We start from the raw sequence: 57671 nt of genomic DNA, 5'->3' as shown, positions 1-57671 counted from the left end.
GTCGGCTTCGACGACACCGTGCTGCCCCGGGTCGAGCGCGCGCTGCTGGCCGGCCACGACCTCGTCCTGCTCGGTGAGCGCGGGCAGGGCAAGACCCGCCTGATCCGCACCGTCTCCGGGCTGCTGGACGAATGGACCCCCGTCGTTGAGGGCTGCCCGATCAACGACCACCCCTACGACCCCGTGTGCGCGCGCTGCCGGGCGCTGGCCGCCGAACACGGCGACGACCTCCCGGTGTCCTGGTGGCACCGCGCCGACCGCTACGGCGAGAAGCTCGCCACCCCCGACACCGGCGTGGGCGACCTGATCGGCGACATCGACCCGGTCAAGCTCGCCGAGGGCCGCAGCCTGGGCGACCCCGAGACCGTCCACTACGGCCTGGTGCCGCGCACCAACCGGGGCGTGTTCTGCCTCAACGAACTCCCCGACCTCGCGGCCCGCATCCAGGTGGCGCTGCTCAACGTGCTGGAGGAGCGCGACATCCAGATCCGCGGCTACGCGCTGCGGCTGCCGCTGGACGTCCTGCTGGTCGCCAGCGCCAACCCCGAGGACTACACCAACCGCGGCCGCATCATCACGCCGCTGAAGGACCGCTTCGGCGCCGAGGTCCGCACCCACTACCCGCCCGACCTCTCCGACGAGATCGACCTCGTCCGCCAGGAGGCCGACCTCCCCGCCGGCGCGGTGGTGCCCCTGCACCTGGTCGAGACCGTGGCCCGGTTCACCCGCCTGGTCCGCGACTCCGCCTCGGTGGACGACCGCTCGGGGGTGTCGGCGCGGTTCGCCATCGCCGGCATCGAGACCGTGGCGGCCTCGGCGCTGCGCCGGGGCGCGCTGACCGGCGAGGACACCCCGGTGGCCCGGGTGTGCGACCTCCCGCCGATCGTGGAGACCCTCCAGGGCAAGGTCGAGTTCGAGGTCGGCGAGGAGGGCCGCGAGACCGAGGTGCTGGCCCACCTGCTGCGCCGCGCCACCGCCGACACCTTCCGCGCCACCCTGGGCGGGGCCGACCTCACCGGGCTGACCGACCTGTTCGCCGAGGGCGGCACCGTCGAGACCGGCGAACTGGTCAGCGCCGCCGACCTGCTGCGCGGGGTCGGTCCGCTGCCCGGCCTGGCCGACCTCATCGCCCGCCTCTCCCCCGACGAGGGCACCGGCGAGACCCCCGGGTTCGCCGCCTCGGCGGTGGAGTTCGCGCTGGAGGGCCTCTACCTCAACCGGCGGCTGTCCAAGGACACCGTGCGCGACCGCACCGTCTACCGGACCTGACCCGCGCACGGGCGCCGCGCCGCCGCCGGCGCGGCGCCCGGCCGCGCACCGCCGCGCCCGCGGCGAAGGGAGACCACCCGTGGACCGCTTCCGATACGGCCCCTACGACGACGGCCCCGACCCGCTCGCCCCGCCCTACGACGTCCGCGCCGCGCTGGACGAACTGGGCCGCGACATCATGGCCGGCGCCAAGCCGCTGCGGGCCCTGCGCGACCTGCTGCGCCGCGGCACCCAGGGCGTGAGCGGCCTGGACGACCTGCTGCGCCGGGTGCGCGAGCGCCGCGAGCAGGTCCGCGCGCGCGGCCGGCTCGACGGCACCCTGGAGCAGGCGCGCGCGCTGCTGGACCGCGCGATCGGCCAGGAGCGCGCCGAGCTGTTCCCCGACCCCTCCGACGACGCCCGCTTCCGCGAGGCCGAACTGGACGCCCTGCCCGAGGACACCGCGGCGGCCGTGCGCCGCCTGGCCGACTACCAGTGGCGCTCGGAGGCGGCCCGGCGCAGCTTCGAGGAGCTGCGCGACCTGCTGCGCCGCGAGGTCCTGGACACCCGGTTCAAGGGCATGAAGCAGGCGCTGGAGCACAGCACGCCCGAGGACCTGGCCCGGGTGCGCGAGATGGTGGAGGCGCTCAACGCCATGCTGGCCGACGACGAGCGCGGCGAGCACACCCAGGAGGACTTCGACCGGTTCATGGACGCCTACGGCGGCATGTTCCCCGAGGAGCCCCGGCCGCGGAACCTGGAGGAGCTGGTCGACACCCTGGCGCGGCGCGCCGCCGCCGCCCAGCGCATGATGGACTCCCTCACCCCCGAGCAGCGGGCCGAACTGGGCGGGCTGATGGACCAGGCCGCCCGCGAGTCGGGCCTGGCCGACGCCCTGGACCGCCTCTCCGGCGCGCTGCGCGCCCGCCGCCCCGACCTCGCCTGGGGCGGCGCCGAGGACCTCGACGGCCCCGAAGGGCTGGGCGCGGGCGACGCCACCACCGCCGTGCAGGAGCTGGCCGACCTCGCCGAACTCGACACCGCGCTGAGCCAGGGCTACGCCGGGGCCGGACTGGAGGACATCGACGAGGAGGCCGTGCGCCGGGCGCTGGGCCGCCCCGCCGTGGACGACCTGGAGCGGCTGCGCGCCCTGGAGCGCGAACTCCGCGACCAGGGCTACCTGGAGGGCTCGCGCAACCGGCTGCGGCTGACCCCCAAGGCGGTGCGCCGCCTGGGCGAGACCGCGCTGCGGGAGGTCTTCGCCGACACCGCCGGGCACAGCCGCTCCGGCGGGCACGCCGCCGACTCCGCCGGCCGCTGGGGCGAACCCACCGGTGCGAGCCGGCCCTGGGAGTTCGGCGACGAGGAGCCGCTGGACGTGGTGCGCACCCTGCGCAACGCGATCGGGCGGGGCGCGGCCGAACCCGGCGGTCCGATCCGGATGCGCCCGGAGGACTTCGAGGTGGTCGAGACCGAGCGCCGCGACGCCGCCGCCGTGTGCCTGCTGGTGGACCTGTCCTATTCGATGGCCCTGCGCGACCTGTGGGGCAGTGCCAAGCAGACCGCCATGGCGCTGCACTCCCTGGTGACCACGCGCTTCCCCCAGGACGCGGTGCAGATCATCGGGTTCAGCGACTACGCCCGCGAACTCCCGGCGCACGGCCTGGCCGAGCTGTCGTGGGAGCCGGTCCAGGGCACCAACCTCCAGCACGCGCTGCTGCTGGCCGGGCGGCACCTGGACCGCCACCCCGACTTCGAGCCGATCGTGCTGGTGGTGACCGACGGCGAGCCCACGGCGCACCTGCTGCGCGACGGGTCGGCGGCGTTCGCCTGGCCGCCCTCGGCCGACACCACGGCCGCCACCCTGGCTGAGGTCGACCGCATGACCCGCCGCGGGGCCGCGCTCAACGTGTTCCTGCTGGCCGACGACCCCCGGCTGGAGCGGTTCGTGGACGAGGTGGCCCGCCGCAACGGCGGCCGGGTGGTGCGCCCCGACCCCGACCGCCTCGGCGGCTACGTGGTGCGGGACTTCCTCAGCCGCCGCCGCAGGGCCGGCTGATCGGCCGGCCCCCTGGCGCCCCGGAGGCTCAGCCGCCGAGGGACACCGGGGCGGGCGCCCCGGTCTCGTAGCACATGACCAGGCCGCCGCCCAGCGGGCTCACGGTGACGGTCACCCGCAGCACCCGCGAGGCCGACCACACGGTCCGCACGGACTGGAGCGCGGGCGTGCCCTCGGCCACGCCGAGGTCGGCGGCCTCGTTGGGGCCGATCTGGTGGGCGGTCAACTCGTCCTGGTAGCCGGTCTGGGCGTGGCCGAGCCCGGCCAGGACGCTGATGGTGCCGGCGGGGATGTCGGCCTCCTCCACCAGCGGGGTGCCCTCGGCGAGGTCGGCCGGGTAGTAGGAGGTCTCGATCGCGACCGCGCGGCCGTCGATCTCGCGCACGGCGCGGCGGCTCACGGCCGCCGGGGTGCCCAGGCGGTCGGCGATGGGCTGGGGCACGGAGTCGTGCCGCTGGACGGCCAGCCGCTTGCTCGGCGCGCGGCCGGAGTCGACCACGAACTGGTCGAAGGCGTCGTGGGTGACCTTGGAGTCGCGCACGTGCTCGCGGGAGGCCGGGTAACGGAAGGCACCGTTGCCATCATTCATACAGAACACCTTTTCGGGGTGCGGTTCTTCAGCAGTCAGTCGTCGTAGGTGTTGGCCTGGAGCGCGTCGAGCAGGTCGTCCTCGGAGGTGTCGCCCTCCACGTACATCAGGTGGTGCCGGTCCGCGGGCATCCGGGTCACGGTGTAGCGGATCGGGGTGTCGCCGGAGAACGCCAGCCGCTCGTGCACCAGCAGGGGGATCCCGGGTCCCATGCCGAAGCGGTCGGAGTCCTTGATCGAGGGCATCTCGGCCCGGATGACGTCCCAGTGCCGGGTCTGCGGGTAGCCCATGGCGGCCAGCACCTCCTTGGTGCCGGTGGGGATGTCCTCGGGGGTCTCCAGTTCGGACCCCTCGGCGATGTGGCCCGGGTAGTAGCTGAGCTGGCGCTCCCACAGCCGCGCGCCGAACAGGCGGTCGCAGCGGCGGCACAGCACGAACGCGCCGGGCCGGTTGGGATCGATCTTGAGCAGCCGCGCGATGCGGCCGGCGGCGGGTTCGCGCCGGGCCTGGAACCGCAGCCGCGGCTCCTCGGTCTGCTCCTTGGACATGCGCTCGACGTAGCGGGCGTAGCGCTCGTCGTCAGGGATCCCCTCGATCGACGACGCGACGTGCACGATCGGCCGGCGGGGCCGGCGCACCGTGCTGCCGCTGCCCTGCTTGATGTCGATGCGCCCCCGGTTGGCCAGTTCCTGGAGCGCGCGCCGCACGGTGTTGCGGGACGTGCCGTAGGAGGCCATGAGCTGCTCCTCGGTGGGCAGGCTGTCGCCCGGCTCGTAGCGGCCGCCGTCGATGTCGGACAGCAGCGCACGGGCGATCACCAGGTGCCGGGGTTCCATCGTCGCTCCACAGCGCGGAATTCGTTCCGATAAGTCTACCCGTAAGTCTTGACGGCGCCACAATCGCGCCGCACAGTTGACTTGTGGGTACGACTCCAATGAGTTGACTAGGACACTAGACCCCAATGACTTGATGATCAAGTCCCCCCGGGTCGCGTGTCCGGTCCCCGCGGAGGCGTTCCCCCTGCCGCGCCGCACGGCGCGGCGGCCGTGCGGGCGTCGGACGGGCGCCCGCACGGCGCAGGAGAGGAGGGACGATGCTGACTGTTGTGATCGTGGCCGCCGTGGTGGTGGCGGCCTTCGCGGTGGGCATGGCACTGGCCGCCTCGATGGGCAAGGGCGAGGGCTCCGACGGCCCCGCCCCGGACCGCCGCCGGGAGCGCCCCGACCTGGGCGCCCTGGTCCCCCGCGCACGTACCGCGCCCGACGACGCGCGCACCCCCGACGACCTCTCCGGCAGCGCCGCCGGACCACGGGTGAACTGAGAACAGCGGGCCGCCGAGACCTGGTGGCCGGGCCGGTGCCCGGGCCGCCGGATCGCCGGCCCGCCGAAGGTCGGCCGGCCCCCGCGGCTCCGGGGTCCGGCAGGGCGGCGCCCGCCGAGGAGGGGGGCGGGCGCCGCCTCCCCCGAGGGGACCTCAGCCCCGAGCGGCCCTCAGCGCTCGTAGACGCTGACGTCGGTGATGGTGCTCAGGATCGCGGGGTCGATGTCGCCCTCGGCGTAGAACAGCTTGTGGCGGTCGGCGGGCATGGTGGTGCGGGTGAACCGGATCGGGGTCTGCCCCGAGTAGGCCACCCGCTCGTGCACCAGCAGCGGCACCCCCGGGCCGATCCCGAACCGCGAGGAGTCCTTGAGCGAGGGCATCTTGGCGCCGATGACGTCCCAGGCGCCGGTCTGGGGGTAGCCCAGCCCGGCGATCACGTCCTTGGTGCCGCCGGGGATGTCGGTGGGCAGTTCCAGCTCCGTGCCCTCGGCGATGAAGCCGGGGTAGTAGGACTCCTGGCGCTGCCACAACTGGGGGCCGACCACGCGGTCGCACCGCCGGATCACCACGAACGCGCGGGGGTCGCCGGGGTCGAGCTTGAGCAGCCCGGCGAGCACGCCGGTGGCGGGTTCACGGCCGACCTCCAGGCGCTCGGTGGGCAGCCGGCCCTCCTCCTCGCGGAGGCGGTTGATGTAGGACTCGTAGCGCTCGGCGTCGGAGCCCGCGGGGGCGGGCGAGGCCAGGTGGAGGGTGGGGCGGTAGCGGCGCACCGTGCTGCCGCTGCCCTGCTTGGTGTCGATCCGGCCCCGGTTGGCCAGCTCCTGGAGCGCCCGGCGCACGGTGTTGCGCGAGGTGCCCCATTCGCGCATCAGTTCTTCCTCGGTGGGGAGCTGGGCGCCCGGGGCGTAGTCGCCTTCGTCGATCTTCTCCATGAGGTCGCCGGCGATGCGCAGGTGCTGAGGTTCCACAGCCGCCCCCCGTGATTCACCGATTCGTGCGAATGATTCTACTCAGACCTGTTGACGAACCACCACCCGGCGCTCATGCTAAAGGTAGGAATGAATCGCATAACGCCGAAGAGGAGACAGAGACCGGCAAACCCCCTAGGCGGTACCAGACGGAGGAGTGGTTCATTCCTCTCCCGGCCACACCGGCCGGGGCCGTGCGAACGTCGGACGGGCGCTCGCACGCAGCGAGAGGAGGGGAAATGACCCTGGTAATCGGAGCAATGGTGATCCTGCTCGTGGCGTTCTTCAGCGTCGTGCTGGGAGTGCTCGTGGCCGCCACCATCGGAATCAAGCGCACCGACCGCGGCCACTTCCGCGCCCTGCGCAACGGCCGCAACGACCGCACCTTCTCGGGCGCGGGCCGCAGCGTCACCGGCCTGCGCTTCCTCCCCACCGGAGCGGAGCGCGACGAGGACGACGACGAGGACGACCCCGAGTTCGGCCGGTCCGGCGCGCTGGTCTAGCCCCCGCGGGTCACCGCTGACCCGCCCCCGCAGGAAGCAGTGAACGAGCGACGGTCCGCCCCCCGCGGACCCACCGCCCGCCCGGCCACCCCCGGGCGCGCGATCCGCCACCGCCCGTTCCCGCCGGAAGCCGGACCCTCCCCGAGGGGAGGTGCCCGCCCGGCGGGACACCGCGGTGGCGGGGGCACCGAAATCCGCGAAAATCCCTGGTCAACCGCGAAATCCCGGGAAACCGCCGGCGGATTCCGCCGACCGGGTATCCGCGCCGTGACACAATCGTGTCCGGGTTTTCCCGCCTTAATGTTGTTTCATTTAATTTCCAGGTGGAAAACACTTCGCTGTGAGCGATTTCGGCCCTTGTCCCGTGCCTTATTCCGCCCCGTGGGTAGATCTGCCCCGGCCATACGTCGAACTCGTCGCTCAGTGCCTCATCGTCCGCGGTGTCGACGTGCTCGACCACTGGAACGATCCGCTGGACCCCCGCGACGTCTCCGTCATCGTCCGCGCCGGCGGGCCCGGCGGCCCCGGCCGGCTCCGCTTCGTCTGGGACGAGGAGAGCGGCTGGCGCTTCGGACCCATGGACGCCGAGGGCTGGGTGGCCCTGGAGCGCACCCGGTACCTTCCCGGAGGGCTACTGCCCCGCCCCGGCCAGGTCGCCGCCGTCGTCGGCCGCGTCCTGGCCGGCACCGAGACCGGCAGCCCCCACCGCCCCCGCTACCGATCCTTCCGCGACTACGGCGACGGCTTCGACGCCCGCCTCGCGGCCTACGCGCGCGCCGCGCTGCCGCGCTGACCGGCCGTCCGCCCCCGACGCCGCGGGCGGCGGGCCGGTGCCCGCGCCGGCGCCCTCGGCCTCAGTGGTCCAGCGCGGCGACCAGGTCGCCCACCAGGTCCTCGGCCGCCTCGATCCCCACCGACAGCCGCACCAGGTCGGCCGGCACCTCCAGCGGCGAGCCCGCCGCCGAGGCGTGGGTCATCCGGCCCGGGTGCTCGATCAGCGACTCCACGCCCCCCAGCGACTCCCCGAGGGTGAACACCCGCGTGCGCTCGCACACCTTCAGCGCCGCGTCCTCGCCGCCGCGCAGCCGGAACGAGATCATCCCGCCGAAGGCGCGCATCTGGCGCTCGGCGGTCTTGTGCCCGGGGTGGTCGGGCAGGCCCGGGTAGTAGACCTCGGCCACGGCCGGGTGGGCCACCAGCGCCTCGACGACCCGCTCGGCGTTGGCGCAGTGGCGGTCCATGCGCACGCCCAGGGTCTTGACGCCGCGCAGGGTCAGCCAGGCGTCGAACGGGCCGGCGACCGCGCCCATGGTGTTCTGGTGGAAGGCCAGCCGGTGGCCCAGTTCGGCGTCGGCGACCACCAGCGCGCCGCCCACCACGTCGGAGTGGCCGCCCAGGTACTTGGTGGTGGAGTGCACGACCACGTCGGCACCCAGCGCCAGCGGCCGCTGGAGGTAGGGCGAGGCGAAGGTGTTGTCGACCACCAGCAGGGCGCCCGCCTCGTGGGCCACGCCCGCCAGCGCCTCGATGTCGGTGATGTTGAGCAGCGGGTTGGTCGGGGTCTCGGCCCAGACCGCCACGGTCTCGGGCCGCACCGCCGCGCGCACCGCCTCGACGTCGGACTGGGGCACCGCGTCCCAGCGCACGCCCCAGCGCTCCAGCACCGTGGAGAACAGCCGGAAGGTGCCGCCGTAGGCGTCGCCGGGGATGATCACGTGGTCGCCCGGCTTGGCGATGGTGCGCAGCAGGGTGTCCTCGGCCGCCATGCCCGAGGCGAACGCCAGCCCGCGGATGCCCGACTCCAGCGCCGCGAGGCACTCCTCCAGCGCGGCACGGGTGGGGTTGGCGGTGCGCGAGTACTCGTAGCCGCCGCGCAGCCCGCCCACGCCGTCCTGGGCGTAGGTGCTCGTCTGGTAGATGGGGACCACAACCGCGCCGGTCTGGGCGTCGGCCTCCTGACCGGCGTGGATGGCCAGAGTCTCAAACCCGTCGAACGTCATGGCCACACCCTAGCCGCGCTCGGCGGCCAAGATCGTCCGATCCCGGCGCGTGCCCCCTACAGGGCGCGGTCGGGCACCGCCCGCAGGCCGCCCGGGCGGCGGGTGAGGCGGTCCAGGGCGGCGGCGGATGCGTCGTCGGCGGGGAGGTGGACGACCACGTGCTGGCCCTCGGCGTCGAGGATCTCGAAGGACAGCCGCAGCTCGCCGACCTCGGGGTGGACCAGCCGCTCGGCGCCGGTGCGCCGGGGCGAGGCGGGCACGGCCGCCATCCGGTCGGTGAAGGCGGCGCCGGCCGCGACCGTCAGCTCCTCCACCAGGTGCGCCAGGTGCGGGTCGGTGCGCGAGGACTCCGCCTTGAGCAGGGCCGCCTGCTGGTCGGCCACCCGGTCCCAGTCGGGGAACGCCGCGCGGGCGCGGTCGTCGGTGAACACGAACCAGGCCCGGTTGGGCGGGTCGCCGTCCAGCAGGCCCAGGGGTCCGGCCAGGCGCTCGTAGGCGGCGGTGTGGGCGAGGACGTCGCCGAGCCGGTCGAACAGCGCGGCCGGGGTGGGCTCCAGCCGGTCCAGCAGCGCCCGGATGGTGGGGCGCACGTGCCGGTCGGGCGGCATGCCACCCGGGCACAGGACGTCGGCGCCCGACGCCTCCTTGGCGAGGTTGCGCAGGTGCACGCGCTCGCTCACCGGCAGCCGCAGGGCGTCGGCGAGCGCCGCAAGCACCTGCGGCGAGGGGTTGCGGTCGCGGCCCTGCTCCAGCCGGGTGAGGTAGTCCACGCTGACGCCGGCGACGGTGGCCAGCTCGGCGCGCCGCAGGCCGGGAGTGCGCCGGCGCGGTCCGGTGGGCAGGCCCACCTCGCCGGGGGTGACGGCCTCCCGGCGGGCGCGCAGGAACGTTCCCAGATCGCTGTCGTCCACGGACCGAGTCTTGGTTGGGGCGCCCCGGCGGATCGTGGCCCCGCGAGGGCCAGGCTCGGCACGGCCTTCCCGGCGGGCGGCACCCCCAGCAGACTGGGGGCCATGAGCATCACCCCGACCCTCACCCTGGAGATCCGCACCCCGACCCCTGCCCTTGAGCCGCCCGGCCGGCCGGGCCACCGGGCGCACCCCGTCGCGGCGGACGGGGCCGCCTGATGCGCTACCGCCTGTTCGGCCCCTCCGGGCTGCGCGTGTCCGAGCTGTTCCTGGGCGCCATGACCTTCGCCGACGCCGAGGAGGCCCGGCGGATGGTCGACGTCTTCGCCGACGCCGGCGGCAACGTCATCGACACCGCCTCGGCCTACGGCGACAGCGAGGAGGTGCTCGGCGATGTCCTGCGCGACCGCCGGGACCGCTTCGTGGTCGCCACCAAGTTCGCGCTGACCCGCCGGGAGGGCGACCCCAACTCCGGCGGCGGCCACCGCAAGAACGTCATGCTGTCGCTGGAGGAGAGCCTGCGGCGGCTGCGCACCGACTACATCGACCTGCTGTGGGTGCACACCTGGGACGAGTACACGCCGATCGAGGAGACCGTGCGGGCGCTGGACGACGCGGTGCGCGCGGGCAAGGTCCTCTACGTGGGCGCCTCCAACCTGCCCGCGTGGGTGGTGTCGCGCGCCAACACGCTGGCCGAGTGGCGCGACTGGACCCCGTTCTCCGGCGTCCAGGTGCCCTACAGCCTGCTGCGCCGCGACATCGAGCGCGAGCTGCTGCCCATGGCCGAGGGCTACCAGATGAGCGTGGCCGCCTACGGCGCGCTCGGGGCCGGGGTGCTGTCGGGCAAGTACACCGCCCCGGGCGGACCGCCGCCGGGCACCCGGGTGGACCCCGCGTCCCTCACCGAGCGCGACCACCGGGCCGCGCGCGCCGTGGCCGAGGCCGCCGCCGAACTGGGGGCCACGCCCACCCAGGTGGCCCTGGCCTGGATCCGCTCCCGCTCCCCGGCCGTGCACCCGATCATCGGCGCGCGCACGGCCGAGCAGGTCCGCGAGAACCTGGGCGTCCTGGACGTCGCCCTGCCCGCCGAGGTCGCCGACCGCCTGACCGCGTCGGTGGACTTCGACCCGGGGTACCCCCACGACCTCAACGCCGGACCGCGCCCGTGGCTCTTCGGCGGCGAGGGAGTGGAGCTGGAACCCCGCTTTGGACCTCGCTTCCGCACCTCCCCCTGAGGGCGGGGGCTCGGCGGCCGCGGGTGGAGGCGCCCCGGCCGCCCCCGACAACCCGAAGGCCGGGTGGGGGGCCGGGGGCGGGGGGCCCCCCCCCCCGGCACAACCAACCGAACGGCCGGGGGGGGGGGCGCCCCGCCCCCCCCCCACACCCCGAAGGCCGGGTGGCCGCCGCTTCGCGGCGGCCACCCGGCCTTCGACATCCGTCCATCCCCGCTACGCGGGCGGGATCAGCACTCCTGCTTGGCGTCGGCCGCCGAGGTGCCCTCGACGCCTTCGGCGACCTCGCTGCCCGGGCCGCTGGTGGAGGTGAAGCCGTCCCAGTCGGCCGCGAGGACGAGCTGGACGGTGTCGCCCAGCGCGGGGTTCTCCTCGGTGGTGGCGTTGACGGCCTCGCTCGCGATCGCCTCGGCGTGGGCCTCCTGGCCCGGGCCGTAGTAGACGGTGCTCTGCTCGGGGATGACCTCGGGGTTGCCGGTGCCGACCACCTGGAAGCCCTCGGTGGTCAGCCACTGGCCGACCTGGTCGGCGAGGTTGGGCGTGCCCTTGCCGTTCAGCACCTCGACGGAGACGTCGCCCGGCTCGACCTTCTCGGCGCCGCCGCCACCGCCGCCGCCGTTTCCACCGCCGCCGTTGCCGCCGCCTCCGCCGCCGTTGCCGCCACCGCCACCGCCGCCGCCCTGGTCGTCGTTACCGGCGATGTCCTCGTCCTTGGCGATGGCGTCGAACAGCTCACTGGCCTGCGGCTCGCTGAACACCAGCCGGTTGGGGTCGGCGGGGTCCTGGCCGTTGGGCACCGTGACGAAGTTGACGTTGTTGAGGTCGACCTCGCGCATCGCCACGGCGATGTCGGTCATGACGTCCAGGGTCAGCTCGTCGTCGGTGGTCATGGTCTCGGTGACCGAGCCGAGGAAGCCGGTGAGGTTGGCCGGGCTGGACAGGACGTCGCCCTGCATGACCTCGTTCAGCATGGCGCCCAGGAACTGCTGCTGGCGGCCGATGCGCGCGGTGTCGGTGCCGTCGCCCTGGGCGTAGCGGGAGCGCATGTAGCCCAGCGCCTCCTCGCCGTCGAGCACCTGCTCGCCGGCCTCCAGGTGCAGCTTGGCCTTGTCGTCGTCGATGGGCTGGGGGATGCACATCTTCACCCCGCCCAGGGAGTCGACGATCCCCTTGAAGCCGGTGAAGTCGACGCTGATGAAGTGGTCGATGTGGATGCCGGTGACCTGCTCCACGGCCTTCCACTGGCACTGCACGCCGCCGAAGGACATGGCGGAGTTGATCATGCCGCGCTGGGCGGCCATACCGGGGTGCTCGCCGTTGGCCTCGCAGGCGGGCAGGTCCACCATCAGGTCGCGCGGCAGGTTGATCATCGTGGCGCGCCCGTTGTTGGGCGAGATGTGCGCGATGATCAGGGAGTCCGGCCGCTCGCCCTCGGCTTCGCCGTAGTTGGCGTTCTCGCCGGTGCGGACGTCGGAGCCGATCACCATGATGTTCAGCGCGCCCTCGACCCTGCTGGGCCGGTCGCCGAAGGCGTCGGTGTCGACGTCCTCCTGGTTGATGTTGCCGTAGATGTCGTAGTAGGCGGCGTAGGCGGTGAGGCTGCTGCCGATCACGAGGGCCGTCGTGATGACGGAGATCCAGCCGCCGACGGACAGGCTCTTCCGTGCCGCGTGGCCCTTCGCGGAGCCTCGGGATGAGCGTTTTCTGGGCAATGTCGCACCAAGGAAAGGGAGGGGTCAGGTCAGCGGCTTGAGGGATTCGGCGATTGCGGGGGTACCGGGCCGCGCACCGGCGATCGCCGTGGCACGCTCCATGCCAAGCCGCGCTTGCAGGGTAGTCGACTCTCCGTCGGGGATGAGGACCAGCGGAACCGCGCCGGCCACGGGCCCCAGGAGAAGGGACAGGTCCGAACCCAGGACTGTGAGGGAGTCCCGCGCCGAGGTGATCATAGCCACGCGGTCGGCGGATGTCAGCCCCCACCCCGCCAGGCGACGCCGCGCGGCGTCGACGAGCTGGGCGCCGGTGCGGCCCTCGGGCCCGCCGGGCGGCCCCGCGAGGGCGAGGGTGTCGGGATCCACGGGTGCGGCGGGGAAGAAGCGGTCGCCGTAGCCCCGGACCTCGACGGTGTAGTCGAGGGCGGTGGGCGGGCAGTCGGCCATCGGCGCGCCCAGCGGGTGCAGGGAGGTGCCGACCACCTCGCGCGCGCCGGTGTCGAGCGCGGCGGACACGCGTGCGGGGTCGGCCACCGCGACGTCGCCCTCGGGGACCTCGCCGGCCTCGCCCAGCACCGCCGTGGCGCCGGTGGAGAAGCAGGCCAGCAGCCACACCAGGCTCTGCCAGTGCGGCGGCAGCGCCAGGGCGACGCGGTCGCCGGGCTCCACGCCGAGGCCGTCGACCAGCATGTTGGCGGTCTTGGCCACCCAGTTGTCGACCGTGGCGAAGGAGAGTTCGACCCGGCCGCCGGTGTCGGGGTCGTAGGCGGTGACGAACGGGCGTGCGGGATCGGCCGCGACGGCCGAGCGCCACAGGTCAACGGGGGTTTCCGCGCCCACGCGCGCCCTCCTTTCGGCTTGTCCTCGGCTGTTCCCGGGTTCGTCCTCGGCTGCCGCTCACCGCCTGCGGACCGGTCGGGAACGGTCCGCGACGGGCCGCACCGGTCCGGGGATCTGCCACATGGTACTCAGGCGACGGAGGGGACGGCGCCGCGCGCGGTGCGGTGCAAGGCGGCGCGCCGGGGCGCCGACGTCACGATTCGGCACTGATCCGCGCGCCCCACCCCCCGAGACCGCCGCACGCGGGGCGGGGGAACTGAGAGGCTGCCCCCATGGGACAGACTTCCGCGCGGCTGTTCACCCGTGTGACCGCGGCCCCCGCCATCGCGATCTCGGCCTGGCTGCTCGTGGCGTTCCCCCTGCTGGTGGCGGGGGCGTTCACCCCGCTGGCCGGCGCCCTGCTGGGCGTCCCGGCGGTGGCGCTGGGCCTGCTGGCGGCGGCGCGGCTGGTGCCCCCGGCGCCGGCGGCGGAGTCGGGTGAGGACGTGCCGTGGTGGCCGCTGGTGCTCACCGTGCTGATCGCCGCGGCCTTCACCGCCGTGCAACTGGCCTACCACGCCGAGACCCTGGTCATCCGGCGCGACCCCGCCTCCTACGCCCAGTTCGCGTTCTGGATCGCCGAACACGGCTCGCTGCCCATCCCCCAGCAGCGGGAGCTGATCGCGGGCGACGACCCCGCGCTCATCTACGACAGCCTCGCCTACTACGAGGTGGGCGAGGTGGTGTGGCCGCAGTTCCTCGCCGGCGCGCCGCTGGTCTACGCCGTCGGGTACTGGCTGGGCGGCACGACCGGGATGCTCCTCACCCCGCCGGTCATCGGCGGCCTGGGCGTGCTGACCTTCGGCGGCCTGGCCGGGCGCCTGGTGGGGGTGCGGTGGGCGCCGCTCGCCGCGCTGGTGCTGGCGGTGTGCCAGACCCAGCAGTGGGTCAGCCGGTCCACCTACAGCGAGCCGGTGGCCCAGGTGCTGCTGCTGGGCGCGCTGGCGCTGGCCTTCGACGCGCTGACGCGGCGCAGTGCCCTGGGCGACCGCTGGGGGCTTGCGCACGCGCTGGCGGGGGGCGCCGGGCTGATCTTCGGGCTGGGCCTGGTGGTGCGCATCGACGCGCTGCGCGACCTGCTGCCGCTGGTGGGGTTCGTCGGGCTGCTGCTGCTGGCCCGGCGCGGCCAGGCGCTGCCCCTGCTGGCCGGGCTCGCCCTGGGTGTGGGCTACGGGTTCACCGCCGGCTACGGGTTGTCCCGGCCCTACCTGGAGCACCTGTCCGACTCGCTCAACCCGCTGCTGCTGATCAGCGCCGGGGTGGTGGCGGCCGTGGCGCTGGGGGTGGCGCTGCTGTGGCGGCGCGGGGTGCCGCGCACCGACCGCCCCCGGTGGCTGCCGGCGGTCGGCGCGGCGGCCGTGGTGGTGGTGATGGCGGCGCTGGCGCTGCGCCCCCTCGTCTACACCGACTACGGCCACGGCGACGCCGTGACCGCGCTGTACATCGGGCAGGTGCAGGCGTTCGAGGGGCTGCCCGCCGACCCCGACCGCACCTACTACGAGCTGAGCCTGTACTGGGTGGGCTGGTACGTGGGGCTGAGCACGGTGCTGCTGGCGACCTTCGGCGCCGCCGTGCTCGCCCGCCGGATCCTGCTGCGCCGCGAACCGCAGTGGGTGCTGCCCGCGCTGGTCCTGGGCTGGACGGTGGTCACGACGCTGCTGCGCCCCGCCATCACCCCCGACCACCCGTGGGCGAGCCGGCGGCTGATCGTCCTGGTGATCCCGGCGTTCATCCTGTTCGCGGTGTGGTTCACCGCCTGGCTGACCCGGCGGCTGGCCACCGAGCCCGCCGTGGAGCGCCGGGCGGTCCGCACGGCGGTCGCGGGCCTGGCGGCGGCGGTGGGCGCGGCGGTGATGCTGGTGCCGACCGCCATCACCGCGTGGGGGGTGATGACCTACCGCTCCGACGTGGGCAGCGTGGCCGCAACGCGCGAGCTGTGCCGGGCGATTCCCGACGACGCGAGCGTGCTCATCGTGGACGGCGCCTACGCCAACTTCATGCAGCTCGTGCGGGGCATGTGCGGGGTGCCCACGGCGGCGCTGGCCTCGGCCGTGCCGCAGGCCGACGCCGCCCGCGTGGTCGAGGAGATCCGCGAGCGCGGCCGCACCCCGGTGCTGGCGGCCGGGGCGCCGGAGGACCTGCGCCCGTTCCTCCCCGAGGGCACCACCATGACCAACCCGTTCGACGTGCACACCGAGCAGGACCCCAGCACCCTGATGGAGCCGCCGTCGGGGCCGTGGATCTTCGACGACGACCTGTGGATCGCGGTCGTCCGGTAGGGGCGGGCCGGGCCGCGGCTATTCTGGCTGGGGCGCGGGGGGCGGCGCGCCGGTCCGGCCCCGGGCGCGCGGGCGGCGGCGCGGCGGCCGGCGGGCCGGCATAGGTCCACCGGACCACACGGTCCGCGCGTTCCCCGCGGTCCGCGTGCGGCCCCCACCATCACCGGCGAGTGAGTGAACCTGACACCGTGAGCGAGATGCCCGACACCCCTGACGGCCCCGACGGCGCCCCCGGCGCGCCGGAGGCCGCACCCCACGTCTCCATCGTGCTGCCCTGCTACAACGAGCAGGACCACGTGGTCAAGGAGATCGAGCGCATCTGCGCCGCCATGGACGCCTCCGGCCACACCTACGAACTGCTGGCCATCGACGACGCCTCCACCGACGACACGCTCGCCCGCCTGCGCGAGGCGGAGCCGCTGTTCGACCACCTGCACGTGGTGGCCTTCCCGCACAACGGCGGCGCGGGCACCGTGCGCCGGATCGGCACCCAGCGCGCCCGGGGCGAGATCGTGGTGTGGACCGACGCCGACATGACCTACCCCAACGAGCGCATCCCCGAGTTCGTGGACCTGCTCGCCGCCCAGCCCCACATCGACCAGGTGGTGGGCGCGCGCACCCAGGAGGCCGGCAGCCACCGGTTCCTGCGGGTGCCGGCCAAGTGGCTGATCCGCAAGGTCGCCGAGCGGCTGACCAACACCCGCATCCCCGACCTCAACTCGGGCCTGCGCGCGTTCCGACGCGAGGTGTCGCTGCCCTACCTGCGGCTGCTGCCGCCCGGCTTCTCCTGCGTCACCACCATCACCCTGGCGTTCCTGTCCAACCAGCACCCGGTGCAGTACGTGCCGATCGACTACGCCAAGCGCGCGGGCACGTCCAAGTTCCACTTCGTGCGCGACGCCTACCGCTACATCCTCCAGGTGCTGCGGATGGTGATGTACTTCAACCCGCTGAAGGTGCTGATGCCCATCGCGCTGTGGCTGGTGGGCATCGGCGCGGCCAAGTTCGTGTTCGACCAGGTGCGCACCCCGCTGTACATCCCCAACAACACGATCATGCTGCTGACCAGCGGGCTGATCGTGGGCGCGCTGGCGCTGCTGGCCGACCTCATCGTGCGCTCGCGCGACGGCGCCTGACGACGGGGCGGCGAGGGCGATGCGGATCAGCCTGGTGGGCCCCACCCACCCCTACAAGGGCGGCGGCGCCCGGCACACCACCGAGCTGGCCCACCAGCTCGCCGCGCGCGGCCACGAGGTGGTCATCGAGTCGTGGCGGGCGATGTACCCCGAGCGGCTGTACCCGGGGCGCCAGACGGTCGAGGCGCCCGAGGGCGAGCCGTTCCCCGCCACCCGCCGCGCCCTCGCCTGGAACCGGCCCGATAGCTGGTGGCGCGCGGGCCGGCGCATGGGGCGCGGCGCCGACCTGGTGGTGCTCACTGTCCTGATCCCGCCGCAGGCCGTGCCCTACCTGGGCGTCCTCGCCGGGGTGGGCGGGCGCGCCCGCACGCTCGCGCTGTGCCACAACGTGCTGCCGCACGAGCGCGGCCCCGCCGACACCGCCCTGATGCGCACCCTGCTGCGCCGCGCGGACGCCGTCCTGGCGCACTCCCCCGAGCAGGCCCGACTGGCGCGCGGACTGACGGGTCCCGGCGCCGACGTCCGCACGGCGGCGCTGCCCCCGCACCTGCCGACGGCGCCGGGAGGCGGCCCTGGCTCCAGCGGGGGTGGAGGCGGGGGTGCCTCCTCGTCGGGTGGTGGCGGCGGCGGTGGCGGGCGCCGCGACCGCCTGCTGTTCTTCGGCATCGTGCGCCCCTACAAGGGCGTGGACGTCCTGCTGCGCGCCCTGGCCGCCGGCGCCCCGCCCGAGGTGCGACTCACCGTCGCCGGGGAGTTCTGGGGCGGCGCGGCCGAGGAGCTGCGGGCGCTGGCGCGCGAGCTGGGCGTCGCCGACCGGGTGGAGTTCCGCGAGGGCTACGTGCCCGCCGAGGACATCCCCGGGCTGTTCGCCGACGCCGACGCGGTCGTGCTGCCCTACCGCACCGCCACCGCCACGCAGAACGTGTGGCTGGCCCACGAACACGGCCTGCCCGTGGTGGCCACGCGCGCGGGCGCCCTGCCCGAGCAGGTGACCGACGGGGTCGACGGCCTGCTGTGCGCGCCGGACGACCCCGCCGACCTGGCCGGTGCCCTGGCCCGCCTCTACGCCCCCGGCGAGGCCGAACGCCTCCGCGCCGGAGTGCGCACGGCCGACCCCAAGCCCGTGTGGGACGCCTACATCGACGCCCTCACCGCGCCCGGGCCGCCGTAAGCCTCCAACGCGGGCGAGGGTCATCGCCTCGCTCGGCAGGGGTACGGGTGGGCGACGGGGCGGCGACGGTACCGGGGGCCAGGGGCAGCGGTTTCCGTTCGGCAGGTTTTCCGGCTGGGGTGGGCAACGAGGTCGGCAACGGCGGCGGATGGCCCGGGCGGCGGTCATCGGTTCGCGCGCCAGGGGTTGAGGCAGGCGACGAGGGCGGCGACGGCGGCGGGTGGCCAGGGCAGCGGTTCCCGTTCGGCAGGTTCCGGCTGGGGTGGGCGACGGGGCGGCGAGGTCGGCGAGTGGTCCGGGTAGGCGGTTTCCGTTCAGCAGGGTTTGGGCCTGAGGTGGCCGACGAGAGCGGCAACGGCGGCGGATGGCGCGGGCGGGTCCGACTGTGCGTGGCGGCGGCCTCTCGGGCCAATGCGGCTCATGGGGTGGAGCACGGAGCCTCTGCGCCGTCCATCCGCCATGTGTGGGCATTTCCGGTAGACCGCCTCGTTCGCAAAACGGGCAAGCCGGACACCAACTCCCCGATATCTCACAATGTGAGACAAAAACAGCCTCTTTCGCCGCGAGATGCGCCTACGAAACGCCCTTCCGAAGGAAAGAGGAGGTTCGTCGCCTCCGGAAACGGGCATGGCGGGCAAAAGGGCGCGACATCCACTCCGCCCGTCTCACCATGCGGACATAACGACCCCCATGAAGCCCCTCAGGGGGCGCTGCGGCCACTTTCCGCAGGGACAAAAGGGGCAAAGGCCACGAAACGCCGCCCCGCGTGCAGACGAGATGCGGATTCGCCTCACGCCCCTGCCCCCCAGAGCTGCCCAGGGCAGAGCCCCCCGCCCCATCTCAACCACCCGCCCCGGGCACCGATGCCCGCCGCCCCGGCCCTCCGCCGCCTTCGGCGCCCCCGTCGCCACCCCGGCCACCCGCCCCGCACACCGGTGGTCGCACGCCCCAACCCCCGCCCGCCCTCGGCGCCCCCGTCGCCACCCAGCCACCGCCCCGCTGAACGGTGATCAACCCCCCGACACGCGACGCGGCCCCCGGCGGACATCTCCGCCGGGGGCCGCGTTAGCCGTGTCGCATCGTCACAAGCCCAAGCCCAAGCCCAAGCCCAAGCTCAGGCCCGCACCACCGCGCTGGGCTCCTGCTCCGCCGGGACCTTGCCGTGCACGATCAGGTCGGTCCACAGGTCGCAAACACGGGACAGCGAGTAGTTCTCGTTGATCTCCGCCTGGGCCGCGCGGCGCGCGGCGTCGAAGCGGCCCTCGGAGACGATCGCGTGGATGGCGTCGGCCATCTCCTCGGTGCTGTCGTGCAGCCACCGCGCCGAGTAGATCGTGTCGGCGCCCGGCCAGGTCAGCACCGCCGGGACGCCGCCCGAGGCCGCGCACTCGGCCGGGGCCAGGTGGAAGCTCTCGTCGTCGCTGGTGGACAGCATGAACCCGACCCGGCGCAGCCAGGTGGCGACATCGGGGCCGAACGGGTCGAACACCACGCCCTCCGACAGCAGCGGGTCGCGCTGCACCGTGCGGTAGGTGCGCTCGTAGTACTCGCGCTCCTCGGGGCGGTTCCACACCCACCAGTAGTCCCAGGGCTGCTTGGACTTCACGGCCAGGGTGTAGCGCGGGTCGCGGCGGCGCAGTTCGCCCAGGACCTCGATGCCCCGGTCCAGCCGCTTGCGCGACGGCGCGATCCCGATCATGCCCAGCGTGAACTCCGCGCCGGGCAGCTTGGGCCGGTCCAACTGGGCCACGTCCACCCAGTTGGGCAGCACGATGACCTTGTCGGCCGGGTAGCCCGCCAGCTCGCGCGTGAGCGAGGCGTAGTAGGGGCTGACGCAGACCACCGCGTCGACCTTGTCGATGTCGAGCTTGCGCGGCCACTCCGCGTACAGCTCGAAGCGGTGCAGCCGCACCACGAGCCGCTGGTCGGGCCGCTTGTGCTCGGCGTAGAACAGCGCGTTGGGGCCGCACCACTCGCAGATGACGACATCCGCCCAGGCCGCCAGCTCCTTGCTGCGGTACTGGTCGTGGGAGCGCAGCGCCTCCCACTCGTCCAGGCGGACGTCCAGGCCCGGCAGCGACATCAGGTACTCGGCGAGGCGGGTGAAGAACTTGAGGTCGTGGCCGGCGATGACGACCTTCAGCGGGCGCTCGGGGTCGGCGCCCGCCGGCGCCGGGGGGCACGCCAGGTCGAGGTAGCCGCGCAGCCGCGCGGCCGCCCGCTCCAGGGTGAAGTCGGCCGCCGCCGCGCGGCAGCGCTCGGCCGCCTCGCGGTAGATCTCGGGGTCGGCGGCCAGGGTCAGCGTGTCGGCGACGGAGTCCAGGGTCTCCCCCGCGTAGAGCGGGTAGTCGGCGCCCAGCAGCCGCTCGTGCATGGGGGTGCGGTTGACCACGACCGGCAGGCCCAGCGAGCCCAGCTCCAGGACCTTGGTCGACAACTCCAGGCTGGCGTCCATCTCGGGGGCGCGCCAGGACAGGCCGACGTCGCAGGCGGCCGACAGCCGCAGCGCCTCCGCCCGCGGCTTGCCGCCGTGCCACACCACGCCCTCGGTGCCCTCCAGCGCCTTGCTCATGCGCTTGGCCCAGTCGGGGTCGTCGCGGTGCACCTTGTCGCCGATCATGTGCAGCTCGGCGGGCACGCCGCGCGCGGCCAGGGCCGCCGGCAGCTCGGTCATCTCCAGGGTGTTCCACCGCTGGGCGAACTTGCCGGTGTAGACGAGCTTGAGCGGCGCGTGCGGCGCGCCGGCGCCGGCCACCCCCTCGGGGGTGACCACGACCGGCGGGAACAGCACGCTCTTGCCGCAGGCCGCCGGGATGGTGCTCTCCAGGAAGCCGCGCAGCTCCTCGGTCTGGCACAGCAGGAACCGCGAGGCCACCGCGATGTCGGTGATCTCCGAGACCGAGGTGGCGGTCATCTCCGCCACCGTCTGGGGGACGTCGGTGAGGTAGGTCCACAGCCGGCCCGCCAGCGCCTCGGTCTGGGCCGCCGCGATGGCCAGCCGCTTGCCGCGCACGACGATGAGGTCGAAGGGACGCTCGGCGTCGAGCCGGGTGATCAGCTCGACGGCCTGGTCGGGGGTGAGCCCGCGCGGACCGGCGTCGGGAACCAGCCGCTCCTCGTAGGTGCGGCGCACGACCACGCCCGGGACCGTGGTGAGCGGCGCCACCAGCCGATCGGTCGTCACCGGCGCCTTCAGCAGCAGGGTGGCCTCGCACCCCGCCGCCGCCAGGCCCTGGGTCATGGACTGGGCCCAGATCGCCGAACCGTCGATGATGTTCAGGTCGACGTCGCCGTAGACGAGCGCGCGCAGGCTCCTCGGGCGCTCGCTCGCCGCGCCGCCGGGGCGGTCAGCCCGAGGGCTTCCGGCGTCGCCGACTCCGCTCGCTCGCTCGCGTTCGCGAGGATGGTTGGTCACGTGCTTCCCTTCATTCCGGTCCTCCGGGCTCGGCCTCGGTGGACGCCTGCCCACCGGTACGCGAGGTCCGGAGAGCGGCCGTGCTCGTTGTGCGGTGTCGGCGGGGTGCGCCGGGGGCAGGCCCCGCAGCGGCCGGCCGGCGTGGCGCCGGTCCTGGGCCGGGGGTCAACCGACATTGGGCGTGGTGCGGGCGTGGTCGGGCGCGTCCTCCTCGCCGGCGCCGCGCAGCGGCCCCAGGGCCAGCAGCCGCGCGCCGTGCCGGTTCCACACGCCCGGCTGGAGCGCGCGGGCGACCAGTTCGCGCCGGGCGAGTTCCGGCGCGATCGCGCTGACGAAAACATACTCCTGCTCGGCCACCGCTTCGTCGACCGCGTCGGGCGCGGCGGGGGAGGCGCCCGAGGAGCGCCACGACCCCACGGCGGGGCCGACGGCGTCGGCGCCGGAGCACTCCGCGGCGCACAGCAGGTCGGCGAGGTGGGCGGCGCCGCGCGGCGCGGTCCACAGCACCGTCCAGTGCGCCGTGGCCGCCTCGGCCAGCCGCGCCCAGTCCTCGGGGCGGGGTGCGCCGCCGAAGGCGGCGCCGGGCGCCAGGCGGACCGGCACGCCGTGGGAGCGCAGCCGCTCCACGCCGGCCAGGTTGGCCGCGGCCTCGGGCACCACGACCTCGCTGGGGGCGTGCTGCTGGTCCAGGACGTCGCCGGCCAGCAGCAGCGAGGTGTTGTCGTCGCCGGGGGCCGCCAGGACGGCGACCTCGCGGGTCTTCAGCGGCAGCGAGGGGCTGCCCGACCCGGGCGCGAAGGCGACCTTGCCGAAGATCTCGGCGAGGCGGACCGGGGTGGCGTCGGTGAGGAACACCGAGCGCAGCACCAGCCGCAGCTCCTCGGCGGTCAGCGGGCCCCTCTCGCGCAGCCGCGCCAGTTCGTCGGAGGCCGCGCTGGAGCGCAGCGCGCCGGCGTTGGCGGGCACCGCGCGCACGGCCGGGCCGTTCTGGCCGGTGGGGTGGGTGCGCTTGAGGTCGCCCAGCAGCAGCGCGCGGGCGCCGCAGACCAGGGCTCGGTCGGCCAGGCCGGAGTCGTCGACGACCACGGTGGCGCTGGAGCGCAGCACCTCGGGGAGGTCGGCCCAGCCCGGCTCCAGGCGGCGCAGGCCGTCCTCGGCGAGGCGGCCGACCAGGCGGTCCACGACCACGCCGCCGGGCGCGGGCGAGGGCACGTGGGCGGGTTCGGCGGCGCGCTCGGGCTCGGCGGCGACCGGGTTGAAGCGGTGCAGCGGGACGCCGAGGTCGCCGTCGTAGACCAGGTCGAAGGCCAGGGTGGCCAGCGCGGGCGGCGCCGGGGCGTCGGCCACCAGGATCGAGGGCACACCCCGCGACTCGGCGGACTCGATGACCCAGTTGAGCACCCGGGTGCGGTCGGCCACGGCGGGGTCGCCAGCGTGGGCCCACAGGGAGCCCGGCGCGGTGGCCGAGGCCGAGACCAGCACGACGTCGACGTCGACCGACTCGAACGCCGACTGGGCGTCCTGCGGGCGCAGCGGCACGACCCGCACGTAGGGCTCGATGGCGGCGCGGGCGGCCGGGGAGAGGATGCCGGCGACCACCAGGCGGTCGTCGCGCACGCCCAAGCTGCCCGACAGCAGGCGGGTCTCCTGGCGCTCGGCGTCGAAGGAGCGCACGGGCTCGGCCTTGCGGCGGCGCCCGGTGCCCTGCTGGGTTCGGCCGGCCCGGCGCCACAGGCGGAAGAGGTCCCGCGGCAGGCGCAGCAGGCCGCGGCCGGGCCGCTTGGCCGCCGCGGTCAGCGCGCGGCCGACCTGGAGGGAGGTCGAGCCCTCCAGCGCGGCCAGCCGGGCCTTGGCCTCCTGGAGTTGGGCCTCCCGCTCCGAGAGCGCCTGCCGGAGCTGTTCGGTGTGGCTCAGTTCACGCCGTTTCACGGGATACTTCCTGCCTTGCGAGGTTGAGGGATCCGGTCACGTGCCGCGGCGGACGCGCGCCGCCCGGCCCTGCGCTCACCGGTCCGCCAGGATGGTGGCGATGCGCTCGCCGGCGTGGCCGTCCCACAGCGGGGGCACGTCGGCGACCGCGCTCGCGCCCAGGCGCTCGCCCGCCAGGAGCTTGGAGACCAGGCCGGGAAGCTCGGAGTCGACGACGAGCCGGTTGCTGCCATGGGTGATCGTAACCGGGCGCTCGGTGTTGGGGCGCAGGGTGAGGCACGGCACCCGCAGGATGGTGGTCTCCTCCTGCACGCCGCCGGAGTCGGTGACCACGGCGGTGGAGGCGCGCACCAGGGTCACGAAGTCGATGTAGCCCAGGGGCTCCAGCAGGTGCATGCGCGGGTGCTCGGCGAGCCCGGCGGCGGTGAGCGCGGCCCGGCCGCGCGGGTGCACCGGCATGACGACGTCGATCTGGTCGGCGACCTCGTGCAGCCGCGCCACCAGCCGGGCGACGACCTCGGGGTCGTCGACGTTGGCCGGGCGGTGCAGGGTGGCCGCCACGTAGGACTCCGGCAGCTCCACGCGGGAGCGCAGGGCGTCGGTGTCGAAGCGGTCGATGTTGCCCAGCAGGGTGTCGATCATCGGGTTGCCGACGAAGTGCACCCGGTCCACGGCCACGCCCTCGGCGGCGAGGTGGCCGACCGCCTCGGGGCTGGTGGCGAAGAGGATGTCGGAGAGCTGGTCGGTGACGCGGCGGTTGACCTCCTCGGGCATCGTCCAGTCGAAGGAGCGCAGCCCGGCCTCGACGTGGGCGACGGGGATGTGCAGCTTGGCGGCGACCAGCCCGGCGGCGAGCGTGGAGTTGACGTCGCCGTAGACCACGACCAGGCCCGGTGAACGGGAGATGAACTCTCGCTCCAGGCCGACCATCAGCGCCGCGGTCTGCTCGGCGTGGGAGCCCGACCCCACACCCAGGTCGACGTCGGGGCGGGGCAGGCCCAGCTCGCGGAAGAACACCGCCGACATGCGGTCGTCGTAGTGCTGGCCGGTGTGCACCACCGACTGGCGGACGTCGCGCTTGGCCAGGGCCGCCACGACCGGCGCCGCCTTGACGAAGTTCGGGCGCGCGCCGACGATGTGCACGACCTCCCCGGCCGCGGCGTAGCCGCCGTAGGCTGGAGCGGGGGCCTGGCCCGCGCGCACCGCGCCCTGGGAGCGGTCGGTCCGTGCGCCATCGGCATCGGCGGCTCCGCTGACTCGGCCGCTGTCCGAACGGTCGGCCGGTGCTGATGACATCATGTTCCCCTCAAAGAACGACGTTCGACGATTCACGACCGTGCTCGACGCCGAGGCGTCACCGGCGGATCATCCCGACATGGTTGGATACCCCACCGTGCGCAACATCGTGAAAGCGGCTTCCTTTACCGCGACTCTGACCTTGCGGCATCTTCGCGACGAGCCCGCCCGGCTGCCGCTGCTGGCGCTCCGGCTGCTGCCGGACCGGGTACGGGCGGGTGCGCGCAGCGCCATGGGCCGCACCGGTGCGCTGCCCCGGGCCTACGCCCTGTGGGACGCGGGTCGCCGCGCGGAGGCGGTCGACACGGTCCGCGGCGCCGCTCATGGAGCCTCCCCTCGTCGCCTCGCCCGACTGACCGCGTTCGCACTTGCGGTCGAGCGGCCCGAGGTCGCCGAGGAGCTTATCGGGAGACTGCCCGAGGACAGGCGCAGGGCCGGACTGGCGCACCGACTGGCGCTGACCACGGGACGAGCCGTGCGCGAGCACGCGGCGGCCCCGGCGGGCAGCCAGTCGCACCCTCCCACGGTAGCGCCGGAGGAGGGAACGCGACACCACGACGCGATGAACGATCGGGTATCGACCGATACCGACCGCCCCGGCCGCACTGTCCACCGTGTCCTGCACCTGGTCACCAACGCCCTGCCGCACACCAACGCCGGCTACACCCAGCGCACCCACCGCATCGCCCTGGGCCAGCGCGCCGCCGGGCTGGACCCCCACGTCGTCACGCGGGTGGGCTACCCGCTGACCAAGGGGATCCCCGACACCCGCGCACGCGTGGAGGTCGACGGCGTCCCCTACCACCGGCTGCTGCCCTGGACCGCGCCCGCCGACGACGCCGCCGAGCTGCGCGCCGGGGTGCGCCTGGCGCTGCCGCTGGTGCGGCGCCTGGCGCCCGACGTGCTGCACGCCGCCAGCAACCACGGCAACGCCCGGGTGGCGCTGGAGCTGGGCCGGCTCCTGGACCTGCCGGTGGTCTACGAGGTCCGCGGGTTCCTGGAGGAGTCCTGGCTCTCGCGCGACCCCTCCCGCAGCGTCGAGGACGCCTTCTACACCACCGAGCGGGCGCGCGAGACCGCCTGCATGCACGCCGCCGACCTGGTGGTGACCCTGGGCGAGACCATGCGCGCCGAGATCGTGGGGCGCGGGGTCGATGCGGCCAAGGTCGTCGTGGTACCCAACGCGGTGGACGAGGCGTTCCTGGAGCCGCTGCCCGACGCCGCCGGCCTGCGCCGCGAACTGGGCATCGGCGCTGACGACTTCGTGGTCGGCACCACCACGAGCTGCTACAGCTACGAGGGCCTGGACACCCTGGTCGACGCCGTGGCCGAACTGCGCCGGCGCGGGGTGGCCGCCCACGCGCTGATCGTGGGCGACGGCCCGGAGCTGGGCGCGCTGCGCGAGCGCGCCGCCGAGGCCGGGCTGGAGGGCGCCGCGCACTTCCCCGGCCGGGTGCCGGCCGCCGAGGTGCGCCGCTACCACGCGGCGCTGGACGTGTTCGCGGTGCCGCGCCGCGACGAGCGGGTGAGCCGCCTGGTCACCCCGCTCAAGCCGGTGGAGGCGATGGCCGGGGGCCTGCCGGTGGTGGCCGGCGACCTGGAGGCGCTGCGCGAGATCGTGGAGCCCGGCACCACGGGCGAACTCGTGCCGCCGGGGCGCCCCGACGCGCTGGCGGAGTGCCTGGAGAAGCTGGCCGCCGACCCCGACACCCGGCGGGCCTACGGCCGGGCCGCGCGCGAGCGCGTGGGCCGCGACCGCACCTGGGAGGCCGCCGCGCACCGCTACATCGCCGCCTACGGCCGCCTGCGGGGGCTGGGGGGCTGACCCCCGGGCCGCCCGCACTCCCCCGCACTTCCCCGCGCTCCCGCCGGACCGCCGGATTCCGACCGCTTCCCACCCGCCCGCGCCCGCGCGCCCCGTGCGCGCGGGCGCGCGTGGAGTGGCGGTGCGCCGCGGCCGACCGGTGAAGACCCCGCCCGCGCGCCGGACGGGTCGGGCGAGCGGTAATGTGTACCTGTTCGTCACGGTATGGGATCCACTGACCGCTCCCGCGGCCGCCCGGAGCGGTACCCGATCCGGGCCGGGTTGCGGCGATGTCTACACACGGCGTTCAACGGCGGAATCTTGGGTGACTCCGGGGTAAATTCCTCCGAACGAGTGGGAGTTTCCGCCGGGTCCGGCCGAAACGCTGATTTACAGTCGGAAATCAGCAAGAGGCGTGCGCCCCTGCGGGTGTTCAACGGTTGGGGCGCCATCGCGGCCGGATCGCGCGCGCCCACCACCGGCTCCACGCCCCGTGCGGCATCGCGGCGGGCGGCGTCCGAATCGATGCCGAACCGGTGCACACCAGACACGCCGGGCGTGCCAACGCCGAACGGCGCTCACGCGTCCAGTTCTCGCAATGGCTGTCCTCGACACCTGATTTCCCACCCGAGAAGCAATGAAGGCGAGGGTGACCCCAGTGGACGTCGCTACCTCAACCCCGGACCTGGTCGTCATCGGCCTGGGCTACGTCGGCCTGCCGCTGGCCCACCAGGCCACCCGTTCCGGACTCACCGTGACGGGCCTTGACGTCAGCGCCCCGGTCGTCGAGGGGCTGAACGCCGGACGTTCGCACGTCGACGACCTCGACTCCGCCGACATCGCCGAGATGCGTGAGGGCGGGTTCACCGCCACCACCGACCCCTCGGTGATCGCCGGCGCGCGCAACGTCGTCATCTGCGTGCCCACCCCGCTGTCGGCCGAGGGCGGGCCCGACCTCGGCGCCGTCACCGGCGCGGCCCGCTCCATCGCGGCCCACCTGTCGCCGGGCACCCTCGTCGTGCTGGAGTCCACCACCTACCCGGGCACCACCGAAGAGGTCATCCGCCCGCTGCTGGAGGAGTCCGGCCTGGTCGCCGGCGCCGACTTCCACCTCGCCTTCTCCCCCGAGCGCATCGACCCGGGCAACGCCACCTTCGGCGTGGCCAACACCCCCAAGGTCGTGGGCGGCCTGACCGAGGCCTGCGGCGAGGTCGCCGCCGCCTTCTACGGCCGGTTCATCGAGAACGTGGTGCGCGCCCGCGGCACCCGCGAGGCCGAGATGGCCAAGCTGCTGGAGAACACCTACCGGCACGTCAACATCGCGCTGGTCAACGAGATGGCCATCTTCTGCCAGGAGATGGGCGTCGACCTGTGGGACGCCATCGCCTGCGCCGCCACCAAGCCGTTCGGGTTCCAGGCGTTCTACCCGGGTCCGGGCGTGGGCGGCCACTGCATCCCCATCGACCCCAACTACCTGTCCTACAAGGTCAAGACCCTGGGCTACCCGTTCCGGTTCGTGGAGCTGGCCCAGGAGATCAACGCCCGCATGCCCAGCTACGTGCTCCAGCGCGCCCAGGAGATGCTCAACGACGCCGGGCTGGCGCTGTCGCGCTCGCGCGTGCTGCTGCTGGGCGTCACCTACAAGGCCGACATCGCCGACCAGCGGGAGTCGCCGGCCCGCCCGGTCGCCCGCAAGCTCGCCGAGAAGGGCGCCACGCTCACCTACCACGACCCCCACGTCGAGGAGTGGAGCCTCAACGGCGAGCCGCTGCCGCGCGCGGCCGACCTGGAGCAGGCCATGGCCGAGGCCGACCTCACCATCCTGCTGACCGACCACAGCGCCTACACCCCCAAGCTGCTGACCGAGAACGCGCGCATGCTGCTGGACACCCGGGGCGTGCTGCGCCGGCTCGACCCCCAGTCGGCGGGCGACAACCGGCGTACAACGGCGGTCATCGAACGGGACGGAATCCAAGTCCTGTAATCTTCAGGCACATCAGCGACATCAGGGACACCTGCGCCGGCCGCCGCAGCGCGCGGCGGCCGGCGGGCCGGACCAGCCGCATACCGGGTTCACCCGGTACCCCACTCGGCGTCACTTCGGTTTTCACCTGTTGTTCCCCTACGCGGCTAGCGTGACAAACAGGGCAGATGTCTCCACCTGAGGGAGAACCGCCAGCCCATACCGGCGTTCGGAAGTGGTGAACTCGCATATGCACGCTCTCGTGGCCACGGTGGTCCACCATCCAGAGGACGCGCGCATCCTGCACCGCCAGATCCGCGCCCTGCTCGACGCCGGGCACCGCGTGACCTACATCGCGCCCTTCGCCGACCGGGGCGTCACCCCGTGGCAGGAGCTGACCCCCGTCGACGTCCCGCGCGCCGCCGGGCGCCGCCGCGCCGGCTCGCTGCGCGCGGCCCGCGCCGCGCTGGCCCGCCACGCCCCCGACGCCGACCTCCTCCTCTTCCACGACCCCGAACTCCTGCTGGCGCTGCCGCGCCGGCGCCCGGTGACCGTGTGGGACGTCCACGAGGACGCTGCCGCCGCCCTGCTCACCAAGCCGTGGATGCCCCGGCCGCTGCGCCGCCCGCTGGGCCCGGTGGTGCGCGGGTTCGAGCGCCACGCCGAGCAGCACATGCACCTCATCCTCGCCGAGGAGGGCTACCGGGGCCGCTTCGCGCTGCCGCACCCGGTGGTGCCCAACACCACCTACGTGCCCGACCGCCCCGAGCGCGCGCCCGGCACCGACCGGGTCGTCTACCTCGGCCACCTCTCGGCCGCGCGCGGCGCCCACGAACTCGTCGAGATGGGCCGCCGGCTGCGCCCCCACGGCGTGCGGGTCGAGGTGATCGGCGCCGCCGACCCCAGCATCCGGCCGATGCTGCGCGAGGCCCAGCTCGAAGAGGCCATCCACTGGTACGGGTTCGTGCCCAACGACCAGGCGCTGCGCATGGTCAGCGGCGCGCTGGCGGGCATCTGCCTGCTCCAGGACACCCCCAACTACCGCAGCTCGCTGCCGACCAAGGTCGTGGAGTACATGGCCCACGGCCTGCCGGTCATCACCACGCCCAACCCGGCGGCGGTCTCGCTGGTGACCCAGCGCCCCGAGGGCGACTGCGGCCTGGTGGTGCCCTTCGGCGACGCCGCCGCGGCGGCCGACGCCGCGCTGCGGCTGCGCTCCGACCCCGACCTGCGCAACCGCCAGGCCGCCACCGGCCACCGGATCGCGCGCACCTCCTACCACTGGCCGGTGCAGGCGGAGCTGTTCGTGCGGCAGTTGGAGGAGTGGGCCGCCGCGGCGGCTCCGGCCGGAGGGCCGCGCCCCTCCACCCCCGACACCCTCCCGCTGCCGGTGCAGGCCCCGGCGCCGCTGGAGGCCGTGGCGCCCGCCGGCGAGGCCGCCAAGCGGCTGCCGCTGTAGGCCGCCGCCGCGCTGAACGCGTGAACGCCGAAGGGGCGTGCCCAACCGGGCACGCCCCTTCGGCGTCTGCGGTGTGTCTGGAGCCGCGCGCGGCTCAGGCCCCCTGCGAGGGCGCCGGGCGGCGGCCGGGCGTCAGATGATGGGCGGTCGGCCGGCCAGGGCCATGCGCCAGGCGGTGGACCACTTGATGGGGGTGCGCGGACCGCAGTCCTCGCGCCAGCCCTCGCGGAACCCGCGGAACCACGCCGCCAGGGCCGCGCGCGAGCGGCGCTCGCGCAGCAGGGTGATCGCCACCCAGTCGGCCAGGTAGACCAGCGCCAGCGGCCACGGGAGGTTGCGGCGGGCCAGCCACACCCGGTTGCGGGCGTTGAGCCGGTAGAACTCGGTGTGGCGGGTGGGCGGCACGGCCGGGTGGTACATGACGGCGTCGGCGTCGTACTCGATGTGGTAGCCGGCGTCCATGATGCGCCAGGCGAGGTCGGTTTCCTCGTGGGCGTAGAAGAAGTCGCCGGGCAGGCCGCCGCACTTCTCGAAGGCGCTGCGCCGCACCGCGCTGGCGCCGCCCAGGAAGGTGGTGACGCGGCTGGAGCGGTGGGGGTCGCCCACGCGCAGGCGCGGGACGTGCCGCCGCTGGTCGGGGCCGCCGTCGGGGTCGGCGATGCGCAGCGAGATCGCGCCGAGCCGGGGGTCGTCGGCGAACCGGGCGCTGATGTGGCGGGCGACCTCGGGCGAGCGGTACCAGCCGTCGTCGTCCAGGAACAGGATGATGTCGCCGGTGCCGGCCTTGACGCCGTGGTTGCGGCCCTCGGGGATGCCGACGTTCTCGGGCAACTGGACCGTGATGACGTCGTCGGGCAGCGGGGGGAGCTTGCAGCCGTTGCTGACCACGACCAGTTCGATGTCGGCGTCGCGCTGCTCGCGCACGCTGTCGATGGCGCGGCGGAGTTCGGCCGGGCGGTCGCCCATGGTCAGGAGGACGCAGGTGATCTTCATTCGCTGCGCACCTCCGCGCCCGGTGCCGTCGTCTGGGAGGGTGGCGGTGGCGGAGGTCTGGTCCGACGTGCCGACAGAGCCAACCGGCCGACGCGCGGCCTCCCGCGGCTCGGTCGGCGGAAGGCCGGAGAGAGCTGGGCTGGTCATAGGCACCGTTCGTGGACGTGGATGACAGGTGTACTCAAGTTAACCATCGCATGAATGGCCTAACGAAGAAATAAAGCATAGGGGCTCGCGGCGTGATTCACCGCACACACCCCCCGCGCCCGGCGCCCCCGGCCGGGGGCGGCACCGCGCCCGGCGGCTACTCCAGCCGGCGCGAGGCCAGCACGCTGACCAGATGCAGCACCGCCTGGAGCGCGGCGACGGCCACGCACACCGCCATCAGCGCCCGGGTGGCCAGCAGGTCGCCGCGCACGGCGTCGACCACGGCCACCGCCGCCACCAGCAGCGACAGCTCCACCGCCTGGATGACCCGGTGGAACCGCAGCGCCGCGGCGGCCCGGCGCGCCAGGCCCAGGCCGGCCGAGCGCGGCTGGAGCGCGGCGTCGGCGACCTTCTCGGGCAGGCCGGCCTTGGCGCGGGCCACCACCACGTTGTCGGTCTCGACCTTGATCAGCGCGGCGCCCAGGGCGGCGGCCATGCCGGCGACCACCCAGTTGCCGGCGGCGAACTCGTTCTGGGCGCGCAGGCCCAGGCCGATCAGCAGCGCGATCTCGGCCAGGTAGTGGCCGATGCGGTCGAGGTAGATCCCGGCGGTGCTGGTGCGGCCGGTGAAGCGGGCGACCTCGCCGTCGGAGCAGTCCAGCAGCAGGTACACCTGCACCAGCAGCAGCGCCACCAGCGCCGACCACAGCCCGCCGAACGCCAGCACCACGCCGGCCAGCACGCCGCACGCCATCATCAGGTAGGTGATGGGGTTGGGCGGCACGCCCAGGCGCACGAACAGGGTGCTGAGGTAGGGGGAGATGTCGCGCATGTAGAGGCGGCCGGCCCAGTGCTCCTCGTTGACGCGCTCCTTGACGCCCTCGGGCTGGCCTCCGGCGCGGACCTCAGCGACCGACGGTCTTGGCATACTCACCGACGCTCCGCCTGATCTCGTCGTCCGACAGGGCAAGGTGCTCCAGGACGGTGTAGCGTCCCGGGCGCGTGGAGGGGGCGTGGGCCACCGCGCGGGCGAACTGGTCCTCGTCCAGGCCGATGTCGGCGGGCACGACCGGCAGGCCGTGGCGCAGCAGGCAGGCGCGGATGTCCTCCAGGCGGGACTCCCCCTCGCCCTGGTAGCGGCTGCGCAGGAAGTAGGCGTAGAGCGCGCCGATTCCCGCCAGCTCCCCGTGGTTGCTGGTGCCGGGGTAGAGCTGGTCGATGGCGTGCAGCACCTCGTGGCAGGCGCCGCTGGCGGGGCGGCTGGAGCCGGCCACCGACATCGCCATGCCCGACAGCACCAGCGCCTCGGCCAGCGCGGTGAGGAAGTCCTGGGAGTCCACGGAGTCCTGCCGGTTGAGGATGGCCTCGGCCGCCACGCGGGCGAAGGTCACCGACATGCCGTCGACCGGTTCGCCCTGCTCGCGGCCTGCCAGCTCCCAGTCGGCGATGGCCGAGAGGTTGCTCACGGCGTCGCCGATCCCCGAGCGCACCAGCCGCTGCGGCGCGGCGCGCACGTAGTCGACGTCGACCACGACCGCCACCGGCATGGTGACGCCGTAGGAGCCCTTGCCGCTCTCGTGCTCCAGGGAGCTGACCGGCGAGGCGATGCCGTCGTGGGAGAGGTTGGTGGCCACGGCGACCATCGGGATACCGGCCATGGAGGCGGCGTACTTGGTGACGTCGATGGTCTTGCCGCCGCCGATCCCGGCCACGGCCTCATAGGCGCCCGAGCGCAGCTTCTTGCCCAGCTCGGTGGCGACGTCCACGCTGCCGCCCTCGACCTTGAACACCTCGCAGTGCGGCAGGTCGAGGTCGGCGGCGATCTGGGAGCCCTGCCCGGGGCCGACCGCCACGGCGATGCGGCCCTCGTTGGCGATGCGGCGGTCGGCGAGCACGGTGCCCAGCGAGCCGATGGCGCCCCGGCGGACGTCGATTGCCAGGGGCGCGGCGAGCATCCGGGCTAGTAGCGGCATGCGATCTCCCGGGCTCGGGCGAGGTCGTCGTGGTTGTCGACCTCGACCCAGTCGACGGTGCCGATGGGGGCCACCGCGACCTTGCCGCCGCGGTTGACCAGCTCCTGGTAGCCGTCCTCGTAGTAGAGCTGGGGGTCGCGCTCCCAGGTGGCCTTGAGCGCGTCGGCGAGCCGGCCGGCCAGGGCGCCCTCGATGAGGGTGGCGCCGATGTACTCGCCGGCGGCCTCGGCCGGGTCCATCAGCTTGGTGATGCGGCTGAGGTGGCCCGAGCCGTCCAGGATCACCTTCATCTCCTCGTCGGCCAGAGTTTTGACCGTGTCCACCGCGAGGAGGAGTTCGGGACCGCGCGCCGCGAGTAGGGTCTCCTCGACGCTCACCGGGTGCACGGTGTCGCCGTTGACGAGGAGGACGCCTTCGGAGAAGTACTCGCGCGCCGTCCACAGGGAGTAGGCGTTGTTCCACTCCTCGGCCTTGTCGTTGTACACGAGGGTGATCTTCACTCCGTGCCGCTGCTCCAGGGCCTCCTTGCGCTGCTCCACGGCCTCGGCCCGGTAGCCCACGACGACCACGACGTCGGTGAGCCCGGCCGCGGCCAGGTTGCGCAGCGAGATGTCCATGATGGTGGTCTCACCATCGACCGGCACCAGGGCCTTGGGCAGGGTGTCGGTGTATGGGCGCAGTCTGCGGCCCGCTCCGGCGGCAAGAACCATACCGAGCATGTGGGCGTGCTCCTCCTTAGCCAGTGGAGGCGTTCACGCCTCCCGTGTCGTTGCGCGGGGTCTCCGGCTCCTCGGGGGTGTCCGGAGCCGCTGCCTCGGCGACGGGGGTCGCCAGCCAGCCGGTCGCGGCCTCCCACACGAGGAGGACCGCGAGGTAACCCGCAAGTACACCGTAGGTGAACGGCAGCCAACCTAGTGCGCCGCCGACGGCCGTGACCAACATCCGGCCGTCCCAGCCGAGCATGGCCCGCATGAGCCAGGCCGGGGGGCGCACACCGCAGCGCGTGCGGTGGACGGCGTCGGCGTGGTGCAGGACGACCACGGCCACCAGCGCGAACACCAGGGGCTCGGGCACACCGGATCCGTAGCCGAGCGCGAGCAGATAAAGATACTCGGTCGCGCGGAGGATCGGCGGCACCAGCCGGTCGAAGCGCCCGTCGTGCGGGTGCCCCGAGGCGACTCCGGAGAGCAGCAGCGCGGCCACCGGTGCGAACAGGGTAATGCCTGACAGCCGGTTGAGCCCCGCCACCAGCAGCACCCCCACCACCAGCGCCCCGGCCACAGCGGGCAGCAGCGGCGGCAGCCCGCCGGCGGCCAGCCGGCCCAGGGCGGTGCTCAGGTGGCCGTCGTCGCGCAGAAACCGCAGATCGGGGCCTGAACGGGCCGGCGGACGAGGGGACGCGCCCATAGGTTACCTCGCGGTGTCCGGGGTGGTGGTCTCTACCAGTTCGGCGGCGGTCGCCAGCGCACACCCGACGATCAGTGCGACGAACGTCACGCGCGCGTCCCAAATCGTTATCGTCAGCGCGACAACCGCGAACCGGGCGATCTGCGGGAAGGCCAGGACCGCGCGCACCGGCGGCGGCACCACCGGGATCCCGCGCCGGGCGCGGGCGGCGGGCGCGGGACCGGTGTCGGGGCCGGTGCCGGCGCGCGTGCCGGCGGCGGTCTCCGTGCCGGCGGCGCCGGGAGCGGGCTCGGTGGCGGTGGCGGTGCCGGCGGCGGGCGCCGGGCCGGCGGACGCGTCGGCCCGCCCGCCGGCGCCCAGCAGTTCGTCGGTGAGCGAGGGGTCGCTGGGCGAGCGGTCGGCCACGTCGCGGCTGGGGTCCACCGCGTCGATGGGCGTGCCCCCGTCGGGGCCGGGCGCCCACTCGGGCTCGCCCGCGCGGGCGCCGCGCGCGGCGGCGACCGCGTCCTGCAACGCCTGGGCGATCAGCGCGCCCGCCGCCCACGCCCAGGCGTCGGGCACGCCCGCGAGCGCGCCGCCCACCGCCAGTCCGGCGTAGACGACGTACTCGCGCAGCCGGAACAGCATGAGCGACAGCCACAGGTCCAGGCGGTCGGGGCGGTCGCCCCGCAGCCGCTCGGCGAGGGGGTCGGTGCACAGCACCAGGGCCAGCAGCAGCGACCCGATGACCGCGCCGCGCACCCCGGAGTCGGTGAACCAGACGGCGGCCGCCACGGCCAGCAGCAGCCCGATCTGGGACATGCCGGTGGGACCGACCTGGTATTCGCGCAGCCGGCGCGCCACTGACCAGGGCCGCCGTGCGCCCTTGCCGCCGGTGCGCGCGTCGACGTCAGACACAGCCGTGCCCCTCCCGTGCGCGCGTGCGTTCACCGTCTACCCGAGGGGGTGGTCCTGGCAACCACCGGCACACCCCATATGGCCCAACCGGGGGCCGCGCATGGCGCGGCCGTGGGGGTCCGCGCCGCCGGGGCGGCGCGGGTCAGGCGGCGCGGTCGTCACCGCGGCCGGTGGTGCGGTCGCCGCCGGCGGGGCCGGTGCCGCCCTCGGGGGCGGCGGGGTCGGCGGCGGGGTCGGCGGCGGCCTCGGCGGTGCCGGCGCCGGCCTCCGTGGGAGCCCCGGTGTCCGTGGACTCCTCGGCGCCGCCGGCGTCCGTGGCCGCCGGGGACCCCTTGGCCTCCTTGGCGGCGCGCTTGGCCTGCTGCGCCTCCTGCTCGGCCTGGGCGTCGGCCTGGTAGGCCGCCAGCGCGGTGTCGATGTCGGCGTCGAGCACCAGCCGGCCGTCCTTCATGTACAGCCCGCGGGTGCAGAACCGGCGCAGGTCGTTCTCGCTGTGGGAGACCAGGACCATGGTGCGGTCGTCCTCCAGCATCCGGCTGATGGCGCGGTAGCACTTGCGCTTGAACGCGCGGTCGCCCACCGCCAGCACCTCGTCCACCAGCATGATGGGGTGCTCCAGTTGGGAGATCAGCGCGAAGCCGAGCCGGACCTTCATGCCGCTGGAGTAGTGCCGCACGGGCATGTCGATGTAGCCCTCGCGGAGGTTGGCGAACTCCACGATCTCGTCGAAGCGCTCGTCGATGGTCTGCTGGCTCATGCCGTGCAGCGACCCCACCAGGTAGATGTTCTCGCGGCCGGTGAGCTGGCCGTTGAACCCGGCCCGCAGCTCCAGCAGCGGCGCGACCTTGCCGCGGACCTCCACCGTGCCCTCGTCGGGGATGAGCACGCCCGCGATGAGTTTGAGGAGGGTGGACTTGCCGGTGCCGTTCTTGCCGACGATGCCGACGCACTCGCCCTGCTGGATGGAGAAGGAGACGTCGCGCAGCGGCCAGAACTCGGCGCCGGAGGCGTTGGGGTCGCGCTTGGTCCCGTGGATCAGCATCTCGCGCAGGCTGCGCCGGCGCTTGCGGTTCATCGCGAACTTGATGCCGAGCCCCGTGGCCTCGATGACCGGCTCCGCCATTACAGCTCCTTCAGGACGGAAGTCTCCAGGCGCCGGAAGGTCAGGTATCCGGCGACGAGCAGGACGAGCGCGCCCCCGATGCTCGTGCTCAGGATCAGGGCGTTGGGCGCGTCGGCCGGGTACCACACCGCGTGGTGCATCTTGAAGATACCCAGCAGCGGGTTGAGCTGGTAGAGCGTGACGAACCAGTCGGGGAAGTCGGACTCCAGGACCAGGGACGACGGGATGATGATGGCCGACGCGTAGAACAGCACCCGGTTCAGGATACGCACGACCCGCTCGATGTCGCGGACCAGCACGTTGACCGAGGCCAGCAGCAGCGTCATGCCCAGCGAGAACACGAGCTGGACCGCGATGGCCAGCGGCAGCCACAGCAGCAGCCCCTCGGCGCTGGTGCGCCCGCCCAGGGCGAACACGAACAGCAGCAGCACCGGCCAGGTGAAGAGGTAGTCCACGAACTTCGCGGCCACCACCTCGATCGGGAAGATCTCCCGGGGCACCTTCATCGTGGTGATGAGCTTGGCGTGGGTGATCAGCGCGTTGGGCGCCTGGCTCAGCGACTGCGAGAACCACAGCCACGGCAGCAGGCCCGAGATGAGGAACAGCAGGTAGCCGCCGGGGGCGTCGTCGCCGCCGGGCACCCCCCGGTTGCTGTTGAAGATGAGGCCGAAGACGAAGAAGTAGACCCCGGCCATGGCCAGCGGCTCCAGCATGGACCACGCGTAGCCCAGGATCGACTTCTGGTACTTGACCTTGAGGTCGCGCCTGACCAGGAGGCTCACGACCTGCCGGTTCTGCCAGACGGCCAGCGCCCTTGACGGCACCGCCACCTCCTCGTGGAGCGGATCGGACGGGGGTCGCGCGCCCGCGCCCCTCGGCGGGCGCCCGCGCGCGCGGCCGGCGGTGGCCGGGCGCGGTGCGGCGAATGCGGGGGGCGGCGGGGTGTGCGCGGGCGGCGGGACGGTGTGCGGTGGCACGCGCGGGGGCGTGTGCGCCGGGCGGCCGGCGCCTCAGGGAGCGGCCGGGGTTTGCGCCCCGTGCGACCGCGCCGGCTGCGCGCGGCCCGCCCCGGCTCCCGCCGGGCGCGCCTCAGCCTACCCCGTGCGGGTGCGCGGCCCGGGCCGCTCGGCCGGGCCGGTGGAGCGGGCGTTCTCGCCGGACACCGGCGGCGCCCGGCGCGGGTCCGCTAACCTCGGCTATCGACCACGCGGAGAAGGGGAGTCGATGCAGGTTGAGGAGTCCGCGCCGGGCGGTGCGGCCGGGGCGGACCGCCCGCACGTCACCGCCGCGGTGCTGGCGGGCGGGGTGGGCGCGCGCATGGGCGGCGGCCGGCCCAAGCAACTGCTGCCGCTGGCCGGGCGCACCGTGCTGGAGCACGCGGTGGCGGCGTTATGCGCGGCGCCCGAGGTCGACGACGTGGTCGTGCTGATGGTGGGCGACCACTTGGCCGAGGCCGAGCGGATCGTCGCCGGGGCCGACCTCGCCAAGGTGTCGGCGGTGCTGCCGGGCGGGGCCACCCGCACCGCCACCTCCGCGGCGGCGCTCGCCGCCGTGGCCCACCGCCGCGACTCCGATCTTCTGCTGCTGCACGACGCCGCGCGCCCGCTGGTCAGCGGCGCGGTCATCAGCGGCTGCGTGGCGGCGCTGGCCACCGCCGGCGCGGTGGGGGTGGCGGTGCCCTCGGGCGACACCGTGGTCGAGGTCGCGGCCGGGCCCGGCGGCACCGAGATGCTGCGGGCCGTGCCGCCCCGGGCGTCGCTGCGCCGCATGCAGACCCCGCAGGGGTTCCGCCTGGGCGTGCTGCGCCGGGCCTACGAGCGCGCGCTGGCCGACCCCGCCCTGGTGGCCACCGACGACTGCGGCGTGGTGCTGCGCTACCTGCCCGGCGAGGAGGTCCGGGTGGTCGAGGGCGACGAGGCCAACATCAAGATCACCCACCCCGGCGACGTCGAGGTCGCCGAGGTGCTGCTGCGGCTGCGCGCCGGGACCGCCGGAGCCGCGGGGGCCGCCGGGGCGGCGCGGTGACGGCCGGGGGCGCGCCGGCGCGCGGCCGGGTGTTCCCCGCGCCGCCCGAGGTGATCGGCCACCGGGGGCTGGGGCGCGGCACGGTCGAGGGCCTGCGCGAGAACACCCCGGAGTCCTACGCGGCGGCGGCCAAGGCCGGCGCGGACTGGGTCGAGGTCGACGTGCGCCGCGCCGCCGACGACGTGCTGGTGGTCAACCACGACGCCGCCCTGCCCGACGGCCGCGCGATCGTGGACCTGCCCTCGGCGGCGTGCCGCGAGGCGGGCCTGGCCACCCTGGAGGAGGCGCTGGAGGCGGTGCCGCCCGAGGTCGGGGTGGACGTCGACGTCAAGTCGGTCATGGAGGACGCCGTGGACCCCGCGCACCGGCGCACCATGGCGCTGCTGGTGCCGGTGCTGCGCCGCGAGGCCGCCCGCCGCAGGCTGTTCGTGTGCTCCTTCGACCCGGCGGTGCTGCTGCACGTCCACGCGCACGCGCCCGGGGTGCCCACCGCGTGGATGCCGTTCGTGCGCAACCCGCTGGACCAGGCGGTGGCGGGCGCGGCCGGGCTGGGCTGCGCGGTGGTCGCCATCGACGCCCGCTCCTTCGGCCTGGCGGGCGACGAGCCGCGGCCGGGCCGCCGCGAGGTCGCCTACACCGTCGAGGTCGCCCACCGCGCGGGCCTGGAGGTGGTGTCGTGGTGCCCCGGCCCGGTGGACGCCGCCCGGTTCGCCGAGGCGGGGGTGGACGCCGTCGTGGTGGACGACGTCGCGGGCACGATCGCCGCCCTGCGGTGAGGGCCCACCGCCCGCCGCCGCGCGGCCGCCGTCACCGGCTAGGGCGTGTTTTATGGATACTCGCCCTACTGCGCGGCGCCCCAGTACCACTCTCGCTGCGTTCTCGTCGGTCGACAGGGAACCACCCTGACTCCCTCCTCGGCCTTGCGAGAGCGGCACTGGTCCCTACCCGGCGCCCCGCGCGGGGGCGCTTCGCGCCTGGCGCGGGGCGCACGCGAGTGCGCCGCTCGCTACGGGCGGCATCCATAAAACACGCCCTAGGCGGGCTCGCGCCGGGTCTGGGCCACGCGGGAGTCGGCGCCCAGGCCGGGCGGGCTGGTGAGGAACCCCCACCCCCAGGCCATGTGCATGGTGGCCAGCGCCACCGGGATGCTCACCCGGGCGCGCGCCGGCAGGCCGCGCCCCAGCGGGACGGCCGCGGCGACGACGGCGGCGGCGTAGGCGCCGGGCACCAGCCACAGCGGCCACAGCCAGAACCCGCCGACCAGGCCGAGCGCGATGGCGACCACGGCCAGCGGCGGGGCGAGGTAGCGCAGGTTGATGGTGCCCTTGTGCTGGCGGGCCACCACCCGGCGCCACCGGCCGTAGTTGAAGTACTGCTTGGCCAGCGCGCCCGCCGAGGGGCGCGGGCGGTAGGACACCCGCATCCGGGGCTCGAACCACACCACGCCGCCGGTGCTGCGGATGCGGTGGTTCATCTCCCAGTCCTGGGCGCGCAGGAACGCCTCGTCGTAGCCGCCCACGCGCTCCAGCGCGGTGCGGCGGAAGACCCCGAGGTAGACGGTGTCGGCGGGGCCGCCCTCGCCGCCGGTGTGGAAGCGGGCGTTGCCCACCCCGATCTTGGAGGTCATGGCGGCGGCCACCGCCTTCTCCCAGGGGGTCTCGCCCTCGGCGGCCATGATGCCGCCGACGTTGTCGGCGCCGGTCTCCTCGATGGTGCGCACCGCCACCGCGAGGTAGTCCGGCGGCATCATGGCGTGGCCGTCGATGCGGGCCACGATGGAGTGCGAGGACGCCGCGATGGCGGCGTTGAGCCCGGCGGGGGTGCGCCCGGTGGGGTTGTCCACGACCTTCACCCGGGGGTCGGCCGCGGCGAGGGTGTCGGCCACCTCGCGGGTGCGGTCGGTGCTCGGCCCGATCGCGAGCACGACTTCGAGATCTCCCGGGTACTCCTGGGCGAGGACGTGGCGCACCGCTTGGGCGAGGTGGCGCTCCTCGTTGAGGACGGGCATGACGACGGATACGGCCGGCCAGGTCACGAGCGCTTCCAACGGTCGGGTCAACGGGTCGCGAGGCTCCTTCGCGGCTTCGCAGACGCAACGGTACTGCACCCGGGGGCCGGGTCCGGCCACGCGGCGGGCGCCGCCGCCGGCCCGGGAGCCCCGGCGCGGGCGGCGTTTGGGCGCGTTTCCCCGGGGAACCACAGGGCGGCCGAACCGTGTCCGCGCCGCGTGCGTCCCAAGGTGCGGGCGGCCCCTCGCGCCGGGCGCACGTGCGGCAAGAGGGGCAACACGCCGACAGGCGACATCGGGCGACCGATCGGTGGATTCGGTGACAACCTAGAGGACGCGGGTCGAGGGGCCGGGAAGCCGTGCACGCCGTGCACCGCCGGCCCGCGCCGCCGGCGCACGCCGGCCGGCGGCCGGAGCGGACGGAGGATGCTGTGAGCGACCGCCGAGGCGACGACCGGCGCGGCGGCGGCCGTGCCGACCGCGGCGCGGAGTTCCACCGCGTGCGCTCCGCGCCCCTTCCGCCCGAGCCCGGCCGGCGCCGGGCGTTCACCCCGCCCAGCCCCCGGGTGCGCCGCAAGCGCACCCTGCTGCTGCTCGCGGGGACCATGTCGGTGCTGGTGCTGCTGGCGTCGGGCACCGCGTGGTCGCTGTCGGGGTGGGTCTCCGGCCAGATGAACCGGTTCGACGTGTTCGGCGACCTCGCCGATGGCGACCGGCCCGCCGCCGGCGCCACCGGCGCGCTGAACTTCCTGGTCATCGGGTCCGACACCCGCGACGGCATGGACCGGGGCCGGCGCGCCGACCTCGGCGTGGGCCAGGCCGACGGCCGCCGCTCCGACACCATGATGCTGGTCCACCTCAACCACGCCCGCGACCACGTCACCGTGGTGGGCATCCCCCGCGACTCCTGGGTGGACATCCCCGGCCACGGCGAGGACAAGATCAACGCCGCCTACTCCTACGGCGGCCCGTCGCTGGCGGTGCAGACCGTGGAGTCGGCCACCAACGTGCGCATCGACCACTACGTCGAGGTCGACTTCGCCGGGTTCGTGGACGTGGTGGACGCGCTCGGCGGCATCGAGGTGTGCCTGCCCGAGCCCATCAACGACCCCAAGGCGCGCCTGGACATGCCGGCGGGCACCCACCGCGTGGACGGCACCGAGGCGCTGGCCTTCGCCCGCACCCGCCAGACCGCCGGCGGCGACATCGACCGCATCGACCGCCAGCAGCAGGTGGTGGCGGCCATGCTCCAGACCGCGCTGAGCACCGACACCCTCACCGACCCCCAGCGCTTCGGCGCCTTCCTCGACACCGCGCTGGGCGCCGTCACCGTGGACGAGGGGCTGGACTCCGCCGCGCTCAACGACCTGGCCGGGCAGATGCGCGACATCAGCCTCAAGGACGTCACGTTCGCGCAGGTGCCGCTGGAGAGCACCGACTTCTGGACGCCGCGCGGCGACGTCGCCGTCACCTGGGACACCGCCGCGGCGGCCGACATGTTCGCCAAGATCTCCGCCGACAAGCCGCTGGAGGGCGGCGAGGACGCGGGCTCCGGCGGCGGGAGCGGCGGCGGCGCGGGCGGCGGGGACGCGGCCCCACGCCCCGAGGACATCGAAGTGGAGGTCTTCAACGGCACCGGGATCGCTGGGCTGGGCGCCCAGGCCGGCACCGCGTTCACCGACGCCGGGTTCCGGGTGGCCGGCACCCCGGGCAACTGGTCCAGCGCCGACGTGGCCGAGACCGTGCTGCGCCACGGCCCCGACCACCGGGCCGAGGCCGCCGTGGTCGCCGACAGCGTCCCCGGGGCGACCCTGGAGGAGGACCCCGGCCTGGGCGACCGCGTCCAGGTGGTGCTGGGGTTCAACTACCAGGAGGTCCGGCCGCCCGAGGCCGCCGACGCGGCCGCCTCCCCCTCCCCCTCGCCCGAGGCGCCCGCCGGCGGCGAGGGCGGGCCCGCCACCGCCGCCGAGACCGTCTGCGCCGACTGACCCGCCGCCCGGCGGCGCCGGCGGATAGCGTGGAGGACGGGGGCGCCGCCCCGGAGCCGATCCCCCAAGGAGGCCGCCATGCTGCGCCATCTGACCGGACTGCTCGCCGGGCTCGCCCTGGCGCCGCCGCTGTGGCTGGCGCTGGCCTGGGCCTGCGGCGAGCTGTACCCCAACGTCCTGCGGGGCGGCACCGAGGGGTTCTCGCCGCTCGCGCTGGCGGCCGTGGGCACGCTGATGGCGGTGGGGGTGGTGTGCGGGTTCCTCGCCGGCGCGCGCGTCACCCCGCTGGCCGCGTTCGTCGCCGGCGCCCTGCCGCTGGCCTACGCGCTGTGGCCGGTGCTGGCGCCCGGCTCGGTCGACGCCGTGCTGCCGGGCTGGATCCCGCAGGACTCCCTGTTCCACCCGCGCGGGCCGGGGCTGCCGGCCGGCCTGCTGGTGGGCGCGGTGCTGTTCATCTCGGCCGTGGTGCCCTCGCGGTGGCGCTCCTACCGGGCGGGCGACCCGCCGCCGGCGCCGCTGCCGGTGCCCCCGCCCGCCCCGGCGACCGCCGCCCCGCCCGTGGAGCGCGGTGGTGGGCGCGGTCCGGTCGGCGGCCACGCCGGGGACCCGGCGGCCGAACCCGTGAACGACGACCCCTACGGCGATCCCTACGACGACCCCACCAAGACCACCACGCCGCTGCGGCGCGGCGCGAGCGCGCGCACGACCTGGTCGGGGAGCGGGCCGGCCGGGGACGACCCCAGCGACACCCGGGAGTTCCACCGGCGCGAGACCCGCTGAGCGCGGGCGCGGCCTCTGGCCGGGCGGCCCGCGCGCGATTAGCGTAGAGGGTCCACGCTGAGGAGGCGGTCGCCATGTCCAACGCCCTGCGTCACGTCCTGGGTCTGCTCATCGGCCTCCTGCTGGCACCGGTCCTGGCCTTCGGCCTGGCCTGGGCCCCGAGGTGGCCGGCCGAGGCGGGGCTGGACCCCGGCCTGCTCCGGGTGCCCGGCGCGCCGGAGTGGGCGGTGCCGGTGGGGGTGCTGCTCTTCCTCGCACTGCTGCTGGGCCTGCTGATGGGGTCGCGGATCTCGCCGCTGGCCGCGCTGGTGGCCGGGCTGGCGCTTGCCGCCTTGGGCGCCCTGCGCACCGCCGCTCCACCCGAGGCGCTGCCCCGCTCCGGCGACCTGCTCACCCCGGACTCCCCGGACACCTGGTTCGCCTGGGGGCCGGTGCTGCTGCTGGCGGGCGCCGCGCTGGTGTTCTCGGCGCTGTGGCCCTCGCGCTGGCGCGGGCGGCGGCGCCGCGACGACCGCGCCGGCGACACCGGCTACGACTCCGACTACGGCTCGGGGTATGACACCGGCTACTCCGGCCGCGCCGACGACGACACCCGGTTCGCCGAGGGCACCGGCCCCGGCCACGGGCGCCACCACCGCCGCGACGACCGGCCCGGCGGCCCCGGCCCCTCGGGCACCCCGCCCCAGGGCACGCCCACCACGGTGTGGGACGCCGACGGCATGCCGCCGCGCTACCACACCTCGGGTCAGGCGGGTTCGGAGGCCGGCTGGACCGACCCCCCGCGCTCCGCTCCGCCGGGCGGCGGCCCCACCGACACCGCGCCCTCGCGCCCGCCCCGCTGGGAGGACAGCGGCCCCGGCGTGTCCCGCTGAGAGGACTGCGGCGGCGCCGGTCTACCACCATCTTTTACCCGCGGGTAATCTGGTGGTCGGCCGGCCGCTCGCGACTCGCCATCCTCTGGCCGCACCATCACAGGAACAGCGCGGGAGCGGTGCGCGACCAGTGTCCTCCCACCCGGTCCACCGGGCGTCAGCACCGGTAGCCGGCCCCCGGCCGCCCCGCGCCGGCCGCGTGGCGCGTGAGCGGCGGCGAACGAAAAACCGGGCCACGACGCGTAGCGGCGGGCACACGGGGTACACAGTCGGCCGCGTCCGGCGCCGCGCAGGGTGCGCCGGCACACCGATCCGTCCCGTACCCGCGGCCGGGCACCGCGCCACGAGGCGAACCTCGCACGCCGCGCGCCGCCACCGGCACCACTCTTGCCGCGACCCGCATATACCATTCCAGGGCCGCGGCGGGCCGGGGACTTCGGCACGGACGGCGGCGAGGCAGCAAAGCTGGGAAGGACGGACCATTGGTCGCAGAATCGCGCAACCGGATCTCGGTGATCGGCACCGGGTACCTGGGTGCCACGCATGCCGCCTGCATGGCCGAACTCGGTTTCGAGGTGCTGGGCCTCGACGTCGATCCGACCAAGATCGAGAGCCTGTCCGCCGGACGCGTGCCGTTCTACGAGCCCGGCCTGGAGGAGGTGCTCACCCGCAACCTCGCCAGCGGGCGGCTGCGGTTCACCTCCGACTACGCCGAGGTCGCGGCGTTCGCCGACGTCCACTTCCTGTGCGTGGGCACCCCCCAGCGCGCCGACTCCAACGCCGCCGACCTCAGCTTTGTCGAGGCCGCAGTCGACAGCCTCGCGCCGCTGCTGGACCACCCCTCCATCATCATCGGCAAGTCCACCGTGCCGGTGGGCACCGCCGAGCGCCTGGCCAAGCGCATCGCGGCGCTGGCGCCCGCCGGGGCCGAGGTCGAGCTGGGCTGGAGCCCGGAGTTCCTGCGCGAGGGGTTCGGGGTGGAGGACACCCTGCGGCCCAACCGGATCGTGGTGGGCACCGACTCCCCCCGGGTCGAGGCGGCCATGCGGCGGCTGTGCGCGCCGCAACTGGAGCAGGGGATCCCGTTCCTCGTCACCGACCTGGCGACGGCCGAACTGGTGAAGGTGTCGGCCAACGCGTTCCTGGCGACCAAGATCTCGTTCATCAACGCCATGGCCGAGGTGTCGGAGGCGGCCGGCGCCGACGTCATCAAACTCGCCGAGGCGCTGTCCTACGACGACCGCATCGGCGGCAAGTTCCTCGGCCCCGGCCTGGGCTTCGGCGGGGGCTGCCTGCCCAAGGACATCCGGGCGTTCATGGCCCGCGCCGACGAACTCGGGGTGGAGCCCGCGCTGTCGTTCCTGCGCGAGGTCGACGCCATCAACCAGCGGCGGCGCGCCCGCACCGTCGACATCGCGCGCGGGCTGATCGGCGGCAGCTTCGCCGGGCGCACGGTGGGCGTGCTGGGCGCGGCGTTCAAGCCCAACTCCGACGACATCCGCGACAGCCCGGCGCTGGACGTCGCCTCCACCATCGCCTCGCTGGGCGCGGTGGTCACCGTCTACGACCCCGAGGCGCTGGAGCGCGCCAAGCGCGAGCACCCCGACCTCCGCTACGCCCACAGCATGCTGGAGGCCGCCCGCGACGCCGAGGTCGTGCTGCTGCTGACCGAGTGGGCGGAGTTCCGCGACGCCGACCCTGACGAACTCGCCAAGGTCGTGGCCGAGCCGAGGATCGTGGACGGCCGCAACGCGCTCGACCCCCAGTACTGGCGCTCGCGGGGCTGGACCTACCGCGCGCTGGGCCGCCCCTGAACCGCACCCCGCCCGGCGGCGGCCCCGCGCGCCGGTCGCCGGGGGTGCGGAGCACAATGGGGGTATGAGGGCTGGCAGTGATGAGGACACCATCCGGCGGGTGCTGACGGAGAGCCGGGTGTGGGCGGTGGTGGGGCTGGGCGACAACCCCACGCGCCCCGCCTACAGCGTGGCGCGCTTCCTCCAGAGCAGGGGCAAGAGGATCGTGCCGGTGCACCCGAGTGCGGCGACCGTGCACGGGGAGCAGGGGTACGCCTCGCTCGCCGACATCCCGTTCGAGGTGGACGTGGCCGACGTGTTCCGCCGCTCGGCCGACGCCGGGGAGATCGCCGACCAGGCGCTGGCCCGGCCCGACATCACCACGGTGTGGTTCCAGTTGGGCGTGGTGGACCCGGAGGCGGCCGAACGGGTGCGCGGCACCGGCCGGACCATGGTGATGGACCGCTGCCCGGCGATCGAGTGGCCGAGGCTGCTGGGATGAGCGCGCACCGCAGCGCGAGCGGGGGCGCCGCAAGCGGAAGCGCGGAGCGTGGGGAGGCCGGGCGCAGGGCCGCCGCAGGCGGGCACGCCGCACCCCGGCGAACCACGCCCGAGGGTGCCGGGCGGGCCGGATTCGCCGACGGCGCGGCGGGGTAGGGGGCGACCATGCGACGTCCGCGCTTCCTCCGCGCCGCCTCCGACCGCTCCGCACCGGCGGGGGCCGCCGTCACCACCGCGCCGCCCGAGCCCGACGATCCCGTGCGCGCCGCCCGGCGCCGCGAACTCGCCGAGGCGCACGGCTGGCGCTACTCCGAGCGCAACCAGCAGGCCATCCAGGGCTGGCCGCGCACGGCGCTGCCGCCCGGTCCCATCGGCCGGGTGCGCCACGAGGTCGCGGGGCGGCACCGGGGGCGGCTGTTCCGCCTCTTCGACTACGTCCACCACGGCGAGCGCGACGCCCCGTGGCAGACCATCGAGGTGTACGCGGTGTCCCTGCCGGTGCCGGTGCCCTACCTCTACATCCGCGACAGCGCCGGGGACGCCCGCGACATCTACGCGGAGGGGCCGGAGACCCGGTTCGCCGTGGAGCTGCTGTCGGAGTCGCTGCGCGACGACATCCGCGAGCACGGGTTCACCGACCTCGTGCTCGACCGCGACGTCCTGATCTGCACCAGCGACGGCGGCGGCCCCCTCGACCCGGAGTCGCGCATCGAGGCGCTGACCGGAATGGTCGAACGCGTCCCCGCCGACGTGTGGGCGCGCTGGGGGCTGGACTGACGCGGACGCCCATCGGGCGCCGGATTCGGCTTGGGTGCGGCGGCTGTCTCCCCCTCCGGAGTCAGCCGCCGCACGTGTGGGGGGCCTCCTCGCCGCGTAAAAGGGCGTCCACGTCGTCGGCGTAGATGCGCCGATGGCCGCCCAGGGTCCGCACGGTCCGCAGGTGGCCCTCCTCGGTCCACCGCCGGACGGTGGAGTGGCTGACGCGGAACATGTTCTGGACTTCGGCGGGGGTGTAGAAGCGGGGCGGGAGGTGCGGGGTGCTCATGGCTCCGTCCGGGGGGTCGGGGCACCCCCGCCCGCGTGGGGGCCTTGCTCGGCACGGGCGGGGGTGGTCGCGGGTGGTCGCGGGGGCTCTCACGTGACGGCGGCGGCCCCTTCGGGGGCGAAGGCGACGACGTAGTAGACCCCGGGGCGCCGGTTGAGGGGTCCCCACTCCTCGGCGAAGGCGCTCATGATGCGCAGGCCGCGCCCGTGCTCGGCGTCGGCAGGGGCGGCCACCACGGTGGGCGTGCTGTGGGGGGCGCCTTCGTCCTCGGTCTCCACCCGCACCCGCCCGGGGGCGACCTCGACGCGGACCGTGATGGTGCGGGTCTGTGTGTGGAGGATGGCGTTGGTGACGGCTTCGGACAGCAGCAGCACGGCGGCGGCCCGCGCGGCCTCGGGAACGGGGCCGATGTCCCCCAGGGTGACGTCCAGCCACGCCCGGGCATGGGCGACCTGATCGACGTAACTGGAGAACGCCCGGCAGCGCTTCACCACACTCACAGCCGCCCCCTGTCCCCCGCCTCGGACCGCCGCCACCACAGATAGGGACGGATCCGACTGGGCCGCGCATGGCGCGGTCGGTACCGCGTGGAATGGCGCGGCGTATAGGGCGATTGCGGACCTATAGGATTCCTCATGGGTTTCCACCTGCTCTCTCAGGTCGGGGACCAAGGCCCTGCGCGGTGTTCACATCACCGTTCAGGGCCGCCTTGTTGTACGGCGTTGTGAATTTTCATACCTACGATTGCGCCCCGACGCCCGTGAAACCAGGGGTAATACACAGCTGGGCAAATCCGTGCTGGCTATGTTGTGATCGTTGTTGTGATCAGTGGTGGTTCCGTGGTGAAGTAGGGGCATGGCTGAGGAACCACGGGAAGAATGGCTTAGAATTGGCCGGGAAATCCGGCGTATACGCAAATCTCGGGATCTATCGCTAGACCGACTAGCCGAGAGACTTCCGATTTCGGCTGGGATGATCGGCGCGATGGAGCGGGGCATCCGCGACTGCAAGCCCAAGCATGCCGAGGCGTTGGACAAAGCCCTGGGTACCGGTGATCAGTTGAGCAGCCTCGTCGCCCGAGTCCGTCCCGGAACTCCATGGATGGCAGAAGTCGACCCACTGCTGGTGCAAGCTGAACAAATAGGGCAATGGCAGTTGGCGTGGGTACCGGGGCTGCTACAAACGGAAGCGTATGCGCGAGCCGCCTTCCGCGCTGGTACGCCTACCGCAAACTCTGAGCGGATCGAGGACTCAGTACACAACCGCCTGAGGCGACAAGAGTCCGTATGGTCTGACCCCCCACCGCTGGCCCGCTTCGTTCTCGATGAATCGGTGCTGCTGCGCACGGTGGGGGGCGCTACCGTGATGGTCGGACAACTCGACCACTTGCTCACCATGGCAGAGAACCCCCATGTCAGCGTGCAAGTCCTCCCTCTGTACCATGCGCCTCACTCGGGGATGGACGGTAGCTTCCTACTCCTTCACCTACCGGGCGGTGAGGTGGTGCTCGTGCTAGAGAGCCGCTTCGCGGCCAGCGTCGACCACAAGGAGGCCGACGTGCGCCGCTACCGCTCAGGCTTTGAGGACTTGCGGGCGCTCGCGCTGAGTCCGCCAGAGTCGGCAGACCTGATACGGAGGAAACGTGACCAGTTGGCGGAAGAGTAGTTACAGCACATCGACGGGGGGCGAGTGCGTAGAGATCGGCGAAACCCCAAACGCGGTGCTTGTACGCGATACTCAGAACCGCGCGGCGGGATACATGGTGGTGCCACGTGAGGAGTGGGCGGCCTTCCTCATGGCGGTCAAGGCCACTGAATTGTAATCCTCCCCGCCTCGTGCCCCTCCGACCTGTCGGCCGGAGGGGCCGTCCGGTCCGGGGTCTTCGCCGTATCGCCCCCCGTCCAAGAGCCACCGGGGTTGGCCACCGAGGACGGTTCCCTGGCGTTGGCGCTAGCTGGGAGGTCGCCGGTACTGGTCGACCGTTGCCTTGGTGGTCGAGGCGTCCTGGAAGACGAGTTCCCACGGGCCGGTGTTGACGTCGAAGTCCTTACCGAAGCCGACCCACTTCCCCGCCATGCGGCGGCCAGTCGGGTCGATCAGGAGTTGGATCGCGCCGTGGTACCGCGCTCCCCGGTAGTAGCCCTCTTCCGCTGTCTGTTCCGTCCATGTGCCCGTGCAGACCGCGCCGTCGATCGTGAGGTCCATAGTCAAGGGGGAATCGGACGATCCGGGGATGCTCTGCACGGTGAGCCGGTCGCCATGTTGCAGCACCACGACGTAGTGCTTCCCTGTGAAGGAAGCGCCCCTGCCGGTACTGACGTAGTCGTAGCTCGACAGCCAGACTCCGGAGTAGGTGCCGGGCGCGGCTTCCTGCGCGGACTCGGCTGTCAGGTCGTCGTGAGAGGCCATGTCCCTGTCCTGTCCTCCGTCGGGATGGGATGGACGGCGCCCGTCCCCAGCACCGTCGGCGCGAAGCCGAATGATTGGACGGGCAACGGGCACCGCTAAGACGCCTTCGACAGCACGAGCGTAGACCGGGCAGGGACTTCGCCCACAGCGCCGGTTGTACTCCTTTGTGACACCCGCCCCTCCGGTTCGTCGGCCGGAGGGGACTTTCCCTCTCTTGGGGCCTACGCGGCGCCGAAGCCCGCCGACGCGCTGCCCGGGGATGCCTGGCGGCGCAGCCGCTCGCCCTTTTCCTTGGCCTGGGTGCGCAGCTCCTCCTGGAACTCGCGCATGCGGGTGCGCAGGGCCTGGTCCTCCACTCCCAGGATGCGGGCGGCCAGGAGGCCGGCGTTGCGGGCGGCGCCCACCGCTACCGTGGCCACCGGGACTCCGGCGGGCATCTGGACGATGGACAGCAGGGAGTCCATGCCGTCGAGGTGGCGCAGCGGCACCGGCACGCCGATCACCGGCAGCGGGGTGACCGCCGCGAGCATGCCGGGCAGGTGGGCGGCCCCGCCCGCGCCGGCGATGAGGACCTTGATCCCCCGGTCGGCGGCCTCGGAGCCGTAGGCGATCATCTCGTGCGGCATGCGGTGCGCCGACACGACGTCGGCCTCATAGGAGATGCCGAACACCTCCAGCGCCTTGGCGGCGTCCTCCATCACCGGCCAGTCGGAGTCGCTGCCCATCACGATCCCGACGGTGGGGGCGTCCTCGCTCACAGCTCGTTCTCCCTCGCAGGTAGGCGGGCGCGCGGATGCGCGCGGCGTGCCGATCCTACGGCCGGGCCGGTCGCCGGGGCGGTGCGGCACCCCGCCGGGCGCGCCACCGGCCCGCCCCAGGTGCGGGGGTGGGGACGATCGGCCGCCGTACTGCGGTCCGCCGCAGTGCGCGCACGGTGCCGCCTCGGCCACAATGGGAGTCCGGCGGCCGGCCCAGGCGCCCCGCCTCCCAGGAACCCGCAGTTCACGACCGCGCTGTCGGCGCACGCCGCCGCACACCCGTATCCGCCGCACTCCCGCGTACCGGCCATGGCTGCCATACGGTCCGCAAACCAGGCAGAATACGGACCGTACGCGGAAGTGCGACGGCCGCCCGCGCCGGCCCGGTCTGCGGATTCCGCCCCCTTCTTGTCTTCCCCGATCACCATTTCCGACGGAGCTGATATCGCGTGCAATCGACCTCTTGGCCGTATCTGATCGCCGCAGCGCAGCGGCCGGCCGCCGACGCCGTTCCGGGGCAGGAGTACGAGGGCTTCATCGGCTGGGTGCTGAGCCTGATGGAGACCATCGGCGAGGTGGGGGTGGGTCTCGCGCTGCTGATCGAGACCGTGTTCCCGCCCGTGCCCAGCGAGGCCGTGCTGCCCGGTGCCGGCTTCCTGGCCTACGAGGGCCGGATGAACGTGTGGCTGGCCATCCTGTCGGCTACGGCGGGCGCGGTGATCGGCGCCTGGCTGCTCTACTTCATCGGCGCGGCGCTGGGCCGCGAGCGCACCCGCTGGGTCGTCGAGAAGATGCCGCTGGTGGACCTGGAGGACTTCGACAAGGCCGAGCGCTTCTTCGCCCGCTGGGGCGGCATCGCCGTCCTCATCGGCCGCTGCGTGCCGCTGGTGCGCAGCCTGATCTCCATCCCGGCCGGCATCGAGCGGATGGGCTTCTGGAAGTTCACCGCCTACACCACCGTCGGCAGCGCGGTGTGGAACGGCATCTGGATCGGCCTGGGCTTCGCGTTCGGACCGGCCATCGCCCCGGTCCTGGAGCGCTGGAGCGGCCTGCTCAGCGACGCGGTGCTGGTGATCATCGGCCTGCTGTTCCTGTGGTTCGTCGTGGCCCGGCTGCGTCGCAACTACCTGCGCCGCCGCAACGGCCACCCCGGTCCCGGCAGCGGCCCCGGCGCCGGCCCGGGCGCCGGCCCCGGCTCCTCGGGCGGTGCCCGCCCCTCGGGCGGCCCGGGCGCGGCCCCGGTGACCGGCGGCCCCGGTGCCACCCCGATGGCGGGCGGCGCGCACCGCGCCCACCGCGCCGACCGCCCCGACCACGGCGGACGGCACGGCGCCTGACATCCGCGGTTCCAGAAGGGAGCGCGGCCCGCGCGGGCCGCGCTCCCGCGCTTTTCCCCGCCCAGGTTGGATACTGTGGTGGCCCGCGCCACACGAGGTGGAGGAGGTCCCGCGACCGATGGCCAGCGACAGCGCCGCACACCGGCCCGACCCCGACGGCACCGCCCCCGAGGCGGCCCCGACCCCCGTGTCCCCCGTCCACCACCTCGTCACCTCGGGCACCTTCCGCCTCGACGGCGGCGAGTGGGCCGTCGACAACAACGTGTGGATCGTCGGCGACGACCGCTCCGCGGTGGTCATCGACGCCGCGCACGACCACGAGGCCATCGCCCGCGCGCTGGGCGACCGCGAACTGATGGCGGTGGTGTGCACCCACGCGCACAACGACCACATCAACGCCGCCGCGCGCCTGGCCGACCTCGCCGACGCGCCGATCCTGCTGCACCCCGCCGACGCCGAACTGTGGGCGATGGTCTACCCCGACCGCGAGCCCGACGCCCCGCTGCTGGACGGCGAGGTGCTCAGCGCGGGCGGCGTGGACCTCCAGGTGCTGCACACCCCCGGGCACAGCCCCGGCGCGGTGAGCCTGTACGCCCCCGACCTGGGCACGGTGTTCACCGGCGACACCCTGTTCCAGGGCGGCCCGGGCGCCACCGGCCGGTTGTTCTCCCACTTCCCCACCATCATCGACTCCATCCGGGGCCGGCTGCTGTCGCTGCCCGGCGACACGGTGGTGCGCACCGGCCACGGCGACCCCACCACGGTCGGCGGCGAGGCGCCCCACCTCCAGGAGTGGATCGACCGGGGGTACTGAGCGGCAGGGGGTACCGGGCGGGGCGCCGCTGACCGCGCGGCCCGAGCCGCGCGCGGCTCCCGCCCCCAGGGGACCGGGGGCCGCCGCTACACCGGCGAGGACGTCTGCCCGCCGCCGGGCGGCAGGAACAGCGCGAACGTCGTGGGCCGGGCCTGGATCAGCTCCACCCGGGCGCCCTCGGACTCCGCGATGTGGCGGGCCAGGGCCAGCCCCAGCCCGGTGCCGTTGCCGCCGGTGACCTCCCGCTCGAAGATCCGCCCCGACAGGTCCTCGGGGATCCCGGGCCCCTCGTCGCTGACCTCCACCCGCACCGACCCCCCGCCCTGGACCGTGCGGACCGTCACCGTCCCCGCGCCGTGCTTGCGGGCGTTGTCGACGAGGGTCGCCATGATCTGGGTGAGGTCGGTGGGCGCCACGGCGGCGCGCAGCCCGCGCTCGCCGGCGAGTTCGACGTCGCGGTCCTCGGCGCGCAGGATGGGCCGCCACTCGGCCACGAACCGCTCCAGCACCTCGTCCAGCTCCACCACCTTGGCCTCGGGGTCCTGGCTCTTGCGCGCCCGGCCCAGCAGGCTCTCCACGGTCTCCACCAGCCGCTCGGTCTGGGCGAGCGCGGCCTCGCCCTCCTCGCGCACGACCTCGGGGTTGTCGGCCTCGGCGATGATCTCCTCCAGGCGCATCGACAGCGCCGTCAGCGGCGTGCGCAACTGGTGGGAGGCGTCGGTGGCGAAGTGCCGCTCGGTGGCGATCAGCCCGGCGATCCGCTCGGCGCTGCGGTCCAGCACCTCGGCGACCCGGTCGGCCTCGGAGATCCCGTAGCGGTGGCCCCAGGGGGTGGCCACGCCCGAGCCCAGCCGCTCGGCGGTGGCGGCCAGGTCGACCAGGGGCAGGGTGAGGCGGCGCGCCTGGAGCATGGCCAGGCCCACGGCCACGCCGATGGCCAGCAGCGACAGCGAGGCGATCCCCGCCCAGGCGTTGAGGATGCTCTCCTGGAGGCGCTGGGTGTCGCGCCAGACGGTGATGACGTTGCCCGCGCGCGAGGTCGACGTGGCGCGCAGCGACGGCGGCGCGTCGGGGTCGTCGGGGTCGTACTCCCAGCCCCCGGCATGGAGCACCTCGCCGGAGCGGGCCAGCTCGACCTCGATGTGGCGGCCCGGATGCACCTCGGTGAGGCGGTCCAGGTTGACCGTCTCCTGGTCCTCCAGTTCGTCGTCGACCTCGGCCGCGATGATGTCGGCCTCCTGCTGGAGCTGGCTGGTGCTCTGGGTGTGGATGGTGGTGTAGGTCAGCGCGCCCAGGGGCAGGCCGAGGAGCAGCACGGCGATCACGGCCACCACCAGGGTGGAGAACAGCATCCGCCTGCGCATGTCATCCCTCCGTCCCGGCGGCCGGCGCGGTCGCGGGGCGTCGCGGGGCGGTGCGCCGCGGCCTAGTCGCGTTCAAAGCGGAAGCCGACACCCCGGACGGTCGTGATGTAGGACGGCTGGTTGGCGTCGTCGCCGAGCTTGCGGCGCAGCCACGAGATGTGCATGTCCAGCGTCTTGGTCGAGCCCCACCAGTTGGTGTCCCACACCTCGCGCATGATCTGCTCGCGGGTCACCACCTTGCCGGCGTCGCGCACCAGCACCCGCAGCAGGTCGAACTCCTTGGTGGTGAGCTGGAGTTCGCGGTCGCCGATCCAGGCCCGCCGGGAGTCGTTGTCGATGCGCACGCCGTGCACCACGGGCACCTCGGCCCCGCCCCGGCGCAGCAGGGCGCGCACGCGCGCCAGCAGCTCGGCCAACCGGAAGGGCTTGGTGACGTAGTCGTCGGCGCCGGCGTCCAGGCCCACGACGGTGTCGACCTCGTCGGCCCGGGCGGTGAGGATCAGGATCGGCGTGCCGTGGCCCTCGGCGCGCAGCCGGCGGGCGACTTCCAAGCCGTCCATTTCGGGCAGCCCGAGATCGAGGACCATCAGGTCGATGTCCCCGGCGCGGGCGCGGTCGAGGGTCTCGTTTCCGTTGACGGTGACATCGACCGTGTACCCTTCACGGCGAAGTGCGCGCGCAAGGGGCTCGGAGATCGAGGTATCGTCTTCGGCCAGCAAAACGCAGGTCATGCGGTTGATCGTAATTCCACTGGGCGTGTTTCCCCATCATGCGCGCCGTATGGACCCGGCTCGACCGGAAAATACCAGCCGACAGAGCACCGCATATCGGACAATGTGTTTCGATCCCGCAATTCCCGCCATAACGGCCGGGATTTCTTGAATTCCGCATTCCGCCGCGCGGGCGCGCGCGAGCGGCGGCCGGGGCGGGCGGCGAGGGGTGTGCGGGGACGGCGGGGTGCGGCGAGCAGCGGCGGGGGCGCGGACGCTCAGGACGGCTCGGCGGCGCGCGGCGCCGGCTCCGCTCCGGGGTCGGAGGCGGTGGCGTCGGAGGCGGCGGCCTCGGGCGCGCCGGCGTCGGGCTCGGCGGCACCGGACGCCTCGGGGAACACCCACTGCCGGTAGGCGTAGAACCGGAACAGCGAGCCCAGGCCCACACCCACCACGTTGCCCGCGATGTTGCGGGCCAGCGGGCCGTCGAGCCCCAGGAGGTAGACCGACACCCCCAGGCAGGCCAACTGGATGCCCAGCCCCACGGCGTTGAACACGAAGAACAGCAGGTACTCGCGGCCCAGCCCGGTGCGCGCGCGGTGGGCGAAGGTCCAGAACCGGTTGCCGACGAACGCCACCACGGTGGCGATCAGCACGCCCAGCGCCTGGCCCACCAGCGGCGGGGCGTCCAGGACCAGCCAGAACAGGTTGGTGGCCGCGAGCTGCACCACATAGGCCACCCCGCCGACGGTGCCGAACTTGGCGAGTTCGCGCAGCAGCCGGGGCAGGCGGTCGCGGATCGGGGCGGGCACGGGGGACGCGGTTCCTTTACCCAGGTGGTCACTAGAATTCCGGGGGGCGCCCGTTCGGCGCCGTGTCAGCCTACCCCCGCCCCGCGCGGTCCACCACCGAACGAATGAGGCACTGTGAGCGAGCATCAGCGGTCCGTCCCCCGTGTCGGCATGGTCGGCGGCGGCCAGCTCGCCCGGATGACGCACCAGGCCGGCATCGCACTGGGTGTGGACTTCCGGGTGCTGGCCAACAACCCCACCGACAGCGCCGCGCGGGTGTGCGGCGACGTCCAGCTCGGTGACGACCGCGGCCTGGCCGACCTCCTGGCCTTCGCCAAGTCCTGCGACGTCCTCACCTTCGACCACGAGCACGTGCCCGAGCCGGTCCTGCGCGAGGTCGAGGCCGCCGGCGCGGTGGTGCGGCCCGGGCGCGCGGCGCTGCGCCACGCCCAGGACAAGCTGCGGATGCGCACCCGCGCCACTGAACTGGGCCTGCCCTGCCCCCGCTGGCGCGCCGTCAGCGCGGTCGAGCAGATCGAGGCGTTCGGTGCCGAGACCGGCTGGCCCCTGGTGCTCAAGGCCGCCAGCGGCGGCTACGACGGCAAGGGCGTGTGGGTGGTGGCCGACTCCGCCGAGGCCGCGGCCGTGCTGGCGCGGGCCGAGGAGGCCGGGGTGCAGTTGCTGGCCGAGGAGAAGGTCGCCTTCCGCCGCGAGCTGGCGGTGCAGGTGGCGCGCTCGCCCTACGGCCAGGTGGCGGTCTACCCGGTGGTCGAGACCGTGCAGCGCGACGGCATCTGCCACGAGGTGATCGCGCCCGCTCCGGACCTGCCCGAGGACAAGGCGGTCGGCGCCCAGGAGTTGGCGATCGACCTCGCCCACGCGCTGGACGTGGTGGGCCTGCTGGCGGTGGAGCTGTTCGAGACCGAGGCCGGGATCGTCATCAACGAGTTGGCCATGCGCCCGCACAACTCCGGGCACTGGACCATGGACGGCTCGCGCACCTCGCAGTTCGAGCAGCACCTGCGCGCGGTGCTGGACCTCCCGCTGGGCTCGCCGCGCACCACGGCGCCCTACACGGTGATGGCCAACGTGCTGGGCGGCGCGGACCCCGACGTCTACGGCCGCTACATCCACGTGATGGCCAAGGACCCCGAGGTCAAGGTGCACTTCTACGGCAAGGAGGTCCGGCCGGGGCGCAAGATCGGCCACGTCAACGTGGCCGGCGACGACCCCGCCGACCTGCTGGCGCGCGCCCGCGACGCGGCGGCCTACCTGCGCGGCGACCAGGGCTGACGGCCCGGCTGACCGGACCGCCCGGACCGGCCACCGGGCGGGCGCGCCCGCGCGCCCCGGCCGCGCCCACCGGACTCAGGCGGTGTCCTCGGCGCCCTCGGCGTACATCGCGCGGAAGGTGATCGGGCCGATGATCCCGTCCACCCCGATGCCCTTGGCGCGCTGGAACGCCTTGACCGCCCGGGTGAACCCGCCGTAGTGCGGCGGCGGGTAGCCGAGGTGGGTCAGGGAGTGCTCCAGGCCGTTGACCAGGGCCAGCCGGGGGTCGTTGGCGCGCACCAGGCCGACGTCGTCGGACAGCGCCTCCCACACCCGGGCGTCGACCACTCCGGTGACCGGCAGGCCGCGCGCGGCCTGGTACTCCTCGACGGCGGCCGTGAGGTCGGCGTCGAACGTGGCGATGGGCTCCTTGGAGTAGAAGCGCTCCTCGGCGAGGATCGCGGCCACCGCGAGCACGCGGTACTCGCGATCGCCCTCGCTGAGGAACACCCACGGCTGGGCCTGGATGGCCTGGGCCACGGCGGGCGGGGTGCGCGGGCCGTCGGCGAGCGCGGCGGGGGCGCTGAGCCCGCTGAGGGCCAGCGCGATCCCGGCGGCGGTCGCGACGGCGGCGGTGCGGCGTCTGGTGGTCATGGCTGCCTCCGTGTCGAAGAGTCCGACACCCGGTGGGACGCGGGGGCCGGGGCGGGGGTTGGCCGGTGCCGCGGCCGGGTCCGGCCGGGCCGGTGCCGTGTTCGGGGCCGGCCGGGTCGGGCGCGCCGGGCGCCGGCCG

51 protein-coding genes and 1 pseudogene (1 of these 52 running past the window's edge) are annotated in these 57671 nt (G+C 74.1%); 25 read left to right on the top strand and 27 right to left on the bottom strand.

Annotation, left to right across the window (positions count from 1 at the left end):
- Both LG943_RS16845 and LG943_RS16840 read left to right on the top strand, forming a co-directional pair.
- Positions 1-1269: the 3' portion of a sigma 54-interacting transcriptional regulator gene (locus tag LG943_RS16845; protein ID WP_408648601.1), read on the top strand. The gene continues 162 nt to the left of window position 1, outside the view; only the last 1269 of its 1431 coding nucleotides appear in the window; its start codon lies off the left edge, out of view; its stop codon occupies positions 1267-1269.
- Positions 1270-1348: 79 nt separating this feature from the next.
- A complete protein-coding gene (locus tag LG943_RS16840; protein ID WP_270073241.1) occupies positions 1349-3307 on the top strand; it encodes a vWA domain-containing protein in 1959 nt (652 codons plus the stop codon).
- A gap of 28 nt (positions 3308-3335) precedes the next feature.
- Here the strand turns inward: LG943_RS16840 and LG943_RS16835 are convergent, their stop codons facing one another.
- Complete coding sequence (locus LG943_RS16835; protein WP_270073240.1) at positions 3336-3896, bottom strand: UTRA domain-containing protein; 561 nt, start codon at positions 3894-3896, stop codon at positions 3336-3338.
- A gap of 35 nt (positions 3897-3931) precedes the next feature.
- Entirely contained in the window at positions 3932-4732 is an 801-nt protein-coding gene (locus LG943_RS16830) for a GntR family transcriptional regulator (protein WP_270073239.1), read from the bottom strand.
- Positions 4733-4989: 257 nt separating this feature from the next.
- On the opposite strand from LG943_RS16830, the gene LG943_RS16825 reads away from it, so the two are divergent.
- Entirely contained in the window at positions 4990-5217 is a 228-nt protein-coding gene (locus tag LG943_RS16825; RefSeq protein ID WP_270073238.1) for a hypothetical protein, read from the top strand.
- A 170-nt stretch (positions 5218-5387) separates the two neighbouring features.
- Here the strand turns inward: LG943_RS16825 and LG943_RS16820 are convergent, their stop codons facing one another.
- Positions 5388-6185 (bottom strand): GntR family transcriptional regulator, encoded by a 798-nt coding sequence (locus tag LG943_RS16820; RefSeq protein WP_270073237.1) that lies wholly within the window; start codon positions 6183-6185, stop codon positions 5388-5390.
- A 239-nt stretch (positions 6186-6424) separates the two neighbouring features.
- Here LG943_RS16820 and LG943_RS16815 point away from each other — a divergent pair, with 239 nt between their 5' ends.
- Entirely contained in the window at positions 6425-6688 is a 264-nt protein-coding gene (locus tag LG943_RS16815) for a hypothetical protein (RefSeq protein ID WP_270073236.1), read from the top strand.
- A gap of 364 nt (positions 6689-7052) precedes the next feature.
- Entirely contained in the window at positions 7053-7481 is a 429-nt protein-coding gene (locus LG943_RS16810; RefSeq protein ID WP_270073235.1) for a DUF6292 family protein, read from the top strand.
- Positions 7482-7542: 61 nt separating this feature from the next.
- Here the strand turns inward: LG943_RS16810 and LG943_RS16805 are convergent, their stop codons facing one another.
- Both LG943_RS16805 and LG943_RS16800 read right to left on the bottom strand, forming a co-directional pair.
- Positions 7543-8688 (bottom strand): cystathionine gamma-synthase, encoded by a 1146-nt coding sequence (locus LG943_RS16805; protein ID WP_270073234.1) that lies wholly within the window; start codon positions 8686-8688, stop codon positions 7543-7545.
- A 56-nt stretch (positions 8689-8744) separates the two neighbouring features.
- Positions 8745-9599: a helix-turn-helix domain-containing protein gene (locus LG943_RS16800; protein ID WP_270073233.1), complete on the bottom strand. Its 855-nt coding sequence runs from the start codon at positions 9597-9599 to the stop codon at positions 8745-8747.
- Between the two features lie 215 nt (positions 9600-9814).
- Here LG943_RS16800 and LG943_RS16795 point away from each other — a divergent pair, with 215 nt between their 5' ends.
- Positions 9815-10831: an aldo/keto reductase gene (locus tag LG943_RS16795; protein WP_270073232.1), complete on the top strand. Its 1017-nt coding sequence runs from the start codon at positions 9815-9817 to the stop codon at positions 10829-10831.
- Positions 10832-11058: 227 nt separating this feature from the next.
- Here the strand turns inward: LG943_RS16795 and LG943_RS16790 are convergent, their stop codons facing one another.
- The gene (locus LG943_RS16790) at positions 11059-12441 is read right to left on the bottom strand and encodes an LCP family protein (RefSeq protein WP_333486382.1); all 1383 of its coding nucleotides are present in this window, start codon (positions 12439-12441) and stop codon (positions 11059-11061) included.
- Positions 12442-12564: 123 nt separating this feature from the next.
- The gene (locus tag LG943_RS16785) at positions 12565-13380 is read right to left on the bottom strand and encodes a TIGR03089 family protein (protein WP_270073230.1); all 816 of its coding nucleotides are present in this window, start codon (positions 13378-13380) and stop codon (positions 12565-12567) included.
- A gap of 272 nt (positions 13381-13652) precedes the next feature.
- On the opposite strand from LG943_RS16785, the gene LG943_RS16780 reads away from it, so the two are divergent.
- From LG943_RS16780 to LG943_RS16770, 3 genes are all read left to right on the top strand, one after another.
- Positions 13653-15698, top strand: coding sequence for a hypothetical protein (locus LG943_RS16780; RefSeq protein ID WP_270073229.1), 2046 nt, complete (start codon positions 13653-13655; stop codon positions 15696-15698).
- 197 nt (positions 15699-15895) lie between these two features.
- Complete coding sequence (locus LG943_RS16775) at positions 15896-16834, top strand: glycosyltransferase family 2 protein (RefSeq protein WP_270073276.1); 939 nt, start codon at positions 15896-15898, stop codon at positions 16832-16834.
- 19 nt (positions 16835-16853) lie between these two features.
- Complete coding sequence (locus LG943_RS16770) at positions 16854-18005, top strand: glycosyltransferase family 4 protein (protein ID WP_270073228.1); 1152 nt, start codon at positions 16854-16856, stop codon at positions 18003-18005.
- Positions 18006-19119: 1114 nt separating this feature from the next.
- Here LG943_RS16770 and LG943_RS16765 read toward each other — a convergent pair.
- The 3 genes from LG943_RS16765 to wecB form a co-directional block, all read right to left on the bottom strand.
- Complete coding sequence (locus LG943_RS16765; RefSeq protein ID WP_270073275.1) at positions 19120-21246, bottom strand: glycosyltransferase; 2127 nt, start codon at positions 21244-21246, stop codon at positions 19120-19122.
- A 339-nt stretch (positions 21247-21585) separates the two neighbouring features.
- Positions 21586-23349 (bottom strand): hypothetical protein, encoded by a 1764-nt coding sequence (locus LG943_RS16760; RefSeq protein WP_270073227.1) that lies wholly within the window; start codon positions 23347-23349, stop codon positions 21586-21588.
- A 75-nt stretch (positions 23350-23424) separates the two neighbouring features.
- The gene (wecB, locus tag LG943_RS16755) at positions 23425-24492 is read right to left on the bottom strand and encodes a non-hydrolyzing UDP-N-acetylglucosamine 2-epimerase (protein WP_270073274.1); all 1068 of its coding nucleotides are present in this window, start codon (positions 24490-24492) and stop codon (positions 23425-23427) included.
- Between the two features lie 232 nt (positions 24493-24724).
- Between wecB and LG943_RS16750 the strand changes: the two genes are divergently transcribed.
- From LG943_RS16750 to LG943_RS16740, 3 genes are all read left to right on the top strand, one after another.
- Positions 24725-26470, top strand: coding sequence for a glycosyltransferase family 4 protein (locus LG943_RS16750; RefSeq protein WP_270073226.1), 1746 nt, complete (start codon positions 24725-24727; stop codon positions 26468-26470).
- A gap of 637 nt (positions 26471-27107) precedes the next feature.
- Positions 27108-28433 carry a nucleotide sugar dehydrogenase gene (locus tag LG943_RS16745; protein WP_270073225.1) on the top strand — a complete coding sequence of 442 codons (1326 nt, stop codon included), beginning with the start codon at positions 27108-27110 and terminating at the stop codon, positions 28431-28433.
- A 229-nt stretch (positions 28434-28662) separates the two neighbouring features.
- Complete coding sequence (locus LG943_RS16740; protein ID WP_270073224.1) at positions 28663-29871, top strand: glycosyltransferase family 4 protein; 1209 nt, start codon at positions 28663-28665, stop codon at positions 29869-29871.
- Between the two features lie 132 nt (positions 29872-30003).
- On the opposite strand, the gene LG943_RS16735 is transcribed toward LG943_RS16740, so the two are convergent.
- From LG943_RS16735 to LG943_RS16700, 8 genes and pseudogenes are all read right to left on the bottom strand, one after another.
- Positions 30004-30864, bottom strand: coding sequence for a glycosyltransferase family 2 protein (locus LG943_RS16735; RefSeq protein ID WP_270073223.1), 861 nt, complete (start codon positions 30862-30864; stop codon positions 30004-30006).
- Positions 30865-31168: 304 nt separating this feature from the next.
- Positions 31169-31939, bottom strand: a complete 771-nt coding sequence (locus LG943_RS16730; protein WP_270073222.1) for a CDP-alcohol phosphatidyltransferase family protein — start codon at positions 31937-31939, stop codon at positions 31169-31171.
- Entirely contained in the window at positions 31917-32966 is a 1050-nt protein-coding gene (locus LG943_RS16725; RefSeq protein ID WP_270073273.1) for an iron-containing alcohol dehydrogenase family protein, read from the bottom strand. The genes LG943_RS16730 and LG943_RS16725 overlap by 23 nt, the downstream gene beginning before the upstream one ends.
- A 5-nt stretch (positions 32967-32971) precedes the next feature.
- A complete protein-coding gene (locus LG943_RS16720) occupies positions 32972-33703 on the bottom strand; it encodes a phosphocholine cytidylyltransferase family protein (protein WP_270073221.1) in 732 nt (243 codons plus the stop codon).
- Positions 33704-33719: 16 nt separating this feature from the next.
- Positions 33720-34391 carry a DUF5941 domain-containing protein gene (locus tag LG943_RS16715; protein WP_270073220.1) on the bottom strand — a complete coding sequence of 224 codons (672 nt, stop codon included), beginning with the start codon at positions 34389-34391 and terminating at the stop codon, positions 33720-33722.
- A gap of 3 nt (positions 34392-34394) precedes the next feature.
- Positions 34395-35288: a hypothetical protein gene (locus LG943_RS16710; protein WP_270073219.1), complete on the bottom strand. Its 894-nt coding sequence runs from the start codon at positions 35286-35288 to the stop codon at positions 34395-34397.
- A gap of 142 nt (positions 35289-35430) precedes the next feature.
- A pseudogene (locus LG943_RS16705) lies at positions 35431-36264 on the bottom strand (ABC transporter ATP-binding protein); the annotation flags it as partial.
- 146 nt (positions 36265-36410) lie between these two features.
- Complete coding sequence (locus LG943_RS16700) at positions 36411-37235, bottom strand: ABC transporter permease (RefSeq protein ID WP_270073217.1); 825 nt, start codon at positions 37233-37235, stop codon at positions 36411-36413.
- Between the two features lie 400 nt (positions 37236-37635).
- On the opposite strand from LG943_RS16700, the gene LG943_RS16695 reads away from it, so the two are divergent.
- Both LG943_RS16695 and LG943_RS16690 read left to right on the top strand, forming a co-directional pair.
- Positions 37636-38436: an IspD/TarI family cytidylyltransferase gene (locus LG943_RS16695; protein ID WP_270073216.1), complete on the top strand. Its 801-nt coding sequence runs from the start codon at positions 37636-37638 to the stop codon at positions 38434-38436.
- Positions 38433-39212 (top strand): glycerophosphodiester phosphodiesterase, encoded by a 780-nt coding sequence (locus LG943_RS16690; protein ID WP_270073215.1) that lies wholly within the window; start codon positions 38433-38435, stop codon positions 39210-39212. The genes LG943_RS16695 and LG943_RS16690 overlap by 4 nt, the downstream gene beginning before the upstream one ends.
- A gap of 257 nt (positions 39213-39469) precedes the next feature.
- Here the strand turns inward: LG943_RS16690 and LG943_RS16685 are convergent, their stop codons facing one another.
- Entirely contained in the window at positions 39470-40471 is a 1002-nt protein-coding gene (locus LG943_RS16685; protein WP_270073272.1) for a glycosyltransferase family 2 protein, read from the bottom strand.
- Between the two features lie 404 nt (positions 40472-40875).
- On the opposite strand from LG943_RS16685, the gene LG943_RS16680 reads away from it, so the two are divergent.
- From LG943_RS16680 to LG943_RS16655, 6 genes are all read left to right on the top strand, one after another.
- Positions 40876-42432 (top strand): LCP family protein, encoded by a 1557-nt coding sequence (locus tag LG943_RS16680; protein WP_270073214.1) that lies wholly within the window; start codon positions 40876-40878, stop codon positions 42430-42432.
- 78 nt (positions 42433-42510) lie between these two features.
- Positions 42511-43212: a hypothetical protein gene (locus LG943_RS16675; RefSeq protein WP_270073213.1), complete on the top strand. Its 702-nt coding sequence runs from the start codon at positions 42511-42513 to the stop codon at positions 43210-43212.
- Positions 43213-43286: 74 nt separating this feature from the next.
- Positions 43287-44084 (top strand): hypothetical protein, encoded by a 798-nt coding sequence (locus LG943_RS16670; protein ID WP_270073212.1) that lies wholly within the window; start codon positions 43287-43289, stop codon positions 44082-44084.
- Between the two features lie 482 nt (positions 44085-44566).
- Complete coding sequence (locus LG943_RS16665; protein WP_270073211.1) at positions 44567-45898, top strand: UDP-glucose dehydrogenase family protein; 1332 nt, start codon at positions 44567-44569, stop codon at positions 45896-45898.
- A gap of 64 nt (positions 45899-45962) precedes the next feature.
- Positions 45963-46379: a CoA-binding protein gene (locus LG943_RS16660; protein ID WP_270073210.1), complete on the top strand. Its 417-nt coding sequence runs from the start codon at positions 45963-45965 to the stop codon at positions 46377-46379.
- A gap of 164 nt (positions 46380-46543) precedes the next feature.
- The gene (locus tag LG943_RS16655) at positions 46544-47155 is read left to right on the top strand and encodes a type III secretion system chaperone family protein (RefSeq protein ID WP_270073209.1); all 612 of its coding nucleotides are present in this window, start codon (positions 46544-46546) and stop codon (positions 47153-47155) included.
- A gap of 61 nt (positions 47156-47216) precedes the next feature.
- Here LG943_RS16655 and LG943_RS16650 read toward each other — a convergent pair whose 3' ends face one another.
- On the bottom strand, positions 47217-47423 hold the full coding sequence (locus tag LG943_RS16650) for a MerR family transcriptional regulator (RefSeq protein WP_270073208.1): 207 nt from the start codon (positions 47421-47423) through the stop codon (positions 47217-47219).
- An 89-nt stretch (positions 47424-47512) separates the two neighbouring features.
- Positions 47513-47923, bottom strand: a complete 411-nt coding sequence (locus tag LG943_RS16645; RefSeq protein ID WP_270073207.1) for an ATP-binding protein — start codon at positions 47921-47923, stop codon at positions 47513-47515.
- Between the two features lie 355 nt (positions 47924-48278).
- Here LG943_RS16645 and LG943_RS16640 point away from each other — a divergent pair, with 355 nt between their 5' ends.
- Positions 48279-49088 carry a helix-turn-helix domain-containing protein gene (locus LG943_RS16640; protein ID WP_270073206.1) on the top strand — a complete coding sequence of 270 codons (810 nt, stop codon included), beginning with the start codon at positions 48279-48281 and terminating at the stop codon, positions 49086-49088.
- On the top strand, positions 49066-49245 hold the full coding sequence (locus LG943_RS16635) for a DUF397 domain-containing protein (protein ID WP_270073205.1): 180 nt from the start codon (positions 49066-49068) through the stop codon (positions 49243-49245). The genes LG943_RS16640 and LG943_RS16635 overlap by 23 nt, the downstream gene beginning before the upstream one ends.
- Before the next feature lie 128 nt (positions 49246-49373).
- Here the strand turns inward: LG943_RS16635 and LG943_RS16630 are convergent, their stop codons facing one another.
- Both LG943_RS16630 and purE read right to left on the bottom strand, forming a co-directional pair.
- A complete protein-coding gene (locus tag LG943_RS16630; RefSeq protein WP_270073204.1) occupies positions 49374-49832 on the bottom strand; it encodes a hypothetical protein in 459 nt (152 codons plus the stop codon).
- A 221-nt stretch (positions 49833-50053) separates the two neighbouring features.
- The gene (purE, locus tag LG943_RS16625; protein ID WP_270073203.1) at positions 50054-50590 is read right to left on the bottom strand and encodes a 5-(carboxyamino)imidazole ribonucleotide mutase; all 537 of its coding nucleotides are present in this window, start codon (positions 50588-50590) and stop codon (positions 50054-50056) included.
- A gap of 449 nt (positions 50591-51039) precedes the next feature.
- Here purE and LG943_RS16620 point away from each other — a divergent pair, with 449 nt between their 5' ends.
- Entirely contained in the window at positions 51040-51927 is an 888-nt protein-coding gene (locus LG943_RS16620; RefSeq protein WP_270073202.1) for a DedA family protein, read from the top strand.
- A 118-nt stretch (positions 51928-52045) separates the two neighbouring features.
- Positions 52046-52741 carry an MBL fold metallo-hydrolase gene (locus LG943_RS16615; protein ID WP_270073201.1) on the top strand — a complete coding sequence of 232 codons (696 nt, stop codon included), beginning with the start codon at positions 52046-52048 and terminating at the stop codon, positions 52739-52741.
- An 86-nt stretch (positions 52742-52827) separates the two neighbouring features.
- Here LG943_RS16615 and LG943_RS16610 read toward each other — a convergent pair whose 3' ends face one another.
- The 3 genes from LG943_RS16610 to LG943_RS16600 all read right to left on the bottom strand — a co-directional run bounded on the left by LG943_RS16610 (position 52828) and on the right by LG943_RS16600 (position 55627).
- Complete coding sequence (locus LG943_RS16610) at positions 52828-54105, bottom strand: sensor histidine kinase (protein WP_270073200.1); 1278 nt, start codon at positions 54103-54105, stop codon at positions 52828-52830.
- Between the two features lie 62 nt (positions 54106-54167).
- On the bottom strand, positions 54168-54836 hold the full coding sequence (locus LG943_RS16605; protein WP_179769008.1) for a response regulator transcription factor: 669 nt from the start codon (positions 54834-54836) through the stop codon (positions 54168-54170).
- A 257-nt stretch (positions 54837-55093) separates the two neighbouring features.
- Complete coding sequence (locus LG943_RS16600) at positions 55094-55627, bottom strand: GtrA family protein (RefSeq protein ID WP_270073199.1); 534 nt, start codon at positions 55625-55627, stop codon at positions 55094-55096.
- Positions 55628-55741: 114 nt separating this feature from the next.
- Between LG943_RS16600 and LG943_RS16595 the strand changes: the two genes are divergently transcribed.
- A complete protein-coding gene (locus LG943_RS16595; protein WP_270073198.1) occupies positions 55742-56899 on the top strand; it encodes a 5-(carboxyamino)imidazole ribonucleotide synthase in 1158 nt (385 codons plus the stop codon).
- A 75-nt stretch (positions 56900-56974) separates the two neighbouring features.
- Here the strand turns inward: LG943_RS16595 and LG943_RS16590 are convergent, their stop codons facing one another.
- Complete coding sequence (locus LG943_RS16590; RefSeq protein ID WP_270073197.1) at positions 56975-57532, bottom strand: peptidoglycan-binding domain-containing protein; 558 nt, start codon at positions 57530-57532, stop codon at positions 56975-56977.
- Positions 57533-57671: the final 139 nt, after the last annotated feature.

Origin of the sequence: Streptomonospora mangrovi, from assembly GCF_027604915.1 — a bacterium.
GTDB lineage: Bacteria > Actinomycetota > Actinomycetes > Streptosporangiales > Streptosporangiaceae > Streptomonospora > Streptomonospora mangrovi.
The sequence above is the reverse complement of the archived record's forward strand: the minus strand, read 5'-3'. Positions and strand labels throughout refer to the sequence as shown.

Excerpts from the sequence above, each read along its gene's own strand:
- LG943_RS16835 (WP_270073240.1), bottom strand. The coding sequence starts at position 3,896 with ATGAATGATGGCAACGGTGCCTTCCGTTACCCGGCCTCCCGCGAGCAC.
- LG943_RS16830 (WP_270073239.1), bottom strand. The coding sequence starts at position 4,732 with ATGGAACCCCGGCACCTGGTGATCGCCCGTGCGCTGCTGTCCGACATC.
- LG943_RS16825 (WP_270073238.1), top strand. The coding sequence starts at position 4,990 with ATGCTGACTGTTGTGATCGTGGCCGCCGTGGTGGTGGCGGCCTTCGCG.
- LG943_RS16815 (WP_270073236.1), top strand. The coding sequence starts at position 6,425 with ATGACCCTGGTAATCGGAGCAATGGTGATCCTGCTCGTGGCGTTCTTC.
- LG943_RS16805 (WP_270073234.1), bottom strand. The coding sequence starts at position 8,688 with ATGACGTTCGACGGGTTTGAGACTCTGGCCATCCACGCCGGTCAGGAG.
- LG943_RS16795 (WP_270073232.1), top strand. The coding sequence starts at position 9,815 with ATGCGCTACCGCCTGTTCGGCCCCTCCGGGCTGCGCGTGTCCGAGCTG.
- LG943_RS16780 (WP_270073229.1), top strand. The coding sequence starts at position 13,653 with ATGGGACAGACTTCCGCGCGGCTGTTCACCCGTGTGACCGCGGCCCCC.
- LG943_RS16775 (WP_270073276.1), top strand. The coding sequence starts at position 15,896 with ATGCCCGACACCCCTGACGGCCCCGACGGCGCCCCCGGCGCGCCGGAG.
- LG943_RS16770 (WP_270073228.1), top strand. The coding sequence starts at position 16,854 with ATGCGGATCAGCCTGGTGGGCCCCACCCACCCCTACAAGGGCGGCGGC.
- LG943_RS16765 (WP_270073275.1), bottom strand. The coding sequence starts at position 21,246 with ATGACCCAGGGCCTGGCGGCGGCGGGGTGCGAGGCCACCCTGCTGCTG.
- LG943_RS16750 (WP_270073226.1), top strand. The coding sequence starts at position 24,725 with ATGGTTGGATACCCCACCGTGCGCAACATCGTGAAAGCGGCTTCCTTT.
- LG943_RS16740 (WP_270073224.1), top strand. The coding sequence starts at position 28,663 with ATGCACGCTCTCGTGGCCACGGTGGTCCACCATCCAGAGGACGCGCGC.
- LG943_RS16735 (WP_270073223.1), bottom strand. The coding sequence starts at position 30,864 with ATGAAGATCACCTGCGTCCTCCTGACCATGGGCGACCGCCCGGCCGAA.
- LG943_RS16730 (WP_270073222.1), bottom strand. The coding sequence starts at position 31,939 with ATGCCAAGACCGTCGGTCGCTGAGGTCCGCGCCGGAGGCCAGCCCGAG.
- LG943_RS16725 (WP_270073273.1), bottom strand. The coding sequence starts at position 32,966 with ATGCTCGCCGCGCCCCTGGCAATCGACGTCCGCCGGGGCGCCATCGGC.
- LG943_RS16720 (WP_270073221.1), bottom strand. The coding sequence starts at position 33,703 with ATGCTCGGTATGGTTCTTGCCGCCGGAGCGGGCCGCAGACTGCGCCCA.
- LG943_RS16715 (WP_270073220.1), bottom strand. The coding sequence starts at position 34,391 with ATGGGCGCGTCCCCTCGTCCGCCGGCCCGTTCAGGCCCCGATCTGCGG.
- LG943_RS16695 (WP_270073216.1), top strand. The coding sequence starts at position 37,636 with ATGCAGGTTGAGGAGTCCGCGCCGGGCGGTGCGGCCGGGGCGGACCGC.
- LG943_RS16675 (WP_270073213.1), top strand. The coding sequence starts at position 42,511 with ATGCTGCGCCATCTGACCGGACTGCTCGCCGGGCTCGCCCTGGCGCCG.
- LG943_RS16670 (WP_270073212.1), top strand. The coding sequence starts at position 43,287 with ATGTCCAACGCCCTGCGTCACGTCCTGGGTCTGCTCATCGGCCTCCTG.
- LG943_RS16660 (WP_270073210.1), top strand. The coding sequence starts at position 45,963 with ATGAGGGCTGGCAGTGATGAGGACACCATCCGGCGGGTGCTGACGGAG.
- LG943_RS16655 (WP_270073209.1), top strand. The coding sequence starts at position 46,544 with ATGCGACGTCCGCGCTTCCTCCGCGCCGCCTCCGACCGCTCCGCACCG.
- LG943_RS16650 (WP_270073208.1), bottom strand. The coding sequence starts at position 47,423 with ATGAGCACCCCGCACCTCCCGCCCCGCTTCTACACCCCCGCCGAAGTC.
- LG943_RS16640 (WP_270073206.1), top strand. The coding sequence starts at position 48,279 with ATGGCTGAGGAACCACGGGAAGAATGGCTTAGAATTGGCCGGGAAATC.
- LG943_RS16630 (WP_270073204.1), bottom strand. The coding sequence starts at position 49,832 with ATGGCCTCTCACGACGACCTGACAGCCGAGTCCGCGCAGGAAGCCGCG.
- LG943_RS16615 (WP_270073201.1), top strand. The coding sequence starts at position 52,046 with ATGGCCAGCGACAGCGCCGCACACCGGCCCGACCCCGACGGCACCGCC.
- LG943_RS16610 (WP_270073200.1), bottom strand. The coding sequence starts at position 54,105 with ATGCGCAGGCGGATGCTGTTCTCCACCCTGGTGGTGGCCGTGATCGCC.
- LG943_RS16605 (WP_179769008.1), bottom strand. The coding sequence starts at position 54,836 with ATGACCTGCGTTTTGCTGGCCGAAGACGATACCTCGATCTCCGAGCCC.
- LG943_RS16590 (WP_270073197.1), bottom strand. The coding sequence starts at position 57,532 with ATGACCACCAGACGCCGCACCGCCGCCGTCGCGACCGCCGCCGGGATC.